This is a genomic window from Pseudoalteromonas sp. SG43-3, from assembly GCF_014164385.1.
Lineage (GTDB): Bacteria > Pseudomonadota > Gammaproteobacteria > Enterobacterales > Alteromonadaceae > Pseudoalteromonas > Pseudoalteromonas distincta.
Window position 1 is genome coordinate 1 of sequence record NZ_JACJFC010000016.1, and the last position, 57,671, is coordinate 57,671.

The 57,671-nt window shown below is 38.9% G+C and carries 49 protein-coding genes (1 of these 49 running past the window's edge); 20 read left to right on the plus strand and 29 right to left on the minus strand.

Annotation, left to right across the window (positions count from 1 at the left end; genetic code table 11):
- The first annotated feature begins 181 nt into the window (after nucleotides 1-181).
- Nucleotides 182-1,144 (plus strand): TDT family transporter, encoded by a 963-nt coding sequence (locus H5157_RS14585; RefSeq protein ID WP_182724966.1) that lies wholly within the window; start codon nucleotides 182-184, stop codon nucleotides 1,142-1,144.
- 2 nt (nucleotides 1,145-1,146) lie between these two features.
- Here H5157_RS14585 and H5157_RS14590 read toward each other — a convergent pair whose 3' ends face one another.
- A complete protein-coding gene (locus tag H5157_RS14590) occupies nucleotides 1,147-1,338 on the minus strand; it encodes a DUF2986 domain-containing protein (RefSeq protein ID WP_182693613.1) in 192 nt (63 codons plus the stop codon).
- A 336-nt stretch (nucleotides 1,339-1,674) separates the two neighbouring features.
- On the opposite strand from H5157_RS14590, the gene H5157_RS14595 reads away from it, so the two are divergent.
- Nucleotides 1,675-3,162 carry a dipeptidase gene (locus H5157_RS14595; RefSeq protein ID WP_182724967.1) on the plus strand — a complete coding sequence of 496 codons (1,488 nt, stop codon included), beginning with the start codon at nucleotides 1,675-1,677 and terminating at the stop codon, nucleotides 3,160-3,162.
- Nucleotides 3,163-3,211: 49 nt separating this feature from the next.
- On the opposite strand, the gene H5157_RS14600 is transcribed toward H5157_RS14595, so the two are convergent.
- Nucleotides 3,212-3,988: an EAL domain-containing protein gene (locus tag H5157_RS14600; RefSeq protein WP_076925120.1), complete on the minus strand. Its 777-nt coding sequence runs from the start codon at nucleotides 3,986-3,988 to the stop codon at nucleotides 3,212-3,214.
- Between the two features lie 218 nt (nucleotides 3,989-4,206).
- Between H5157_RS14600 and H5157_RS14605 the strand changes: the two genes are divergently transcribed.
- Entirely contained in the window at nucleotides 4,207-4,392 is a 186-nt protein-coding gene (locus tag H5157_RS14605) for a 2TM domain-containing protein (RefSeq protein ID WP_182724968.1), read from the plus strand.
- Between the two features lie 70 nt (nucleotides 4,393-4,462).
- On the opposite strand, the gene H5157_RS14610 is transcribed toward H5157_RS14605, so the two are convergent.
- The 6 genes from H5157_RS14610 to H5157_RS14635 all read right to left on the minus strand — a co-directional run bounded on the left by H5157_RS14610 (nucleotide 4,463) and on the right by H5157_RS14635 (nucleotide 12,239).
- Nucleotides 4,463-4,900 carry an OsmC family protein gene (locus H5157_RS14610; protein ID WP_182724969.1) on the minus strand — a complete coding sequence of 146 codons (438 nt, stop codon included), beginning with the start codon at nucleotides 4,898-4,900 and terminating at the stop codon, nucleotides 4,463-4,465.
- 124 nt (nucleotides 4,901-5,024) lie between these two features.
- Nucleotides 5,025-5,165 carry a DUF2256 domain-containing protein gene (locus H5157_RS14615; RefSeq protein WP_002958154.1) on the minus strand — a complete coding sequence of 47 codons (141 nt, stop codon included), beginning with the start codon at nucleotides 5,163-5,165 and terminating at the stop codon, nucleotides 5,025-5,027.
- Between the two features lie 2 nt (nucleotides 5,166-5,167).
- The gene (locus H5157_RS14620) at nucleotides 5,168-6,697 is read right to left on the minus strand and encodes a cryptochrome/deoxyribodipyrimidine photo-lyase family protein (protein WP_182724970.1); all 1,530 of its coding nucleotides are present in this window, start codon (nucleotides 6,695-6,697) and stop codon (nucleotides 5,168-5,170) included.
- Nucleotides 6,698-7,142: 445 nt separating this feature from the next.
- Complete coding sequence (locus tag H5157_RS14625; protein ID WP_182724971.1) at nucleotides 7,143-8,135, minus strand: carbohydrate kinase; 993 nt, start codon at nucleotides 8,133-8,135, stop codon at nucleotides 7,143-7,145.
- A gap of 63 nt (nucleotides 8,136-8,198) precedes the next feature.
- Nucleotides 8,199-10,787 (minus strand): TonB-dependent receptor, encoded by a 2,589-nt coding sequence (locus tag H5157_RS14630; RefSeq protein WP_182724972.1) that lies wholly within the window; start codon nucleotides 10,785-10,787, stop codon nucleotides 8,199-8,201.
- Between the two features lie 234 nt (nucleotides 10,788-11,021).
- Nucleotides 11,022-12,239 carry an ROK family transcriptional regulator gene (locus H5157_RS14635; RefSeq protein ID WP_100218334.1) on the minus strand — a complete coding sequence of 406 codons (1,218 nt, stop codon included), beginning with the start codon at nucleotides 12,237-12,239 and terminating at the stop codon, nucleotides 11,022-11,024.
- A 226-nt stretch (nucleotides 12,240-12,465) separates the two neighbouring features.
- Between H5157_RS14635 and fucP the strand changes: the two genes are divergently transcribed.
- The 7 genes from fucP to H5157_RS14670 all read left to right on the plus strand — a co-directional run bounded on the left by fucP (nucleotide 12,466) and on the right by H5157_RS14670 (nucleotide 20,915).
- Complete coding sequence (gene fucP, locus H5157_RS14640; protein ID WP_029753314.1) at nucleotides 12,466-13,773, plus strand: L-fucose:H+ symporter permease; 1,308 nt, start codon at nucleotides 12,466-12,468, stop codon at nucleotides 13,771-13,773.
- Nucleotides 13,774-13,904: 131 nt separating this feature from the next.
- Nucleotides 13,905-14,513 carry a flavin reductase family protein gene (locus H5157_RS14645; protein WP_024597030.1) on the plus strand — a complete coding sequence of 203 codons (609 nt, stop codon included), beginning with the start codon at nucleotides 13,905-13,907 and terminating at the stop codon, nucleotides 14,511-14,513.
- Between the two features lie 43 nt (nucleotides 14,514-14,556).
- Nucleotides 14,557-16,482 carry a S9 family peptidase gene (locus tag H5157_RS14650; RefSeq protein WP_182715411.1) on the plus strand — a complete coding sequence of 642 codons (1,926 nt, stop codon included), beginning with the start codon at nucleotides 14,557-14,559 and terminating at the stop codon, nucleotides 16,480-16,482.
- Nucleotides 16,483-16,561: 79 nt separating this feature from the next.
- A complete protein-coding gene (locus H5157_RS14655; RefSeq protein ID WP_182724993.1) occupies nucleotides 16,562-18,217 on the plus strand; it encodes a YHYH protein in 1,656 nt (551 codons plus the stop codon).
- A 9-nt stretch (nucleotides 18,218-18,226) separates the two neighbouring features.
- On the plus strand, nucleotides 18,227-18,757 hold the full coding sequence (locus H5157_RS14660; protein ID WP_024597033.1) for a hypothetical protein: 531 nt from the start codon (nucleotides 18,227-18,229) through the stop codon (nucleotides 18,755-18,757).
- Nucleotides 18,757-20,202, plus strand: coding sequence for an ATP-binding protein (locus tag H5157_RS14665; protein WP_182721353.1), 1,446 nt, complete (start codon nucleotides 18,757-18,759; stop codon nucleotides 20,200-20,202). The genes H5157_RS14660 and H5157_RS14665 overlap by 1 nt, the downstream gene beginning before the upstream one ends.
- A gap of 38 nt (nucleotides 20,203-20,240) precedes the next feature.
- The gene (locus tag H5157_RS14670) at nucleotides 20,241-20,915 is read left to right on the plus strand and encodes a response regulator (RefSeq protein ID WP_182695987.1); all 675 of its coding nucleotides are present in this window, start codon (nucleotides 20,241-20,243) and stop codon (nucleotides 20,913-20,915) included.
- A gap of 24 nt (nucleotides 20,916-20,939) precedes the next feature.
- On the opposite strand, the gene H5157_RS14675 is transcribed toward H5157_RS14670, so the two are convergent.
- On the minus strand, nucleotides 20,940-21,797 hold the full coding sequence (locus H5157_RS14675; protein WP_182196864.1) for a PA4780 family RIO1-like protein kinase: 858 nt from the start codon (nucleotides 21,795-21,797) through the stop codon (nucleotides 20,940-20,942).
- A gap of 301 nt (nucleotides 21,798-22,098) precedes the next feature.
- On the opposite strand from H5157_RS14675, the gene H5157_RS14680 reads away from it, so the two are divergent.
- Complete coding sequence (locus H5157_RS14680) at nucleotides 22,099-22,374, plus strand: EF-hand domain-containing protein (protein WP_007581281.1); 276 nt, start codon at nucleotides 22,099-22,101, stop codon at nucleotides 22,372-22,374.
- Between the two features lie 12 nt (nucleotides 22,375-22,386).
- A complete protein-coding gene (locus tag H5157_RS14685; protein WP_024604676.1) occupies nucleotides 22,387-22,842 on the plus strand; it encodes a hypothetical protein in 456 nt (151 codons plus the stop codon).
- An 88-nt stretch (nucleotides 22,843-22,930) separates the two neighbouring features.
- Here the strand turns inward: H5157_RS14685 and H5157_RS14690 are convergent, their stop codons facing one another.
- The 5 genes from H5157_RS14690 to H5157_RS14710 all read right to left on the minus strand — a co-directional run bounded on the left by H5157_RS14690 (nucleotide 22,931) and on the right by H5157_RS14710 (nucleotide 29,325).
- Nucleotides 22,931-24,310, minus strand: a complete 1,380-nt coding sequence (locus tag H5157_RS14690; protein ID WP_182724973.1) for a VCBS repeat-containing protein — start codon at nucleotides 24,308-24,310, stop codon at nucleotides 22,931-22,933.
- Between the two features lie 500 nt (nucleotides 24,311-24,810).
- Nucleotides 24,811-26,751, minus strand: coding sequence for an EAL domain-containing protein (locus H5157_RS14695; protein ID WP_182724974.1), 1,941 nt, complete (start codon nucleotides 26,749-26,751; stop codon nucleotides 24,811-24,813).
- 259 nt (nucleotides 26,752-27,010) lie between these two features.
- The gene (gene yghU, locus H5157_RS14700; RefSeq protein WP_024597039.1) at nucleotides 27,011-27,856 is read right to left on the minus strand and encodes a glutathione-dependent disulfide-bond oxidoreductase; all 846 of its coding nucleotides are present in this window, start codon (nucleotides 27,854-27,856) and stop codon (nucleotides 27,011-27,013) included.
- Between the two features lie 87 nt (nucleotides 27,857-27,943).
- Nucleotides 27,944-28,525: a rhomboid family intramembrane serine protease gene (locus H5157_RS14705; RefSeq protein WP_010555361.1), complete on the minus strand. Its 582-nt coding sequence runs from the start codon at nucleotides 28,523-28,525 to the stop codon at nucleotides 27,944-27,946.
- A gap of 116 nt (nucleotides 28,526-28,641) precedes the next feature.
- On the minus strand, nucleotides 28,642-29,325 hold the full coding sequence (locus H5157_RS14710; protein ID WP_024597040.1) for a type 1 glutamine amidotransferase domain-containing protein: 684 nt from the start codon (nucleotides 29,323-29,325) through the stop codon (nucleotides 28,642-28,644).
- 157 nt (nucleotides 29,326-29,482) lie between these two features.
- Here H5157_RS14710 and H5157_RS14715 point away from each other — a divergent pair, with 157 nt between their 5' ends.
- Nucleotides 29,483-30,406, plus strand: coding sequence for a LysR family transcriptional regulator (locus H5157_RS14715; RefSeq protein WP_182724975.1), 924 nt, complete (start codon nucleotides 29,483-29,485; stop codon nucleotides 30,404-30,406).
- 11 nt (nucleotides 30,407-30,417) lie between these two features.
- On the opposite strand, the gene H5157_RS14720 is transcribed toward H5157_RS14715, so the two are convergent.
- The 5 genes from H5157_RS14720 to H5157_RS14740 form a co-directional block, all read right to left on the minus strand.
- Complete coding sequence (locus H5157_RS14720) at nucleotides 30,418-31,152, minus strand: dienelactone hydrolase family protein (RefSeq protein WP_104642226.1); 735 nt, start codon at nucleotides 31,150-31,152, stop codon at nucleotides 30,418-30,420.
- Nucleotides 31,153-31,228: 76 nt separating this feature from the next.
- Nucleotides 31,229-32,560: a glycerophosphodiester phosphodiesterase family protein gene (locus tag H5157_RS14725; RefSeq protein WP_058547331.1), complete on the minus strand. Its 1,332-nt coding sequence runs from the start codon at nucleotides 32,558-32,560 to the stop codon at nucleotides 31,229-31,231.
- Between the two features lie 55 nt (nucleotides 32,561-32,615).
- On the minus strand, nucleotides 32,616-33,479 hold the full coding sequence (locus H5157_RS14730) for a carboxylate/amino acid/amine transporter (protein ID WP_182724976.1): 864 nt from the start codon (nucleotides 33,477-33,479) through the stop codon (nucleotides 32,616-32,618).
- A gap of 115 nt (nucleotides 33,480-33,594) precedes the next feature.
- Complete coding sequence (locus tag H5157_RS14735) at nucleotides 33,595-35,730, minus strand: M3 family metallopeptidase (protein WP_182724977.1); 2,136 nt, start codon at nucleotides 35,728-35,730, stop codon at nucleotides 33,595-33,597.
- Between the two features lie 214 nt (nucleotides 35,731-35,944).
- Entirely contained in the window at nucleotides 35,945-36,151 is a 207-nt protein-coding gene (locus tag H5157_RS14740) for a hypothetical protein (RefSeq protein ID WP_058547334.1), read from the minus strand.
- A gap of 196 nt (nucleotides 36,152-36,347) precedes the next feature.
- Here H5157_RS14740 and H5157_RS14745 point away from each other — a divergent pair, with 196 nt between their 5' ends.
- From H5157_RS14745 to yegD, 6 genes are all read left to right on the plus strand, one after another.
- On the plus strand, nucleotides 36,348-37,208 hold the full coding sequence (locus H5157_RS14745) for a mechanosensitive ion channel family protein (protein WP_002958183.1): 861 nt from the start codon (nucleotides 36,348-36,350) through the stop codon (nucleotides 37,206-37,208).
- 415 nt (nucleotides 37,209-37,623) lie between these two features.
- Nucleotides 37,624-39,888, plus strand: a complete 2,265-nt coding sequence (locus H5157_RS14750) for a TonB-dependent receptor (protein WP_182724978.1) — start codon at nucleotides 37,624-37,626, stop codon at nucleotides 39,886-39,888.
- A gap of 105 nt (nucleotides 39,889-39,993) precedes the next feature.
- Nucleotides 39,994-40,293: a hypothetical protein gene (locus tag H5157_RS14755; RefSeq protein WP_002958185.1), complete on the plus strand. Its 300-nt coding sequence runs from the start codon at nucleotides 39,994-39,996 to the stop codon at nucleotides 40,291-40,293.
- Between the two features lie 75 nt (nucleotides 40,294-40,368).
- A complete protein-coding gene (locus H5157_RS14760) occupies nucleotides 40,369-41,025 on the plus strand; it encodes an HAD family phosphatase (protein ID WP_024595667.1) in 657 nt (218 codons plus the stop codon).
- Between the two features lie 33 nt (nucleotides 41,026-41,058).
- Nucleotides 41,059-41,901: a DNA ligase gene (locus H5157_RS14765; RefSeq protein ID WP_182712573.1), complete on the plus strand. Its 843-nt coding sequence runs from the start codon at nucleotides 41,059-41,061 to the stop codon at nucleotides 41,899-41,901.
- A gap of 62 nt (nucleotides 41,902-41,963) precedes the next feature.
- Nucleotides 41,964-43,328, plus strand: coding sequence for a molecular chaperone (yegD, locus tag H5157_RS14770; protein WP_024595669.1), 1,365 nt, complete (start codon nucleotides 41,964-41,966; stop codon nucleotides 43,326-43,328).
- 19 nt (nucleotides 43,329-43,347) lie between these two features.
- Here yegD and H5157_RS14775 read toward each other — a convergent pair whose 3' ends face one another.
- The 3 genes from H5157_RS14775 to H5157_RS14785 form a co-directional block, all read right to left on the minus strand.
- Complete coding sequence (locus H5157_RS14775) at nucleotides 43,348-43,812, minus strand: methylglyoxal synthase (RefSeq protein WP_002958191.1); 465 nt, start codon at nucleotides 43,810-43,812, stop codon at nucleotides 43,348-43,350.
- Nucleotides 43,813-43,878: 66 nt separating this feature from the next.
- Nucleotides 43,879-44,523 (minus strand): LysE family translocator, encoded by a 645-nt coding sequence (locus H5157_RS14780; protein WP_182724979.1) that lies wholly within the window; start codon nucleotides 44,521-44,523, stop codon nucleotides 43,879-43,881.
- The gene (locus H5157_RS14785; RefSeq protein WP_182673728.1) at nucleotides 44,520-45,719 is read right to left on the minus strand and encodes a multidrug effflux MFS transporter; all 1,200 of its coding nucleotides are present in this window, start codon (nucleotides 45,717-45,719) and stop codon (nucleotides 44,520-44,522) included. The genes H5157_RS14780 and H5157_RS14785 overlap by 4 nt, the downstream gene beginning before the upstream one ends.
- Nucleotides 45,720-45,902: 183 nt before the next feature.
- Here H5157_RS14785 and H5157_RS14790 point away from each other — a divergent pair, with 183 nt between their 5' ends.
- Nucleotides 45,903-46,376 (plus strand): hotdog fold domain-containing protein, encoded by a 474-nt coding sequence (locus H5157_RS14790; protein WP_024595671.1) that lies wholly within the window; start codon nucleotides 45,903-45,905, stop codon nucleotides 46,374-46,376.
- 21 nt (nucleotides 46,377-46,397) lie between these two features.
- Here the strand turns inward: H5157_RS14790 and H5157_RS14795 are convergent, their stop codons facing one another.
- The 7 genes from H5157_RS14795 to H5157_RS14825 form a co-directional block, all read right to left on the minus strand.
- Nucleotides 46,398-46,880 (minus strand): polymer-forming cytoskeletal protein, encoded by a 483-nt coding sequence (locus tag H5157_RS14795; RefSeq protein ID WP_002958196.1) that lies wholly within the window; start codon nucleotides 46,878-46,880, stop codon nucleotides 46,398-46,400.
- A complete protein-coding gene (locus H5157_RS14800) occupies nucleotides 46,870-48,033 on the minus strand; it encodes a M23 family metallopeptidase (RefSeq protein ID WP_039487126.1) in 1,164 nt (387 codons plus the stop codon). Before H5157_RS14800 ends, H5157_RS14795 begins: the two co-directional genes overlap by 11 nt.
- A 143-nt stretch (nucleotides 48,034-48,176) precedes the next feature.
- Nucleotides 48,177-49,490, minus strand: a complete 1,314-nt coding sequence (gene fahA, locus H5157_RS14805) for a fumarylacetoacetase (RefSeq protein ID WP_182712575.1) — start codon at nucleotides 49,488-49,490, stop codon at nucleotides 48,177-48,179.
- A 136-nt stretch (nucleotides 49,491-49,626) separates the two neighbouring features.
- Nucleotides 49,627-50,673 (minus strand): 4-hydroxyphenylpyruvate dioxygenase, encoded by a 1,047-nt coding sequence (hppD, locus tag H5157_RS14810; protein WP_182724980.1) that lies wholly within the window; start codon nucleotides 50,671-50,673, stop codon nucleotides 49,627-49,629.
- A 318-nt stretch (nucleotides 50,674-50,991) separates the two neighbouring features.
- The gene (locus H5157_RS14815) at nucleotides 50,992-53,721 is read right to left on the minus strand and encodes a metallophosphoesterase (protein ID WP_182724981.1); all 2,730 of its coding nucleotides are present in this window, start codon (nucleotides 53,719-53,721) and stop codon (nucleotides 50,992-50,994) included.
- Between the two features lie 147 nt (nucleotides 53,722-53,868).
- Nucleotides 53,869-55,362 carry a peptide MFS transporter gene (locus tag H5157_RS14820; protein WP_182724982.1) on the minus strand — a complete coding sequence of 498 codons (1,494 nt, stop codon included), beginning with the start codon at nucleotides 55,360-55,362 and terminating at the stop codon, nucleotides 53,869-53,871.
- A gap of 247 nt (nucleotides 55,363-55,609) precedes the next feature.
- Nucleotides 55,610-57,671: the 3' portion of a cellulose synthase subunit BcsC-related outer membrane protein gene (locus H5157_RS14825; protein WP_182724983.1), read on the minus strand. The gene runs 1,757 nt beyond the window's last position; 2,062 of the gene's 3,819 nt are visible here — the last part of the coding sequence; the start codon falls outside the window, past its right edge; the stop codon is at nucleotides 55,610-55,612.

Sequence of the window (57,671 nt, forward strand, 5' to 3'; positions counted from 1 at the left end):
TAACTAATAACTAATAACTAATAACTAATAACTAATAACTAATACGTAAACTTATTTTTATGAAATATTTGTACGCAAAAAGCGTTCTATTAAGCACGCTTGTACTAATTTTACAGCGTTATTTTAAGGCAATGCAGTAAAAAGCAGTAACTTGTTCATCACCCAATGATTAGGAAGTACAGTGTTTAAGCAATTTAAAAATAAAGTGATGGGTGCGCCAACAGCTATGGCCGGTTTAGCTTTGGGTATTGCTAGTATGGGATGGACATGGGAAAACGTTTTTAATTTAAACTCCCAAGGGCAATTTTTGGGAGCGGTATTAGCTGGCGTATTAGTTTTACTTTTGGCTGCTAAGTTTTTACTACACCCTCATTTATTAAAAGCCGATTTAGCACACCCAGTTGCAGGAAGTGTGATCCCTACATTTGCAATGGCTAATCTTGTTATTTCAAACTCAGTTGGGCAATTTAACCAATTAGCTGGCGACATTATGTGGGTTTTAGCTTTTGTGTTGCATCTAACCTTTTTGGTGAGTTTTTTATACCAGCGAGCAAAAAAGTTTAATTTTGAAGATATGGCGCCTAGCTGGTTTGTGCCACCAGTGGGGATAATTATTGCAGATGTTACTTTTTCGGGAAATCCGACATTAGCGTGGTTAGCTTATAGTGCATTAGTTATTGGTATATCAACGTACGCTATAATGCTGCCAATTATGTTTTATCGTTTTTTATTAGCATTAAAAAGTGACTACGAAATACAGCCAACACTCGCCATTTTAGCAGCACCAGCCAGTTTAACATTAGTGGGGTATTTTCATGTTTTAGCTAATCCGTCACTTGTTATAGTGGGGGCATTATTTATATTAGCGATAATAAAAACACTGATTGTTTATGTGTTATTTATAAAGTTATTAAGCAGACCTTTTACGCCGAGCTACGCTGCTTTTACATTTCCAATGGTTATTGGGGCAACTGCATTATTTAAAATGAAAGACTGGATGCAAAGTATAAACCTCGCAATGCCATATGTAGATACAGTTAATTACTTAGCTACGTTTGAACTTATAGTTGCCACGGCAGTGGTTGGTTATGTAAGTGGTCGGTACTTTTGCCACTTTAAATTATCAAAGCAACAGGTAACGTAAAGTTACTCTTGGATTACCTGTGGCTCATTATTTTCTTGCTCAGCTAGTTTTTCGCGCTCAGCTTTTGACACATAAGAGGGTTTGTTGCTTTTGTGTAGTTTAGCGTTAGTGCGTTTATCTTTTTTTTGAAATTTAGTGACGATTTTTTTACGACGGTTCACAATTAAATACTCTCTTAATTTTAAGTCGCGCATTATACAGTCATCCTCATAAAAGCTGCTATATAAATATTTAACATGAACTCTGGGTAAGAGGTTTACCAGCGTATTGAACTATAGTGATATTTAAATTTATTTTCTCTAGCCAGAGATTTTCAGTGAAAACAAGGCGAACTTACGCGTCAATAGCTGGCCTATTGCAAGTAAGTTCAACGCAGTTAGCGCTGGAAATAGCTGCTTGAGATAGATTTATTATCCAGAGTTCAGGTTATTTACCTTAAGTAATCTGCGCGTTTGGCGTAAAGAGCTATAAGTAAGTAACTCATAGCGTTATAATTACCGCTCTTAGCTATTAATTAAATGGGAATTGTTTTGAAAAAGTTAGCTTTAGCCAGTATTGCTTTATTTGCATTTGGCGCACATGCGCAGTTAAATAAAAATATTGATAGCGTTGCCGATTACGCAGTAAATACCTACCAAAATGCTCAAATACACACACTAACTAACTTAGTGGCTTTTCCGACGGTTAATAAAAGCGACATTAACACTCCTCAAAATCCCGATTTTATTGGCTTTAAAGCACTTTTAAAAATGAAAGCCGCAGAGCTTGGTTTTGACTACCAAGATTTAGGCTACACCGTATTAATTGGTATGGGCGAGCAAAGCGAAAAAGTAACGGTAGTAACCCACGGCGACGTGCAACCTGCTAATGCAAGTAAATGGAAACAAAGCCCTTTTATTATTGATACATCTGAACCGGGTAAATTAGTTGGTCGTGGTACTGAGGACGACAAAGGTGCAATAGCAACAGCGCTTTACGCCATGAAAGCAATTAAAGATAAAGGCATAACCCTTAATAACCGTATTGAGCTTATGATTTACCTTGCTGAGGAGTCTGATTGGGGTCCGCTTACTCAATTTATGAAAACGTATGAACAACCAAAATATGCAGTAACGATTGATGCATCATACCCTGTAGTGGTTGCCGAGAAAGGCTGGAGCTTAATTGCACCTACTTTTAATGCAACATCACCACAAACGGGTTTATATGTAAAGGATGTAACTGGCGGTGCGTTTAGAAGCCAAATTCCAGAAGACGCCAGCTTAGTGCTTCACAATGCAGACGCGGCACTTATTAATACATTAAAAGCAAAAGCTAAAACATTAAATAAAGTTGAATTTAACTTTAGTGAAAAAAGTAATGGTTTAGCAATAAGCGTTAAAGGTATGTCGGCGCATTCATCTGAGCCGGAGTCGGGTATAAATGCTATTGCTTATTTAGCTGAGTTATTTAAAGGTGTGAAGCTTGAAAATAACAGTGACGGCGAGCTAATCGACTTTGTGAATCAGTTAATTGGTTTAGACATTCACGGTAAACAATTTGGCGAAATAGCTTACAAGCACGACTTTATGGGCCCAATGACAGTGGCACCAACCGTTATTGAGCGCGATGGTAATGCGCTAACACTTGCTGTAAATGCACGTCGCCCAATGGGTAAAGACGAAGCTGTATTACAAAAGCAAATTGATGATGCACTCGCTAATTGGCAAGCTACTAACAATGTAACACTTGCTAACATAGAAACAATTATTGGCACACCTATGCTACTTGATGGCGCGCCACATGCGCAAAAGCTGCTTGATATTTTCAAGCATTTTACGGGCGACGAAAAAGCTGACTTTGTATCAATAGGTGGTGGCACTAACGCAAAGCTGTTTGATAATGCTGTATCGTTTGGCCCTTCAATGCCGGGTAAGCGCTACACAGGTCATTCAGAGCATGAATTTATGACACTTGAGCAACTAGAGCTTAATTTGCGTATGTACACAGCGATGATGATAGAGCTGGGTAATATGTAGTTTTAGCATTACTTAGATTCAATAAGATATAAATAATAGGTGTTGGGCATTAATCAGCACCTATGTCCTCAAAATTTACTTCAGGCAAGTTTTCAAAGATTGGTTTGGCAAATAAATACCCTTGCATAAGCTCAACACCTGCGTTCTTTAGCCATGTATATTCTTCTACTGTTTCAATTCCTTCAGCCAGTGCGGTAATGTTTAAGTCGCGAAACATATTTAAGCAATGAGTTACTATTAATTGGCGCTTTTTATCGTTGCTTATATCGCGTATTAGCGCCATATCAAGCTTGATAATATCTGTTTGAAAGTCAGCCAGTAGATTTAAACCAGAATAACCTGCACCAAAGTCATCGGTAGCCGTTTTAAATCCGAGAGACTGGTAGTAATCAATAACGCGTTTAATGTGTGCGGTGTCTTCTATTTTTTCTACTTCAGTAAATTCAAACATAATATTTTGAATTGGAAAGTTATACTTTTTTGCAGCTTCTAGTGTGGTGCGTATACATCGTTCTGGTTTATAAATAGCATTAGGTAAAAAATTAATACTTAGCATTGATGTTATGCCTAACTTTGAAGCTAGTTGAATGGCTTTAATACGGCAAAGCTGATCAAATGCATAGCGGTTGTCTTCATTCACTTTTGAAATAATTGAATAAGCAGACTCGCCATTTAAACCTCTAACCAGCGCTTCATAGCCATAAATAAGATTAGTTTTACAGTTTATAATCGGTTGAAAAGCCATAGAAAAATCAAATTCGAGATCGTTAGCGTCAGCACAGTTACTACACGTCACTTTTTCGCAATCTTTTGATTTTTCGCTCACTTAGCTCATCCTCTTATGCATATTTTTTTAGGTTAGTTGAGATTAGATTCTAACACAAATAGATTAAAGTATTGTTTTTTATGTTTTTATACGTAATAAATAACTATGTAATTAAATGAAAAATAATGACTAATGTCAGATCACTTAGTGACATTTGGCAGGTGTGTACGTTGCTTATTAAAACAATAATAGCAACATACATTACTTGGAGAATATAAATGAGCAACACAATTACAATAGGCAAAAAAATTAAAGCATATTTACTTATTTTAACTTTGCTAAGCGTTATAAATTTACTAACTTCGCCTAGTTATATGTGGGTAGTATGGCCAGCGCTTGGGATGGGAATTGGGCTAGTAGTAAGTGCTTTGAGTAGGAATAAACCTAAAAATAATTCTTCATAATAAAAAAGCCAGGTAAATATTTACTTGGCTTGTTTAGTAAGGGACTGTCTAAATAGTTAAGTCTAAATATTTAAAATGCTGATTGAAGTGTCGCATCTAGTGATATTTCAGTATTTAAGAGCTTGGAAATAGGACAGTTCTTTTTGGTTTGCTCGCATAAGGCTTGGAACTGCTCGTTTTGAATATCATCAATACGCGCTTTTACCTCAAGGGCAATATGCGTCACCGAAAAACCATCATCTACTTCATCAAGGCTTACAGTGGCTTTAGTATCAATTTTATCTGCGGTAAAGCCTGCATCACCTAATGCAAGTGAAAGCGCCATACTAAAACATGCACTGTGCGCTGCACCTACTAATTCTTCAGGGTTTGAGCCCGCCTCATCTTCAAAGCGGGTATTAAAACCATAAGGTTGTTTAATAAGCGCGCCACTTTGAGTTGATATGCTACCTTTGCCTGTTTTAATGTCGCCAGACCATGTTGAACTTGCCGTTTTTTTAATCGTCATCATCTTCTCCTTGCTAGAGTGTAAGCTTTTCAGGTTATCTAAGCGTTATTTACAAAATAAACTTATATAAAGCCTTAAAAGCACTAATTACTGATGATGTTGCAAAATAGGCGCCAGTTAATTGTTACCCCTGTTTATTTCGCTTACAGCGCTCTGAACAGTAAATAACGTTATCCCAGTCGCGCTGCCATTTTTTACGCCACGTAAAAGGTTTATTACAAATAGGGCATATTTTTTGAGGTAAGTTTAGTTTTTTGTGCGCCATGCTTACTTAGCCTTACTGTTATTTTTAGTATCCGTTTTACTTTTTGTTCGAGTAACTTTTTGAGTACCCCCAACGTGCTTTTTAAGAATTTTCCCTATGGCACGTTTAACATCGGCTCGCTCACGGTATTGCCATAAGCGTTCGCGTGCTTCTTTTGAGGCCGCTGTTAAATCAAGCATGGGTTCAGGGTAATCCTCCCCTAACTTAAAGTCGTTAAAGAGTGCTTCCATTGGAGTTTGCTCCCAAGGCTGATGTAAATATTCAATAGGGAGTTTTTCAAGCTCGGGGCACCACTTTTTAATAAACGAACCTGTTGGGTCTTGATCTTCTGATTGCTTAATTGGGTTGTAGTGCCTAATGGTATTAATACCTGTGACCGAGGCTTGCATTTGAATTTGCGGATAATGAATCCCTGGCTCAAAATCTAAAAAGTAATTAGCGAGCGGAAAGCTTGCTTGCTGCCAACTTATATTTAAATGATGCGTTACAAAGCTTACAAGCATGGCGCGCATTCTAAAGTTTATATAACCGGTGGCTTTTAAGCAGCGCATGCAAGCGTCAATAATTGGAATACCTGTTTGACCTTGCGCCCAGCGTTCAATATCGTTTTTCACACGTTCATCATCACGATACGGAAATACGTGATAACCCGGATTAAGAGCTAAAAACTCCATAGAGCACTCGCTTTCAAACTTTTGCATAAAGTGGCAGTGCCAATGCAAGCGCGATACAAACGCTGCTAGTGGGCGTTTCCAACCTCTTTTGTCAGGGTGTTTTGAATGATATTCATCAATGGTCATTTGATACACTTGCCTAAGGCTAATGTTCCCCCATGCTAGATAGGGCGAAAGCCGAGAGCAGTGGGTTTGGCTTAAACTTGGGCTCGATATTCCCTTTTGATAACCTTTACCGCGCTCGGCAAAAAAACTCTGCATTACAGTTCGCGCATGCAGTGGGCCACCTTGTTGAAAGCTGTCGTGATCTTGAGTGTAAGCGCTTGGCAGCTCAGGCGCTTGATAGTTATTAAGGGTAATTGTTTTTATACTCTTCCAATTAGGAACAGCAATAGGTGCTTGCATTGTTTGCTGCCAGCGTTCGTTCCAATTATTACGATTTTTTTTGCCGCGAATTACCGCGCCTGTTTGCGACTCTTGCCAATTAATGTGGTTATGCTGGCACCATGCTTTTATTGCCTTATCGCGCTCAAAGGTGTTGTTTAAGCCTATTTCTTGATGGCTAAAAATATTAACTATTTCAAACTGCGTCTTTATCGACTCAAGTAAATCGTTCATATTTAAATTAAATATATAAACACAGGCGTTAAAACGCGCTAGCTGATTATTTAACTCAACTATCGATTGATACACAAAGCGCCAGTGCCGCTCATTGTAGTGTGCATCTTCGAGCAGTAATGGCTCAAAGTTATAAAGCAACAGGGTCGGTAAGCCATTACTAAATGCATTTTTTAATGGTTGATGATCGCTAAGACGTAAATCACGTTTAAACCACACGATGTTTATTTTTTCTTTCATACTGGCAATATTAAAACCGTGGCATTATAAATAATAGGACAAAACCAATACGTATTAAATGTAAAAGAAGACTAGTGTAAAAACGATTTTGATATAGGCAACTCATGTTAAGGTGATACTAAAATGAGTCGCCAATAAAAGAAGTATTATAAATAGGGAGAATTACCGTGATACTTAAGCAATTTTGGCACTTGCAGTCATGTGAGAGTACACCTATTAAAGCTTCACCAATTGCAACTACTTCCATTATCTTTTCCTAAAACTTGCGGGGGTATCGCTTTGTATGACGATACCCTCAGTTAGGGTAAAATTAAAAACGCTTACCAATAGTAAAGCTAAAGACACGAGATATGACAACGCGCGCATTAAATATAATTGATTGATCTGCTACCGTTTCACCTGAGTGAAACTTCCCTCTGATAAGTTTCCTGAGTTATTTAGGTTTTTAACATCGACACGAAGATTTAAGGGTACTCGCCGAGATATCATGGTATGTAGGTAGGGCATCAAAGGCTCCAAACGTTGCTACTGTTTTGGCTCCGCATTTAGTAGCAAAGTCGATAGCCTTTGAAACGTTAGTAAAGTTATTTGCCCAGTCAGTAAATTCTGTTTTATTACTCACTAGCGAAGATATTTGATATAAAAAACCACCTACAAACGCATCGCCTGCAGCTGTGGTATCCACAACATATGCCTTAGGGCAAGGATAAGTACCACTAAATGAGCTAGATGAAAAAGTAATAGGCTCGCCACCATCGGTCATTAAAACTAAAGCTACGCCACTATCTACCCAACTTCTAATAGTGGTATCAATATGCTCTATTCCATAAAGCGAGATCAGCTCATCTTTACTCGCTTTAATAACATCAACTGTTTTAGCAACATCCTCAATAACAGATTTAGCTGTGAGTGGTTCATCCCAGAAGGCTGAACGAAAGTTAATGTCAAAGCATGTAACCGAGCCTGATTCTTTAAAGTGTTTTAGCGCATGTAAGGTTGTATTTAATACTAAAGGTTTTGCAAAAGAGCCTGAACAAAAACTCACAATTTTAGGTGTTGAAAATAAAGAGGGCTCTAAATCGGTTATTTGTAAATTGTAATGTGCAGCATCTTTATCGTAAAATTCAAATGTACGTTCACCGTTTTCATCCAACGATACGAACGCGAGTGCCGTCTTCCCTTTTTTTGAAAAGCCAACATAAGATGTGTTTACATTATACATTTTGAGTGCATTTATTAAAAAGCGACCAAATTTATCATTGCCTACTTTACCAAGCAAATAACTTGAACCACCAAGCTTTGCTACGGCTACAGCAACATTAGCGGGTGCGCCTCCGGCAAACTGTGTGAAGTCTAGTTCGCTATTTGATGCCTTATTGTGCATGCAGTCATGTGAGAGTATATCTATTAAAGCTTCACCAATTGCAACTACTTCCATTATATTTTCCTAAAAATTGCGAGGGTATCGCTTTGCATGACGATACCCTAGATTAGAGTAAAATTAAAAACGCTTACCAATAGTAAGGCTAAAGGTACGAGGTAAGACAACGCGCGCATTAAATGTAGTTGCTTGACCTGCTACCGTTTCACCTGCGCGAGGATCCCCCTCTGATAAGCCTTCTGAGTTATTTAGGTTTTTAACATCGGCACGAAGGTAATAACCGTCTTCGTTTTCAAGGGATAAACCAAGGTTTAACATGCCATACATAGGCAGTTCTGCTGTGTTGGCGTCGTCGGCATAACGTTTACCGCTCCAAGAGTAGCTACCATGAATAGCTGCCATACCCCACGAAAAATCTTCAAACTGATAGCTACTAGTTAATTGGCCAAAGTGCTTAGGCACACGTACAGGTAAGTTGCCGTTTATATCAATAGAGGCAGAGCTTCCATTAGCATCCAAGTATTGCGCCGCTGGTGTGTTTACAAATTCGGGTGATTGGTACGTTGCAGATACACCAATGCGCCAGTCTTGGGTGATTTGCAGGTTAAATTCGGCTTCTACACCTAAGGTTTCTGTGTTTCTAAAGGCTTGACGTTGCACTACTTGACCATTTTCAACAGTAGGTACATTAAAGAATAAATCATCCGCAGCGGCGAAGTAACCGGTTACAAATGCTGCGACATCACCTTCGTTATATTTAATGCCCACCTCGGCCATTACCGTTGAAGCTGGTTGTGTTTCGCGTCTCTCAGAGTTATTAAATTGATTAATTTCCTCTTGACTAGTTAGGTCGGTAATCGCCATGTATTTATCTACATCAGGCATACGAAAACCATCTGCATATCGAGTGAATACCGCTAAGTCGTCGTTAAATTTGTAGTTAGCTGCAATTGTCCATGCCATTTCGTTGTATTCAACATCAAAGTTTCGGTAAGTCCCATCACCAAAGGGCAGGGTAATATTCCCATTGACGGTATCAGTATCGCTGGCAAAACTGTCAATTGTGTAATTAGCTTGGTTTTGCGCTTCCCCATCTGCTTTGAGGGTTTCGTACCTTAGGCCCAGATTAAACGACACATCTTCAAGCTCGTATTCAAAGTCAGCAAAGGGCGCAAGGGTATTTTCACTATAAACAATATCGGCAAAACCATGTGATCCAGCCTGAATACCTTTGTAAGTACCGCTGGCAATGTCAAGACCTTGTGCATCTGTAAATACAACATCTAAGCGCTGCGGTAGGGGCTCTACTGATTGCAGTGTATTAATTCGATAGTCGGTAACATGGCCATTAATATTAGAGAAGAATAAGCCAAAATTAGCATAAAGAGTCCCTTCGCCTACATCATCAAAGGTGTAGTTGAATCTGGTTTCGTTTTGAAAGTTATCGCCTTCAAAACGTCTATGCCAAAAGCCTGCGTTTATTCCGTATCCATTGGTGTTGTAGGTATTTACGTTGCTTGAATCAGCCAATACAAAGCCGTTTCCTGCATCGCGTATATCGTAACTTAGGTTACCATCAACCATGGCACCTGCAAGGACATCAGTATTTGCAGCATATATAGCTTGTGCTTTACTAGCTAACGATTCGGCGTTACCTACGTTAATGATGCCGGTAAAGGTTGTTAGCATATCGGTATAACGCATTTGATTTGAAAAGACTAAGTTTTCGTTGATTTCAATTTCGGTTGTATTGCCAAAGTAGGTCACATTAGCGTAGTTACCATCTGCAATATCCAAATCAATGTCGCCGCTTGGGGTGTTATTAAGAGTTAATAAACGCGCACCTGCTGAGTTACCGGTGGTGCCATCTCTGATATCCATCCCGCCTGGGATTGTTTTAGCATTGGTGGTTGAGCCTATTAATGGCTGAGGAATAAAAAAGAATGATCTATCGTTTTGTTTATTAAACTCAAAGCGGGTAAAGCCGCTGCCATCTTTAAAAAAGTGCTTAATATTGCCATTAAGCTCACCACCTTGGTTAGCTGTATACCCCGGATCGCGTGCGGAGTCATCCTTGCGATACCAAGCGCCAACAGCATAGGTTGTCTGATCGTCTATTGATCCGCTAACCCAACCTTGTCCACCTAGGCGGTTGTTGCTGTTGGTTTCAAAAAACACATCACCTTGGGTATCATCGGAGCCTTCACGAGAAATAAAATTAATAAACCCAGCTGGCGCGCTACCAACAAAAATTGACGAGGCACCACCACGAATAGCTTCAACGCTGCCAACAAAATTAGACAAACGGGTAAAGCGATCATTTTGAGTAAATAAAATATCTTGATTATAAAACACGGTCATACCATCACGAAGTAGTGCTGTAAACTCTGTTTGCGTTGATAACGGAAAGCCTCGTGGGGCTACGTTGTTACCGGTTTCTCCACCGGTGTCTTCGGCATGAAAACCAGGAATACTTCGCACTAATTCAGCAACACTGTGCGGAGCCAATTGCTCTAACTTTGCTTCGTTAAAGGTAGTTATTGCATTAGTTGATTCGATTTTCTCTTTTGGCCGAGATGTTCCCGTTACAATGATGCGCTCAAACCCTAAATCACTTTTTGCTACTTGTTGCTCTTGTGACAAGACGCTAGGGGATATGGATAGACCTACAGCGACTGCAATTAGAGTCATTTTTGCTGATACTTTCATTTTTCTGTTCTCTCTTTGTTGTGTGTGTATACAAATTTGCGGTTTTATTAATCAAACATGTCAGTGTTATCAAATTTGTAAATAGAATGTAGAGAACTTAAAATAATAAATCAACTATTATTACTTATTATTTTTTGTACAGCTTTTTGATTGTTTAAGTGAATTTTTTACCTCTGATAAAAAATAAATAAGCAGCCAACGTTACCGATGGCTGCTTTTTAACTTTAAAGTATATTAGTGGTGTGAAAGGCTTGCGTGATCTTGAGAAAAGTTGATAAGTAACGGAAGGTTAGCGCAGCCTACTGATTGAGCCTTGGCGCCAATAGAGCCACTTTGTACTTCACAGCGATTAATACCGCGATGATCAGCCTGGCTCAATTTTAACTTTGTTGCCAAAACTATTTTTTCTCTGACATTGATAGGAATGGCGCCATCAATGACAATTGCCTCAAAATCAAAAATAGCTAAAGAACACAATGCCGCGTAGGCGAGGCCATCTGCAACTTGGTCTATCCACTTATCGAGTACGGGGCCTAAGTCTCCCCAATACTCTTTTGAACTCCATAGTATGTCAGTATTGTAGCCATCACCTTTGAGCATTTTTTCGAGAATATACAGTGATGATTGCATAATAAGTTGTTGGGAGGTTAGTTGTCCTTCACTATTAAGCATAGGCCTAGGTAATGAACCTATAGCGCCGGCATTACCTTTTTTACCAGTAAATAAGGTTTCGTTTATAACAACTCCACCACCAATAAAAGTACCAATAAAAATATATAAAAAATCGCTAAAACGAGCAGGATTACCAAAGCTTAATTCAGCTGAACAAGCAGCGGTATCATCATTACATACATACACGGGAAGATGTACAATTTGATTTATTTTTTCTTTAAAATCAAAAGACTTCCATTCATTCAATACTGTTTTTGGAGCGCCGGCTTCTTCTGTCCAGTTCCAAATTTCGTAAGGGGTTGCAACACCCACACCTAAGATACGCTTGGCTAATTCGTCACTTAAGCTCATTTTAAGTACGCTGATCCCTTTCTCTAAAAAGGTTAGCAAGCTCTGTACTGTGGGGTAAGCGCAGTTTTCGTGCAAAGTTGCGCGTATATTTCCTACTAAGTCAATCAAGGTTAAATCAAAACTGCGACGACCTACTTTTAAGCCAATTCCAAATGCACCATCTGGATTTAACGCAAATGGGATGGTTGGTTGGCCAACCTTACCACGCTGAGGGTCTTTCCGTATTAATAACGATTCGGCTTCTAAACTATTGATAATTACTGTGACGGCCTGTGCTGAAAGCCCTGTTTTTTGTGCAATTTCAGCTTTTGGAGCACTACCGTGTTGGCGAATTAATGACATAATTCGGCGTTCATTATGAGCACGCAGGCCAGATTGGCTTCGGCCTTCTTGTAAAGAGAGTCGAGGGTTTTTAGATTTGATAATTATTCCTACCTAGTTGTTATTATCTTGAATAACCTGATTAATTGTACACCGAGTGTGTGTAATTGGCGACTATATTAGCTTTATTGCCGGGTTCATTTCTTATTATTAAATTTACGACAGAGTATAAATAAGTCACCGGAGGTCAATAAATAACTATAGTTGATTTATTGGCGGAATGATATTTAACTGGTTAAATGCTTTACTTAACATTAACAACTGAGACACGGCAATGACCACACACACACACACACAAACACCTCTTGTCTCCAAGGAGATGGTGGTTCCCTTTATTTTACTTGTTCTGTGCTTTGCTGCATGGGGAGCTGCGGCAAACATGACTGATCCGCTAGTAAAAGTGTTTAGTAAAATTTTTACTATGTCGTCAGTGCAGTCTGCATTGGTACAATTTAGCTACTATGGAGCTTACTTTTGCCTAGCTATTCCGGCGGCATATATCAATAAACGCTTTTCGTATAAAACAGGTGTGTTAACCGGTTTAGGGATGGCTGCAATCGGAGCATTTTTGTTTTATCCCGCCAGCCAAGCAATGACTTATGGTTTTTTTTTAGTGGCTTTGTTTGTGTTAGCTGGAGGCTTATCTATTTTAGAGACATCAGCAAACCCTTATGTAATGGGAATGGGCACCCAACAAGGTGCAACTCGCAGGTTGAATTTGGCGCAATCATTTAACCCTGTCGGTACTAACATTGGTGTTTTTTTAGCCGCTACCCTTATTTTACCGAAGCTCAATACCGCAACCTCTGGTGAGCGCACAAATATGAATAGTGAGCAATTAACTAGCATTATAAGCGCAGAACTTGATGCAGTTATGGTGCCTTATGTTGGTATGGCTTGTGTGTTGGTTTTTATTTGGTTGGCAATTGCGTTTACTAAAACACCTAATTTTTGTAAGCAAAAAAAAGTCTCTAAGCATGTAGAATTTAGTGCAACGTTTAAGCGCTTGTTTAAAAATACCCATTACCGCTTTGGTGTTATCGCCCAGTTTTTTAATGTTGCGGCGCAAACTTGTGTATGGACATTTACCATCCAGTACGTAATGGAGGCACTCGATACAAATGAAGTTACTGGGGGAAGTATTTTACAATACAGTATGATCACCTTTTTAGTTTCTCGATTTGTAATGACCTGGCTTATGGGATTTATTCGTCCTGCCAAACTGTTAATGGCAACCTCTATTATTGCAATGCTGCTGTGTTTTTATATGGTGAAAATGCCAAATATAAGTGGCGTATGGGCGCTGGTAAGTATATCGGCTTGCTTGTCGTTAATGTTTCCAACTATTTACGCGATTTCACTACATGGGTTAGGCGATGATGCAAAACTAGGTGCTGCTGGTTTAGTAATGGCTATTTTAGGTGGAGCGATAGTTCCTGTATTCCAAGCTGTGTTTATTGATACATACAGTGTCGCGTTTTCTTATGTTGTGCCTGCGGGGTGTTTTATTATTGTTGCAGCTTATGCTGCATTTGATTTAAAAACAAAAGTCAGAGTATTCAATAATGTAGCGCCTTGCTAAATGGATTGAAAACCGAGCCTGAAGGCTCGGTTTTACTTTTTAACTTTTCTCATTTGTAAATCTTCTTTAACCCCAACCTTCATCGGATTAAGATATTAGGCATGTTGATATTCTTATTTAGTTGAAAAAATATGTTTTTAGATCTCACCGAAAATACCAACCAAAATGTTTACTCTTACTTAGTAGGCGGTATCAGCCCACGGCCTATCGCATGGATAAGTACATTAAATAGCGAAGGTAGTGCAAATATTGCGCCTTATTCATTTTTTACTGTGGCTAGTTGCAAGCCAGCTGTTTTAAGTGTTACGCAAGTAAACCCTAGTGATAAAACGAATAAAGATACGCTTAGTAATCTAATGGCAACTAAAGAATGTGTGGTTAATATTGTCAGCCAAGAGCTAGTTGAAAAAATGAACCAAAGTTGTGCAAATTATCCTAGTGATATAAGCGAGTTTGATGCAGCTAACATTGCCCAAGCTCCAAGTAAGTTAGTTAACGCGCCAAGCGTTGCCGATTCAAAAGTACGGTTTGAATGTAAGTTACGCGAAGTTATTAGTATTTCAAATGAGCCTGGCGGTGGAAAAATGATGTTGCTGGATGTAGTGGGTATTTGTATAGACGATGAAGTGATGAGTGGTGGCTATATTGACCCTGAATTATTAAATGCAGTGGGCAAAATGGGCGGCGATTACTTTAGTACAACCAAAGATAAGTTTTTACTTAAAAGGCCACAGTTGTGAAATAATCGTTTACTTAGGAGTACAATAATAAAAGGATTTACGAATGTTTAAGTTCATTTTCACTTTGTTAATTGCTTTGCAAAGTTTTGGCTCTTTTGCCACACAAGATAAAAAACTACCTATAGAGGTTTTTGCAGGCTTAAAAGATTTTAGCCAAGTGAAGCTATCTCCCAATGGTAAGAACCTCGCTTTTATAAGAAACCATCAAGGGACTTTAATCTTAATGGTTAAAAACTTGGAGACGGGGGTTACAACACCAATTATAAACTCAAATAACCATACAGTGTTTTTTGATTGGTATAACTGGGCAAATGATGACGTACTGTTACTTGGTGCTCGCTATATAAAATATCAGTTTGGCGGAGTCAAATATACATCAACGCTTATGTATGCGTATAACTTTAAAAATGATAAAGGTCTTAAATTAGCTTTTAAAGCCAACACAGTAAGAGATGAAATCCAGCCACAATATTCAGACCGAATTGTTAGTTTTTTACCTGAAAAAGAGAATAAAATTTTAGTTCAAGGGGATTTTAAAATAGCAAATACCCCAGCAGTTTATGAGTTAGATTTAACCACATTACGTAAGACACAAATACAAAGACCACGCAGTAATGTAGTTACTTGGTTTGCCGACAGGCAAGGTAAAGTTCGTATTGCAAAAAAAATGGACGATACGCAATTTACTTACGATTATTTTGATGAGAATAAACAGTCGTGGGAAACTTTATTTGATTATGAGGTTTTTAGTAAGCAAAGTATTTCTATATTAGGGTTTGATAAAGACTCTAATTTTTTATACATCACTGCGTTACATGAAGGGCGCGATGCATTATTTAAACTCAATTTAACGACTAAAGCTCGCGAGCTAATTTACAGTAATAGTAAATATGATTTTGATGGGTCTATTTTTTATTCACAACAAACTGGCGAAGTTGCAGGCTTTACTGATTCACATTTAGATGATGGTATTAAATATTGGGATAAAGACTTAGATAAATTACATCGTTCTTTGCGCGTATCGCTCCCTAAAGATGAATATAAATTAGACATTGTAAGTACTAGTAAAGATCAGCAAAAATATATACTCTATATCAGCTCAGACAAAACGTCGGGTAGTTATTTATTTGGGGATAGAGTAAAAAAGCAGGTGAGTGCAATTGCTGATGTTTATCCGCAAATAGATGCCTCTGTATACAGAGGCAAAAAGCGCATTAGCTACAAGGCAAGAGATGGCTTGAAAATAGAAGGCTATCTAACTCTACCAGTAGAATATAAAGAAGGTGATAAGTTACCAACAATTATATTTCCACATGGCGGCCCCATGGCAAGGGATTATGCTAATTTTGATTACTGGACAGCTTTATTAGCCTATAACGGATATGCTGTTTTACAGCCTAATTTCCGTGGTTCGAGTGGCTATGGGCACGACTTTTTAATGCAGTCAATTCAAGGTTTTGGTTTGGCTATGCAAGATGACTTGCAAGACGGTGCAAACTGGTTAATTGACCAAGGAATAGCACAAGCAGATAGCATTTGTATTGGTGGTGCTAGCTATGGTGGCTATGCAGCGTTAATGGCTGTAATTAAGCACCCAGAAACGTTTAAATGTGCAGCTAGTTTTGCTGGGGTAAGTGATTTACAGTATTTAGTGAGTAAAGCACGACACTTTACAAACAAAAATATCGTTAGAAAGCAGTTTGGAACTGATGATGATTTACTAGAAGCTAATTCTCCAGTGAATTTTGCTAAAAAAATAACAAGACCAATATTGCTTGTACATGGAACTGACGACAGTGTGGTACCTGTTTATCATAGTAGAGAAATGCAGGATGAACTTGATGATGAAGCAAAAGATGTTACTTATATTGAGCTTGAGGATGGTGACCATTACTTATCTTATCAAGAACACAGAGTTAAAACTCTTCAGGCATTTTTAGACTTTTTTGATAAACATTTGAAAAAATAAATAGCCAGACTCCAGTTAAATAGCAAAAAGACAACTTAGGTTGTCTTTTTTGATCACAATCTTCCTTTGTTTGTGCACATTGTTTGCACTTTTACTTGTTAACTTTGTTTTATTAAACGTTAAAGTAAAGGTTCAAGCATTGAAAACACTTCTTAAAACAAAAGCTGCTAATGCAACTAAGTTATTTGCGTTAAGTGCGCTTTGTATCGCTTTAAGCGCATGTAATAGCGATTCAACAAGTACTGCAACAGACGGCGATACAGTCAGTAATAGTGTTCCAACGGTTGATGCTGGTATTGACCAAACTGTTAATGCGGGCGATACCGTTTATTTAAGTTCAACGGTTGAAGATGACGGTGAAGTATCGGTTAGTTGGTCGCAAACATCAGGCACTACCGTTAGTTTATCTTCAAGTACTGCAACGTCTACAGAGTTTGTTGCACCTGAAGTTTTAACCGATGAAGCACTTGTATTTGAAATTAGTGCAGATGATGGCACAAACGATGTCGTTGTAGATACAGTTATAGTTAATGTTATTGCTTCATCAGACTCAGATACAGTTGATAATAGTGCAAAACTTACCAGCTGGTTAATTAACAACGATACAACTTCTACATACATACAAAATAATGGTGCAGTGGTTGAAGATGTTCAATCAGTTGAGGTTGTTAGCGTTACTGAGGAAGATGCTGACGTTGAATACATGTATGTGCAAACTACTGACATTCCTAAATATGATGTAACGCTTACACAAGACCAAGTAGACGCGTTAAATAACCGCCCGCGTGCAGCTACCGATTTTTATAACGGTGTAACTTCTGCAGCAGTAGGGCAAACCATTTCCTTTGGTGAAGATATTGGCTATAACAGCAGCACTGAAAACTGTGATGACACAGGCGGTGCAGGTTATTGGCCTCCAGGACCGGGTTGCCCAACAGAACAAGCGGTTGAAGCATATTTTCCGCTAACACCTACCGATTTATCTGACGCTGAAACTTGCGAAACAGGTTTAGGTACAGTTGGCTTAATGGTTAATGGCACCAGTATATTTAACTGGGGCGATGGTATGAGCTACGGAAATAATATTTGGTATACATTAGCGCCCATTGCTGAGCAATATGATGTTGATGTGTGTGGCGGACATGCTGCTAACGGTGAATATCATCACCATTTTTATACTAGTTGCTTAGCTGATTTACTCGAAGATGATGGCGATGCGCATTCACCTATCTATGGGTTTGCAGCTGATGGCTATCCACTTTACGGTCCTTATGAAAGTAACGGTCAACTTGCATTAAGTGGCTGGGAAATGCGAGATTACGGTGCACCTACAAGTGAAGGGGGTTGTGGTACTGAGGGTGAGCGAAGCTGTACCTTAGTTGATCAATACGATGTTAGCCAAGGTACACAAACAAGTGATGCAGGTCCTGCTATAGGTGCACAAGTAACGACGCTCTCTGGTAATACATTGAATGCCGACGATGGTTATTACTTTGAAGATTATTACTACGCGCAAAAAACAGTAACCGGTGCTCAATTAGATGAGCATAACGGCCACGATACTAATGATGGTAAGGGTTATCACTACCATATAACACTAACGTTAGACAGTGATGGTAAATTACAGCCTTCTTTTCCTTATCAAATAGGGCCTCGTTTTAAAGGTCAATTAGCCGCTAATTCAATTGGTCGCTGTGATACTGGCGAAACAATGGGTCCACCACCGGGAATGTAAGGAGTAACTATGCGTTATTTTAAATACGCATTGATCCTAACAACTGCTGCGCTATTGAGCTTCAAGCTCTTTGCGCAGCAGGAAATGATGGATCATAGCCATATGCCTATAGCTGTGCCAAATGACACGCCAATCCCGGCATTAAGCCTTAAGTTATTAAAAGATAGTATGTCGGGTTATAACTTAATTTTAGATACACAGCGTTATGATTTGTCTGTGCCGCCAGAGGGCACGATGAACATGCAACAAATGATGGGCGTGACAACAAACCAAGACACCGGTTTTTTACAAGGTCATGCTCATTTATACATTAATGGGGTTAAAATACAGCGAATTTACGGACAAGCGTTGCATTTACCTGCTAACTTATTTAAAACTGGTATAAATACCGTATCGGTTACTTTAAATAATCATGGTCATATGTATTGGACCGCTCAAGGTAAAAAAATAGTTGCTACGCTGTATGTTAACGACCAAACCAAAGAGTTTATAACATACCGATTTGAGAGCTTTCCTAGCAAGGTTGAAAACACGCATTAATGAAAATTCATAATAAACTTTTTTTAATACTATTTAGTTTTACCTTTAGTGTTATTGCAGGGCTTGTGGTTCTTATACAGTGGAGCATAGGGCAAGGCGTAATTGATTTTGTTAATGCAAAAGAGGTGAAAGCGCTTGAACCACTTGTTGTGCAATTTGCAAAGCAATACGAACAAACACCCTCATGGGAGCATGTTGTCGGCAATGGCGAAAGCTTTAGAAAACGTGTTGAATCGCAATTAGAAAATAGCCAGTTTTTGCCTAGGCCACAAGAAGGCCCAGGTCCGCGTGGGCGAGTGATGCGACCACCGCCGCCAGATCATATTCGTTTAGAGGAAGATCGCCGCCCACCGCCAGAAAATATTGCTCACTACGCTTTGCTTGACGAAAATAAACAGCGAGTAGTGGGTAGATACCTCAGCGATTTAAAATATATAACAACCCCAATTATTGTTAACGATAAAATAGTGGGTTACTTAGCAGTTTCTAAAAGAGATAGCTTGGTTGATGGCTATGAGCTTGATTTTTTACAGCAGCAAACTAACTACTTATGGTTTATTGCTTTAGCTGCGGTATTGCTAACATTAATGGTTACTTTTTTATTGTCTCGTCACCTAGTAAGCCCTGTAAAGCAAATTGCTAACGGTATGCATCGCTTAACGCAAGGTAATTACGAGACCAAACTCAAACTTGAGCGAAAAGACGAGCTAGGACAGTTGAGCGAAGATTTTAATACGCTTGCATTTACACTCGCTAAAGATGAGCAAGTACGTAAGCGTTGGCTTGCTAATATTTCTCATGAGCTTAGGACGCCAATGAGTATTTTACTCGGTGAACTTGAAGCTATGCTACTTGGTATACGAGAACCGAACGCAAAAAATATAAGTTCGGCTAACGATGAAGCTTTGCATTTAAAACGCTTAATAGACGACTTGCATATGCTCAATAGCGCAGAGTTAGGAGGTATGCACTACACTATGCAACCTACTGATATGGCGTTATTATTAAATACTATTGAGCAAAAATATCAGGTTGTGCTTGAACAACATAATATAAAAATATACCTACTAAATAGCGCTAAACACATAACTGTACAAGCAGATAAAACACGCCTTTTGCAGCTACTCGATAATATTTTAATGAACGCAGTACACTATGCACAATGTACAACTATTTCTTTAACGGCTAATAATATAAGCATTAAAGGGCAAACTTATTTAGAGCTTATAATCGAAGATAATGGTGTCGGTGTAGAGCAATCGCATTTATCGCATTTATTTGAATATTTATACCGAGTAGATAGTTCGCGTAATCGCCAAGAGGGCGGTTCTGGCTTAGGTTTATCTATTTGCCAGCATATAGTTAAAGGTCATAAAGGTGAAATAGCTGCAGAAAAAGCCAGCTTAGGCGGCCTTGCTATTATTATTAGATTGCCAACTATTTAGCTTATAAAATAAAGTTAAGGTTACTTACAGAGATGCCTATGAGTGAACAAATACTAATTGTGGAAGATGAAGTAAAGCTAGCTAACTTAATGAGTGACTTTTTAAGCAGCCATCACTTTATTACTCATCAAATACATCACGGGAATGAAGTATTACCTTGGCTTGAAATTAACAGGCCGAGTGTAATCTTGCTAGACATAATGTTACCAGGTCAAAGTGGTATTGAACTGTGTAAAGCAATCAGGCGCTTTTCAAACGTGCCTATTATTATGGTATCGGCAAAAGTAGAAGAAATAGATAGGCTGCTTGGGCTGGAATTAGGTGCAGATGATTATATTTGTAAGCCGTTTAGTTATGCTGAGCTGGTGGCACGTGTAAAAGCTATTTTAAGGCGATTAAATAACGCAAGTGACGTTACAGAGTCAACAATGAAGCTTGACGAAAGCAGCTACAGCGTAAAATTTAAATCAAACAGTATAGAATTGACGAACTTTGAATTTCAACTATTTAAACCTTTGTTTAACAACCCAAATCGTATTTATTCGCGCGATAGCTTAATGGACACTATGTACGCCGATCAGCGTATTGTGAGCCATCGTACTATTGATAGCCATATTAAAAAGTTGCGTAAAAAACTAGATGAAGTGACACAAACTGAAAGTGTTATCCAGTCTGTTTATGGGGTTGGCTACCGGTTTGTGCATCCACAGTAAGGTGGAATGAGCTATGACGATGAGTTACTCATCGTCGTCAGCATTTTTAATTCGCTCTAAACGGTCAAACTCTTCGTATTCGGCAGCTTGAATTTCATCAAGAATAGAATCTACATCAGCAAGTTCGTCGCTGTCTTCAAATTCACCTGTAAGCGTTGAATTAGGCGTTAAATTGGCCTCTTCAAATAGTGCCCACATTTCTTTAGCGTATTGAGTTTTTAGTATACTTGGCGCAAATTCACCATAGTAGCGGCGTATGTTATTTACATCGCGTGCAAACATAGCTTGTGCACTGTTATTAGCTGAAGCGTTAACGGCTTGCGGTAAATCTATAATTACAGGGCCGTTATTATCTACAAGTACATTAAACTCAGATAAATCACCGTGTATTATACCAGCGCAAAGCATAAGCTTAATGTAATGTATCATGAGTTTATACTGCTCAATCGCTTGCTCTTCACTAAAAACGACATGTCCTAGTTGAGGGGCTACGTTACCATCTTCATCAGAGACGAGCTCCATAAGCAGCACGCCATCAATACAAAAGTAAGTATCAGGAACGCGTACACCCACGCTAGCTAAACGAGATAACGCATCAACTTCGGCATTTTGCCAAATTTCTTCTTCTAATTGGCGGCCATAGCTAGAGCGTTTACCCATTGCACGCGCTTGGCGTCCACCACGTACTTTTCGGCCTTCTTGATATTGTGCCGCTTTTTTAAAACTACGTTTAACCGCATCTTTATACACTTTCGCACAGCGAATATGTTCACCACAACGCACAATAAATACATCGGCTTCTTTACCGCTCATTAGTCGGCTTATTACTTCGTCAATAAGGCCATCATCAACAAGAGGTTGTAGGCGTTTAGGTATTTTCACAGATTGCCTGCTAAGTAGGGTTGGTTATTAATCATTATTTATGAAAGTGCTCTGTATTTGTTTGTTTAATTGGCTCAAGCAGTATATCAGCTTTGAGAATTAAGGGCAGTAACACTACTGCCAGAGAGTAATTAATCGTATTATTTTATTAGCTTATATATTGATTGCAAAGCAATCAACCAGAACTTTTTTGAATCATCAGTTTTTATTAAAAATAATTTATTACTTCCTCATTATTTGCACATTGTTTGCGTTTTTAAAGCGTAAGCTTAGTTTAATTCTTAAATACGAGGTTATTACTATGAAGCATTTTTCAACTCTTGCCACTGTGGCAATATTATCTATTGCTTTTTCAGCTAATGTAGCTGCTCGAGGCGGTGACAATCCTCCTGAAAAACCTGACTTTTCAACTATTGATACTGATGGTGATGGCGTAATTAGCTTTGAAGAGTTTAGTGCTAAAAAACCGCCGCACGGTGATGCACAAACAATTTTTGATTCTATAGATGCCGATGGTAATGGCGAAATTAGTGAACAAGAGCTTAGCGATCATAAACCACCTCGTCGTGAACGTTGAAAGGATACTAAAATGATTAATAATATTGGCAGCAGCTCTGCGAGTTTTGTGCCGCAACAAAGTAGTCAAGCTGCAAAATTAACAACAGAGCAAAGTGATTTTGTTAAAGAAACGCTTGCACAGTTTGATGCAGAAAACTTAACTAGCGACGATGCGCAAAGTATTCAAGCTGCATTTAAAGAACAAGGTATTGAACCAACAAAAGAGCTTGCTGATTTAATGGGCGAACTCGAGTTTGATGCTAAAAGCATTGGTGATGCAGGAAGAGCAGAAGGTCAAAGACCGCCGCCACCGCCACAAAACTCATTAGAATCAGTCGATACAGACGAGGTAGTGAGCTACTTAGATGAGCTCTTAACTGAGTATTCAAACCAGTTGTCTGATGAAGATAAAGAATCAATCCTTGCATCAGTGCAAGAGAAGTTTGGTTTAAGTGAAGGCGATTCACTGCTAAATGTAACTGCTTAGGTGTTATTACTTAGAGTAAAGCTGACTGTTACTCGAAAGTCTTAAGTCCAAAGCCCAACGGTTAATTCTGTTGGGCTTTTTTATTGGCTTAATTTAATCGTGTTTCTATTTTGCTGGTGCCATCTTCTTCGGTAAATTTAAATACAAAATCTTTTTTACCGTCTTGGTTTATATCTACCAGAAGAATATCTTTATTATTTTTAGGCAGCGTTAGCTTTAATTTTTTGCGTTTATCATTTAGCAGTGAGTCTTGCTCTCCATAATAAATATACAGCGTTTTTTTACTGTATTTGTATATCGCATCAATATAGCTATCGCCGTTAATGTCGCCTAAATAGAGAGCCGGTTCTGATTCATCGCCATTCATCCCCACTTCCATTTCTAAATCAAGTTCAATACTCGATTTATTGGCAAATGAGCCGTCGGGTTGCTGCTTATAAAGATTCATTTCTACATCTACATCAGTACTGCCACCGCCTAATGCCATAGAGGCGATAGTACCTAAGCCAATATCTAAGTCCATTTTTTGTAAATCAATTAAGCCATCATTATTAAAGTCAGTTTTGAGCAATAACTCACTAGGGCCCTGTGTTTCAAATAAGGTAATGGGCGTATTAGTAAAACCTTTAGCACTCCCTAGGTACAAAGTATGTGCTATTTTTATATCTAGCGAGTCCATACCTTGTGTAGGCTTAAACTGTCTGGTTGTAAAATCTAGAAATCCGTCGTTATTAATATCAATAATTTGCTTTATTTTGCGAGTCTCGCCATTGCTTAGCTCGCCTAGCTCAATGCTAAAATCAATTGAGGTAAGCTTTTGCTCAAAGCCCTCTGAATTAGCAAGTAGTACATCTGCTCCAAAGTCATTTGAAAAAACCAGGTCGTTTAATCCGTCGTGGTTAAAATCGATAACCACAGGTTTATTGTTAATATTAACTTCTAAAGAAAGCCCTTTTCCTGAAAAGCGGCCTTCATATTTAGGTATTTGCTTAAATTGGTTAGGCTTAAAGCTGCCATCTTTATTTTGAATGTATAAAGTACTGCTTGCTAACCCAGGAATGAAAATATCGCTTAGACCGTCATTGTTAGCATCGAAAACAAAGTCTACTTTTTCAAATTTATCTATTTTTAATTGATTAAGAACCGACTCATAATTAAACAACAATGTTGGTTTACCTGCTTGGGCTTTATATACGCCATCACTTGTTAGTACGAGTGCTTGTTTATCGGTGATGTTAGCAAGTGTTGCCACATCAAACCCGATGGCGTTTTTTGGTAAAGCAAGTTCACTACTAAGTGATGTAAGTAAATTGATGGCTTCTAATTGTTTTAATTCTTTATTATATGCAAATAAAATCTCTGAATCGGTTGATACTAATTCATCCGTTGTTTTTATTGCCATTGTTTGAGCTATAACGCTTATGGGGGTAAGTAAAGTGATGAGTGAATAGCAAAGTGGTTTTATCATGCAAATTCCTTTTTTATATTTAGTTGTATCATTAAAGTTTTTATTATTTAAGCAGCGTCAGCGCATAATTTTACCTACTATCCAGCGCTGGGGCTTTTTCGTTTAAACGTAATATACATATGTAAGTTGGATTATATTTAGCCTACGCTAATTACTATGTACTGGGTGTAAGTAATTGTAAGATTATGTTTTAGGGAGGGGCTGTTGACCTTTAAGGATTGAAACTTGTTCAATCTAAGGACGATTTAATCGCGGCGCGAGGTTTGTAATCTAGTAACAAAGAGTCTATCTCCATAGGCAGAGCCTTTGGGCAGCGCATGTTTGGCATTAATACTACGTTATCAACTATGTATGGTTAATAACCACACTTCATAGGCTCTGCCTTGCTTAAATACCAGACAGTCTACTGCAAATTCAACCTCAAAAAATAAACAGGCCCTAATAAGAAAGGTTGCGCATAACTCATATGGTAGCTAAGCGCTTTTAGAAGTGTTTGGTTATTAACTACATTGCTTATTTTGCTCATTTAAATAAGCATCTACAAAACCTACTTCCATCGGTTTTGAAAAGTAATAACCTTGTAGGTGAGATACACCAATTTTAGTGAGTGTGTTTGCTTGCTCAATAGTTTCAACGCCTTCTGCAACAACAGTAAAATCTAAAGTAGAGGCCATTTGTACAATTGCATGAATAATACTTAACCCTCTTTTATCCATATTTTGAATAAAGCTTCTGTCTATTTTTACTATATCGACACCAATATCAAGCATGCTTGATAGTGATGAGTAGCCTGTACCAAAATCATCAATTGAAATACAAAAGCCTTGTTTTTGTAGTGCTTTAACGGCTGTCAAAAATGTGAGTTTATCCTCGGCAAATACTGACTCAGTAATTTCTATGTGTAGGTTTTTAGGTTCTACCTGGTGGCGATTTACTATTTTTAATACCTTAGATACAAAATCAGGATCTTGTAGCTGAATAACCGATACGTTTACGCTTATAGCAATTTGTGGTTGTAAGTGACTTAATTTTGTTGCTTGTATACATGCCTGTTCTATTACCCAAATACCTAACTCGGTTATTAAACCGTATTGCTCGGCAATAGCTATAAATTCATCAGGGAAAATATTTTCACCATCTAGTTGCCAGCGTAATAATGATTCAAAAGAGGTTACTTTTGAGGTTTTGCTATCAACAATTGGTTGAAATACTAGCCTTAAACTATTTTCTTCTATGGCACTGGCTAGGCGTTGACTCAAAAGATACTCTCTTTCTTGTATTAATTTGAGTGAATCGTTATAAATATTGATATTGCCTTTCGCGATGCGTTTTTGGTGATACATTGCAGTATCAGCAGAGCGAATTAAAGTATTAAAATCACTCCCGTGCTCAGGATACATGGCAATACCAATAGTTGCAGATACCCATTTTTGATATTTATATGTTTCATGCTCGGCACCAATGCTTTGAAGTACTTTATCTGCAAACTCGATAAGCTCAGCTTGTTTTTGATACGTTGCTAAAATTAAAAACTCATCCCCGCCCCATCGGCATTTAAATAGCTGTTGATTGCATACATTACTAATTCTTCGTGCTATTTCTTTTAATACTTTATCGCCTACTTTATGACCCAATGAATCATTTATTTGTTTAAATCCATCTAAATCTACGAATAATAAAGCAAAGGGTTCTTGAGGGTTGTCTGCTAGTTGTCTGTTTGCATTTTTTAAAAATGCGGTTCGGTTTAATAGATTTGTAAGTGGATCGGTATTAGACAGGTGGTAAATTTCTTCAGTGCGTTGCTCAACCTTGTTTTCCATTTCATTAAGCAGCTCTCTGTTTTGGTTTTTGAGCTTGATTGCGCTGTGTGTAAATGTGGCTGATTTGTACGATGAAGCCACCATAATAGCAGTAAATGCTAGGCCTAAAATACCGAGGACAGAGTTGTAGTTTTCGTTAGAAAAGGTTAATAAAAAAGAGTAGGGCGCCAGTAAAATAATGCTATAGAGTACAGCGGTTACTCGACTTCCTGAAAGCAGATTTGCAGAGCCTCCTGCAAAGGCAGATAAAATAGCAATCGTGGTTGTCGTCTCTATTGCTGATGAGGTGCTATGAAACCAAAGTGCATACCCACACCACGATAGCGCAGTTAAAATACACCCGGTTGAAAATCTTTTTGAGTATGTGTCAGCATTAAATAACGGGCTATCCTTTTTGGTTTTATAAAACCACATTACATCAATAGCGCGAGCTGCTAATAAGACAACCATAATGCTTAGCCAAATACTTTTTTCGTAGGATATTTTCTGGTTATTTAAATCAAAAGCAAACACTAATATAAAACTGACTACAATGGAAATGGCAATGCCAGAGATGGCATTAGAGTATAAAATTTTAACGGTTTCCCTGCGTTCTTCACTATTTAGATTTTTATATGGCACTAAGTAAAACCTTATACAAAAGTCACTCCAACTAGCGATGGAGAAACGTTCAAGAAATACTGCAAATATTTCAGATGAACAAAAGCGTATTAAACATCGATTAGTTAGGCTCTAATCCTGAGTATAAGAATAAATATAGTTTATGAAAGCAAAAAAAAAAGCTAGCACAGTAAAAAGGCTCATAATAAATAATCATTATGAGCCTTAAAATTATTAAGCAGGTTAAAGTGTTAACGACTTTACTTGCTGTTTAGTAGATTTAACCTTCGAAATCACTATCGTTATGGCGCTCTGCCATTTGATCTTCTTCAGGGCCCCATGTGCGATTTACGCGGCGGCCGCGCTTTACAGCAGGGCGATCAGCAACTTGTTTTGCCCAACGAACAACATGAGTGTATGAGGCAACATCTAAAAATTCAGCTGCATCATATAAGTCGCCTAAAACAAGCGAGCCATACCAAGGCCAAATTGCAATATCGGCAATTGAGTATTCATCACCCGCCATGTATTCATTTTCGCTTAAATGACGATTTAACACGTCAAGTTGGCGTTTAGTTTCCATGGTAAAACGATCAATAGGGTATTGCATTTTACTTGGTGCGTAGCTATAAAAGTGACCAAACCCACCACCTAAATATGGCGCTGAGCCCATTTGCCAAAATAGCCAGTTACGACACTGCGTTTTAGCTTTCAAATCCTTAGGGATGAGTACATCAAATTTTTCAGCCAAATACTGTAAAATAGAACCCGATTCAAAAACGCGAGTAGGTGGTGTGGTTGAATGATCCATTAGCGCTGGGATTTTTGAGTTTGGATTAATATCAACAAAGTCAGATCCAAACTGATCGCCATCACCTATGTTTATTAAATATGCGTCATAGTCTGCATCGGTGCAACCAAGCTGTAAAAGCTCTTCAAACATGATTGTAGCTTTTTGGCCATTTGGCGTAGCAAGAGAATAAAGCTGAAATGCGTGCTCGCCAATAGGTAGAGTTTTGTCATGAGTCGCGCCTGCAATTGGGCGGTTAATGCTGGCAAATTTACCGCCACTTTCACTTTCCCACGTCCATACTTTTGGTGGCGTGTATTCGTTTTGATCGCTCATAAATAACCTCAATGTTAAATGGAAATGTTTAATACTTACTCATAAATGTGGCCATAAAAAATTAATTAAAGGCCCTAAATATTTAATTTACCGACCTTTTAATTTATCGGCTTTTGCTAATCTATAACCTAAAAACAACCCGCTTAGCGCTCCAAATAAATGGCTTTCAAACGATACATGATAGCGCTGAGGTAAAACACCCCATATAAAACCGCTATAAAGTATAGCCACTACAACTGCAATTATAATTGATTTTAATGAGCGTCTTACTAAGCCGTAGCATAGAATAAAGCCCCATAAACCATATATAACACCGCTTAAACCAACATGTATGTTACTGCGCCCAAATGCCCAAACTAAAAGTCCACCGACTAGAGCGGTAAAAATAAATACGTTATAAAAACGTTTTACGCTGTACTGGCAAATTAGCCAACTTAATACTACAAATGGGATCATATTACTGGCAAAGTGCCACCAGCTACCATGTAAAAAAGGTGCGCATAGTATGCCAATTAATCCTTGGATACTGCGTGGATATATGCCTAAACCATTAAGATTTATGCCAGGTAGACTATTGATCACTTGTAGTACGAAGCAAATAACAACAATACTAAATATTGCGAAACGGGTACTAGTTAGTAATGACAGTGTGGTTGGCTTGGTTGCCATATAATCGCCCTAATTGACTTTAAGAGTTGCCAGTATAGGAATTGTATTTGCTAATGAAAAGCAATTAAAAAAGCACAGCATAAAATGCTGTGCTTAATTTTAATTATTACTCACTATTAACCTAATTTAGTTAATAGTTTTTTTGCAGCTAGTTCAGAGCTTGCTGGGTTTTGGCCGGTAATTACTAAACCGTCTTCTAGTGCTAATACACCCCAGTCGTCAGTTTTTTGATAATCGCCACCTTTTTTGATTAGCTCGTCTTCAACTAAAAATGGCACGATATCGGTAAGTTGCACTGCAGCTTCTTCAGAGTTAGTAAAACCAGTTACTTTTTTACCCGCTACTAGTGCATTGCCATCGGCATCTTTAACATTTAAAAATGCAGCACTTGCATGACATACCGCAGCAACAGGTTTTTGCTCTTTTACAAAGCTTTCGATAAGAGAGATTGAATCTGTGTTGTCAACCAAGTCCCATAATGGGCCGTGGCCGCCTGGGTAAAATACAGCGTCAAAATCGCTAGATTTTACTTCACTCAACACTTTAGTGTTTGCCATTAATGTTTGCGCCGCGCTATCGGCGTCGTAACGTTTTGTTGCATCTGTTTGAAAATCGGCAAGTGTACTTGTCGGATCAATGGGTGGTTGGCCGCCAGCTGGAGACGCTAATGTTACTTCAACGCCTGCATCAACGAAGGCGTAATAAGGGGCTGCAAATTCTTCTACCCAAAAACCTGTTTTTTCGCCAGTGTTACCAAGTTCTGCGTGAGATGTAAGAACCATAAGTACTTTTTTAGACATTGAATATATTCCTTCTGATGATTTGAATTAGTTTATCTTGCTTACCAATTACTATATGCACTAACACTGCTTTAAACAACGATGATAAATTTAACTTTATTGGTTTAATAATTGATACAATAAAAAGGTTGAATTTAAAACACACTACGGAGCATTTATGAAAGTGTCGTTTGAGCAGTTAAAGAGCATGGTTGTATTTGCACAAATTGTAGAGCAGGGCAGCTTAACCGCTGCTGCCAAACAGCTAGGGCTTACGCGAGCAGTTGCAAGTTATCATTTAAAAAAATTAGAAACGCAGCTTGAAGTTACTTTACTAAATCGCTCAACCCGTACCATGGCGCTCACTGAAGCGGGCATTGCTTATTATGAGCGTTGTAGAATAATTACCGAACAAGCTAATGCGGCTAATCAGCAAATAGAAAATATAAAGAGCGAGCCACAAGGTTTACTTAAAATTAGTTGCCCAGTAAATGTGGGAATGCAGTTAATTGTGCCTGCAATAAATACGTTTAAGCGCCAATATCCTAAAATTCAAATAGACTTACAGCTTACTGACGATGTGGTTGATATTATTAAAAATGGGTTTGATTTTGCAATTAGGGGCGTGGCACTGAGTGACTCCAACTTGCAGGCAACCAAGCTGACTACAATGAGCACTTGTATTTGTGGCGCGCCGGAATACTTTGCACATTTTGGTAAACCTAAAACGCCTTTAGAGCTAGCAGAGCACCAATGGGTCGTTTATCAATTGGGCAGTAAAACATTAACCCTTCAAAAAGAGGGCAAAAAACACGAGATTACAATGCAAGGCGGCTTAAGCACTAACAATGCGGCGGCTCGTACTGCATTTGTAGAGGCAGGGCACGGGCTTGGCCGTATTCCGCTTTATGACGCGTGGCCTAAAGTACAAGCTGGGCTGCTAGAAATAATACTTGATGACTATAAAAGTAAAGATATAGTGCTTTATGGTGTGTTTCCGCCAGGGGCAGCAGGCTCTAAAAAACTTAGGCTGTTTATTGATTACTTAAAAGCGTATTTTGTAAAACAGCACACCGCGTTGGGCATGCTGAAAAACGTTTAAAAAGCGTTGTGTTAAAGCGTGCGGCTAAATAACGCAACAGCTTGCTGATACATAGTGATTGCAAGTGCGGCATCGTAGCGCTCGCCCTCATCACGCATAAACGCATGCTGCGCGTTTACTTCTTGCCATTGGTAGTTAATATCCGTAGCTACACATTGTTGATAAATTTTGCTACGGCCTTCCTTGGGCACATGTGGGTCTTGTTTACCCCAAATAAAGTGTATTTCGCCTTGAATATCGGCCATGCGTTCAAATGAGTTATTTCCCGCTTGAGCAGGCAAGGTATCACTATGAATATCGGTTGCGTATAAGCAAAATGCGGCTTTTATGTGTGGGTTTAACGCGGCTCTGTAAGCTAAATGCCCACCAATACATACACCCATAGCCCCAAGCGTACCTGTACAGTAATCTTGCTGTTTTACAAAGTCGATAAGCGCTTGTGTGTCGCTATCGTGGTGTTCAAGTGGCTTTTCCCACTTATCGGCATTGCCTTTATCTTTACCTGCATCGTCGTACGCAAGTACAGTGCCGATAGGGTTTAGCTCATGAAATACCTCAGGTACTAACACCACAAAACCATGGCTTGCTAAAATAGCGGCGCTGCGAGCAATTGGTGCTGTTTGCTGAAAAATTTCTGAGTAAAAAATAATAGCGGGATATTGGCCCTGTGCTTGCGGGCGGTAAACGGTGGTTCGCATTAAACCAGTGGGTGTGTTTAGGTCGGTATTATGGTGTTGGACTATCATAAAGCGCTCAGTTAAATAATTAATAAGGTTATGGTAACTGAGCGCAAAAAAATAAACGACTACTGATACTGGTTTTTTAAATGCTTGCTGGCATTTTATTACAACTAGCGTAATAACTTACCGTTGCTGGCCAATCAGAAAATATAGCCATAACGCCTACATCTTGTGCCAGTACATCAACAACTGTCATCATATCGCCATCGTTATCTATTACATCCGCTATTGATTGATAGTAATAACCACCGCCTTCGTTAAGTGGTCCTGAGCGCTCAAGGCTCCATGCTATAAGTTCAAGGCCTGCGGCTTTTGCATTAATAGCATATTGAGAAGGCACAATATCATTATTGTTATTGATACTTAACATCATCCAAATAGGGGGCGCTAAAATTTTAACGCCATCGGTAACCAGTTCTTCCATACTTGGCTGCCACGTATCTGGGTTACTTGGATCAAATCCCGCTTCGCTGTCGCGCCCATCTAAATAAACACTTTGATTAGCAAAGTCGGGGTTGTTATTTATCCAGTATTTAACATCATCAAGATTAAATGATTGCGGATAAACACGATTACTCGGTACATCTAATTGGGTGTATTCATCAAGCATTTTTTGAGCATATTGCTGCTGCGTCATGCCATCAAAAGGCATACTTACTTGCGGCGATTTAAGCTCCGGGGTCATTTTTACATCAAGCGCTTTAAACAATTCAATACTTTGCTTATGAGTCATTAAAGTACCGCTTGTGGCGTATAAATCTGTGCGCCAGCTGGGCGTGCCTTGCATGTATTCATCGACAGTAGTGGCTTGTGGATTAGCCCCATCCATTTTGCCTTCAAGCGTTAAAAACTCCGCTAAACTTATATCACTGGTACAACATTTAGCTGAAGCGGCAATACCACTTGCTGAGTCTGCGGGTGTAAAAGGGACGCTACATTTAGCAGCAAGCTCAGGAATGGCTAAAATATTAGTAGTGGTGTGTAAATCACATTGTGAATGGCGACACACTAGCTCTTTGTCGCTTGTAAATGTAACATCGCACTCAATAACACCCGCGCCCATTCGCGCGGCAGCAGTATAAGACTCTTTAGTGTGCTCTGGGTATTGCATAGGGGCGCCGCGATGCCCAATAGAAAAGTCGGTTTTATAAAAGGGGCCGTCTTTACACGATTCTAATTTAGTTTTTAAATCGCTCTGTGCCATATCATTAATAAGGTAATCGGCGCGAGTCCCTAATTGAATGTCTGGCGTATCGCCTTTTGCCACTTCAACAATAACAGGGGTAGGCACTTCGACAACTTCGACGATGGTGTTGGTAACAACAACGTCTTTTTCGACTACTTTTACATCGTCGTCGCAACCGCTTAGAAGCGTAAGTGCTAAAGAGCTCATTATTAGGGTGAGATGTTTCATGTTTGTTCCTTAACGTTATTTTCCTCAACCCTAACCAGATTTAATGACAAATTAGCTACATTGATGTGACGTTCTGTTTATTTGTACCTATTTGATTAATTATTAGGGCTGCCAGCATAATAGCCCCACCAATAGATAACCTTATAATGTCAGCATCTTTATTCCAAATTAATACATTAACTATAATCCCTGCTGGGATCAGCAAGTTATTCATTACCGCTAATGCGCCAACGTTCACTTTGGTTGCGCCTTTATTCCATAAAAAGTAACCAAGGCCCGATGCTACAACGCCTAAGTAAATCAGTATTCCCCATTGTGTAAACGTGCTTGGTAATTTATTTGAATTGCCAAATAACACATAACACATTGTAGCTACAATAAGCGCGCCTATAAAAAACCAGCCAAACACGGTTTTATCATCAAGTTTATTATTTGCCATTAAGCGTTTGTAAGTAACTTGCCCGGTCGCAAAGCTAAGGTTAGCGCCTTGAACGAGTAATAACCCCATAATGAAGTTACTATTTAAGTTTTCCCAGCGAATAGCCACAGCACCTAGCACGGCAATTAATGCGACTATAAAAAAGCGGGGGTTAAAGTGTTTGTTTAAGCCATCATTTAGAAGTGTAATGTAAAGCGGCGTCATTACTGTAAATAGCAGTACTTCTGGCACGGTTAAATATAAAAACGAATGGTAGTAAAAGCTGTACATTACGCCTAGCTGCACCGCGCCTATTAGCATAAGTTTAAGTGCAACGGGTTTTGGGGTATTTTTGAGTTTTAAAAAAGGTAAAAAAATAAGTGTTGCCAACGCTATACGTATTAAAACGCTAAACCATGCGTCAACTTGGCCTGCTAAATACACACCAATTAAACTAAACGAAAACGCCCAAAGCAAAGTGACTGCAAATAAGTACTGCATAACCATCATCTTTTAAAAAATATTGAGTTAAGTTTATCTGTTATAGGTGAGGGTATAAACAATAAAAGCCCGCAAGCGGGCTTTTATAAAAAGTGAGCTTAATAAACTAAGTTATTTACTCAACTAAACCACGGCGCTTAAGTAATGCGTCTGTAGTTGGTTTTTGGCCTCTAAACTCAATGTAGCTTTGCATTAAGTCGCGGCTATTACCTTTAGATAGGATTTCTTTACGAAAGTTGTCACCGTTTTCACGCGTTAAACCACCATTGTTTTCCATATGCGCAAATGCATCGGCTGCAAATACTTCAGTCCAAAGGTAGGCGTAGTAACCCGCAGAGTAACCACCGGCAAAAGTATGGCTAAAGTAGTTTGACTTATAACGCGGTGGTACAGGGTAGTAATCAATACCGTGTGCTTTTAGCGCATCGCTTTCAAACTTTTGTACATCGCTGATTTTTTTATCTGAACCAAACGAGTGCCATTCCATATCAAGTAAAGCAGCGGCTAAATATTCAGTGGTACCAAAACCTTGGTTGAATTTTTGCGAAGCGAGTACTTTATCAAGTAATGCTTTAGGAATTGGCTCACCTGTTTTGTAGTGCTTAGCGTAGTTAGCTAGTACTGTAGGCTCAATCATCCAATCTTCGTGTGCTTGTGATGGAAACTCAACAAAGTCACGGGCTGTAGCTGTACCCGCTAGGCTTGGGTATTTAACGTCTGAGAATAAACCGTGCGCCGCATGACCAAACTCATGGAACATAGTAGACACTTCATCGAAGGTCATTAGCGTTGGCTCGCCTGCCGCCGGTTTTGGAATGTTTTGTGCGTTGTAAATTACAGGTTTAGTGCCTTTTAAGCCACTTTGGCTAACGTATGCACTCATCCATGCACCGCCACGCTTACCTTCACGTGCATATGGGTCCATGTAAAATAAACCAATTGCACTGCCGTCAGCGTTAAATACTTCGTAGGCTGTTACATCTTCGTGATAAACCGGTAAGTCTTTGCGCTCTTTAAATGTAATACCGTAAAGTTTATTCATCGCAAAGAATAAACCATCGTGAATTACAGAGTTCATTTCAAAGTATGGCTTAACTAGCGCAGGATCTAGGTCGTATTTTTCAGCACGTACTTTTTCTGCATAAAAAGCCCAATCCCATGGTTTAAGCTCAAAGCTTTCGCCCGAATCGTTAATCACTTTTTGAATTGAAGCGGCTTCAATTTTAGCTTTTTCAACTGCTTTTGGTGCTAGGTCATCTAAAATGCCGTATACGTTATCAGTTGTTTGAGCCATACGCGAAGTCATTACATACGATGCCCAATCTTTAAAGCCTAGTAGTTCTGCTTTTTGAGCACGTAAGTTTGTTTCTTCAATAATAATTGGACCGTTGGTCTCGGCTGCACGGTTAGCTGATGCAGTAAAAATTTGCTCACGAAGTTCGCGGTTTTCAAGGCTTGATAAAATTGGCTGCTGTGTTGTGTTCACTAAAGTGACCATGTAGCCGTCTTTGCCTGCTTTTTTAGCTGCGGCTGCAAGGCCTGCAATTTCACCTTCAGAAAGGCCTGCAAGCTTAGATTTATCGGTAACTACAATTACATCTTCTTTAAACGATTTTAAAATGTTTTGAGAAAACGCAGTAGAAAGCTCTGCAAGTTGCGAGTTGATTTCACGCATTTTTACTTTTTCAGCGTCATTTAACTTTGCGCCGGCTTTTACAAATTGCTTGTAGTAAAAATCTACAAGGCGTTGATCTTCAGCGTTAAGCGAGTCTTTGTTGTCGTAAATTGTTTGTACGCGCTTAAATAATGCACCATTTAAGTAAATGTCATCAGAGTGAGCAGATAAAACCGGCGCCATTTTTTTACTTATACGCTGGTATTCGTCATCTGAAATTAAACCAGAAAGGTTATAAAATGCAGCCGATACACGGTTTAGTAGCTCGCCAGACATTTCCATTTCAACTAATGTATTTTTAAAAGTTGCAGGAGCTGGGTTGTTGGCAATAGCTTGTACTTGTGCAGTATGCTGAGCAATACCTGCGTCAAAGCCGGCTTCGTAGTCTTTTGTACCAAACTTATCAAACTCTGGTGCCATGTACTGCAATGGGCTTGGTTTGAATAAAACATTGTTTGCGTTCATGTCTTGCACTTGTGCTGCGCTCTCTTTTGCCATGTCTTGAGGTTCGTTAGAAGAACAAGCCGATAGGATTAGGGCACTAGCAATAGTAGTGGCGATCAGGGTTTTACGCATAATAACTCCATAAAAAGATTAGCCGAAATAGGCTTTGCGAGTCGAAAAACCTAGTTAACTTATCAAATTTGGGGGTTTATACAATAAAGTTTATCGGTATTAAGCGGGATTTGAACGCAAATTAGCTAATAATTAGTATTAAGGTAGGTAAAAGTAGCTCTAAAATTAAACGTAAGAGCTACTTAATTATACGATTGTGTGTTTAAGAGGGGGGTTAGTTATAACCCAAAACAAATTTTCTTTCTGAGCCAAAGCTATTAGATTGCTGTCCAAACTCTTTATTAATAGTTGCTAGAGTTTGCTCTTGTTCGGCTAGCAAGCACAAAACTTTATTTCGGTAATCTAGGCTGCTTTCAAACAATTTTAAATCTACCTGCGGCTGCAAAGTAGCGAGTCTTTGATTTAGAGTAAGTTGTGTCATATGTGATCTCCAGTGCTTGTACACTATTTATATAGCACTCGGTGCAATAAAGAGTTAATAAATTGTTTATAAAATTCATATTGAACTTATTAACTTGGCGTTTTAGTTATATTATGACGTGCTAAGCTTAGCGAAAACTGAACCACACTTATTTTTAGTGAACAAATAACAATCAAAAAAAATATTGGGAACACTTATGACCCTCGAACAAATTAATCAATACTTAGCCTTTGTAATATTCACTTATAACGATGTGAATATTACAGTAGCAAAAGTAATTCAAGTGCCACTTATATTGTTTGCTATGTGGTTTGTAGTCACACGTATTGGCAAGCTTATTAAAAAAACATTACTCGCTAAAAAAATAAGCCAAGATGCAGTGCATTTGTTTACTCGCATTTACTTTATTTTAAGTATCGCAATTTTAATTTTTACATCGCTTGAAGTACTCAGCATCCCGCTTACGGCATTTGCTTTCGTATCCGGTGCAATAGCCATTGGTGTAGGTTTTGGTGCGCAAAATATTATTAATAACTTTATCAGCGGTTGGATATTGATGTGGGAGCGCCCAATTCGCATTGGTGACTTTTTAGAGGTAGGTAACGCAAAGGGCGTAGTTGAAACTATTAATACGCGTTCTACACGTATTCGCCGAAATGACGGCGTACATATGCTTATACCTAATTCTCAATTGCTCGAAAATACAGTAACAAACTGGACGCTGATAGATGGCAATGCACGCTCATCGGTCAGTGTCGGCGTTGCGTATGGTTCAGACGTTATACTGGTTAAAAAGCTTATCCAGCAAGTGCTTGATGATCATGATGCAATATTGGTTAATCCAAAGTCATCAGTGTTATTTGATGACTTTGCAGATAGCTCGCTTGTATTTAATGCTATTTTTTGGGTATGCGCCGAGTCTGAAACCATGCTTAGAAAAGTGCGCAGTGATATTCGTTTTAGTATTTATGCTGTATTTGAAGAGCATGATGTAGTGATTGCGTTTCCACAGCGCGATATTCATATAGATGGTGAAATTGCTTTTAAAAGGTCGTAGTTCTAATAAAAAAAGTCGCTTGCGGGTGACTTTTTTTATGAGTAATCACAACGTTTCTATTTTGGGTTAATATGGAAGGTAATCCATTTTTCCTACTTCACTTCGCGATCTTCAATAAAGGACATATGTCCTCATTATTAGGTTTTTGCATCTAAATATTGATAAAAACACGTAATCTTGTAGTTAAATGTTGCAAAAAAGTTTCCATTTATGTTCATATTTATGCAGTAAAATTATTACACAATGGTATAATCTTAATCGTTCGTTCAGCCTTGTTACTCCGTTTTGTACTCTCGGTGATGAGGTCCGCGCGCCATATAGCAAGTCGCGAAAAATTGTACGAGCCCGCAATGAATACATTGCGCAACACAAAAAACCGTTGAACAAGAGTGCATACTAAAGGTTAATACCCGACATGAAATCATTAAAGAAATCTGCAATAGCGACAATTATTAACGCTGCACTACTATCTGCTGCTGGCACATCTATTTCAGCATTCGCCGCTGAAGAAGAAACGGCTAAAAAAAGCAATCAACTAGAAGTTATTCAAGTTACCGCCCGTAAACGCGTAGAAAATGCACAAGAAGTACCTGTAGCAGTATCTGCATTACAAGGTGATAACCTTGATGCATATAGCTCTGCAGGTATGGATATTCGCTTTTTAAATGCGAAAATTCCAAGTTTATCTATTGAGTCTTCATTTGGTCGTTCATTCCCACGCTTTTACGTTCGTGGTTTAGGTAATACCGATTTCGATTTGAATGCATCACAACCAGTATCACTTGTTGTTGATGAAGTAGTTCAAGAAAATGCAATTTTAAAAGGTTTCCCAGTATTTGATGTTGAACGCGTAGAAGTATTACGTGGTCCTCAAGGAACGCTATTTGGCCGTAACACGCCAGCTGGCCTTGTTAAGTTTGATACTGTTAAACCAAGCCAAGAATTTGATGGATATGGCTCTGTTTCATACGGTAGCCGTGGTGCTGTAGATACAAGTGGTGCTGTAGGTGGTGCTTTAACTGACCGTTTATCTGCTCGTGTTTCATTATTATGGCAAGACAAAGACGATTACATTGATAACCAAGCTCCAGGCTTTGAAGCTAAAGATGAGCAAGGTGGTTACACTGAAAAAGCGGCACGCGTTCAGTTTTTATATGAAGGCGATGATTTTACTGCTTTATTAAACTATCACACACGTGACTTAGATGGCTCACCAATTGCCTTTCGTGCAAATGTAATTAAAGCGGGTACTAATGAGCTAGTAGATAACTACGAAAATGATGTTGTTTATCAAGATGCGGCATCTCGCTCTACTCAACAAGTAGAATCGGAAGGTGCAAGCTTAAAGCTTGAGTGGGAACTTAAAAACCACACAATCACTTCTATTTCTGCATGGGAAAGTGCTGAAATTTATTCTCGCGCTGACATCGACGGCGGTTATGGTGCTTCTTATATTCCAGATTTCATGGGACCCGGTTTTATCCCTTTCTCTTCAGAAAGTGCTGATGGCATTCCAGATCACGACCAGTTGACGCAAGAGCTACGTTTATCTAGTAACTTTGATGGTGACTTAAATTATCAAGTAGGTGTATTTTACTTTGATGAAGAGCTAACGATTGAAAACTTCAGCTACGATACATTCTCAACACCTAATGCTGGTGCTTTAAATGGTTATGTTCGCCAACAACAAGACACAACTGCATGGGCTGTATTTGGTTCTGTAGATTATACTTTTTCAGATGATTTAAAAGTAACAGCGGGCCTTCGTTATTCTGATGATGATAAAGATTTTGTAGCTGATCGTACACTTAGCCCAATTGGTGGCGGTGCATTACTTGTAGAACGTGATGTTAGTGACGACCATGTTAGCTGGGATTTATCTGCAAACTATAAAGTAAACGATGATGTTAACTGGTACGGCCGTGTAGCAAACAGCTTCCGCGCACCTAGTTTACAAGGTCGTATTTTATTTGGTGATGACGTTACAACAGCTGAGTCAGAAACGGTAACATCGTACGAGACAGGTATTAAATCAGACGTGCTAGACGGCCAAGGCCGTGTAAATGCAACTGTATTTTACTACACGATGGACGACCAACAGCTTACTGCTGTAGGCGGTGGTGCTAACTTTAACCGTTTAGTTAATGCTGATAAAACGACTGGCTATGGTTTTGAGTTAGACTCGCAGTGGGTATTAAGCGATGAGTTTAATGCAACGTTTAACTTAAGCTACAATAAAACAGAAATTAAAGATAACGATTTAGCTGTCGCTGTTTGTGCTCAATGTACTGTAACTGACCCAATTAATGGTTCTGGTCTTGCTGTACTTGATGGTAATAGCTTACCGCATGCTCCTGAGTGGATCTCTAACTTTACGCTTCGCTACACTAAAGAACTTGCCGATGGTAATTTCTTCGCAAGCGGTGATATTTCTTATCGTAGTAAAATCAATATGTTCCTTTACGAATCAGTAGAGTTTGAAGGTAAAGAGCTTATTGAAACAGGTCTTCGTACAGGTTACACATGGTCTGAAGGCGATTACGAATACGAAGTTGCTGCGTTTGTTCGTAACTTATTTGACGAGCAACAAGTTATTGGCGCTGTAGATTTCAATAACAATACAGGTATTGTTAACGAAGAGCGTTATGTTGGTGCTGAATTTAAAGTTAACTTCTTCTAGAGATAACCTTAAATTATATTAATTTTTAAAAGCCTGCCTTGTGCAGGCTTTTATGTTTTTATAAAGCTGGTAAAGTAGCGTTAATTAATTTAAAGAGATAAAAAGATGGCTGGATTTTGGAATTACCGTGTAATTTTTTGTGAAGCAACGAAAGACGAAGCAGCGCAATATCAAATACATGAAGTAGAATATAACCTAAATGGTAAAGTAACTAACTGGTCAGAAACTGGCGCAGCCCCTTTTGGAACAACCTTAGATGAGTTGAAAGATGACTCTGAGCGTTTAAAAACTGCATTTGATAAACCAGTACTTAAAGTTGTACGTAAAACGCGTGGCTACGAGCTTGTTGATGTTGAAACGGGTGAGGAAGCAACGGGTGAGCCGCCAGCAGGCTTAACGCAATAACTGTATTTATATAAAAGGTGCTTAAGGCGCCTTTTTTATTGTCAAAATTTAGCACAAGTTAAATAAGGAATGAGGATGACTTTAAAAGCAATATTATTTGATATGGATGGCACATTAGTTGATTCAGAAAGCATGCACTTTGTATGCTGGAGTAAATTACTTAAACCCTACGGTGTTAGTTATTTAGAAAATGATTTTTGTCAGCGCTTTTCGGGACGGCCCACTTTAGAAGCCGCAATTGAAATTAAGCAAGAGCATAACTTATCGGTAAGTGCACAGTTTTTAGCAGATGAAAAATACCGTTTATTTGGTGAATATGTAGTAACACATTTACCGCCACTGATGCCATTTACAGAGCAAACATTGAAAGCTGTAAAAGCGAGTGGCTTAAAAATGGCGCTAGTAACAGGCAGTGCTAAAAGTGAAGCTATGCCAATACTGAAAGGCTTAGGGTTTTATGAGCTGTTTGATACGGTGGTTACAAAAGATGATGTAACTAATCCTAAACCTGCAGGGGATCCGTATTTACTGGCACTTGAGCAGATAAATATACAACCTGGCAATGCAATTGCTGTTGAGGATACTTACACAGGGGTAACAGCTGCTAATAATGCTTTGTTACGTGTTGTAGCCATTGCCAATAGCCATACTAAAGATCACGACTTTAGCCAAGCTACCTATCAAATGAGCAACTTAGATGAGTTTTGGCAATGGGCGCAATCTCAACTATAGTTTAAGCCAACTTTTACGTGCTTGGATGCGCCAATGTTTACTATTAAACACCTGCTTTTAATTGTTATTGTACTTTTTACGCAATGCATAAGTGCAGCACAACCGTCTGTTTTACTGGCTAAAGTATATGACGAAACGAAGCATTATGATGTAAGTAAATATTTAGTCAGTGAAAAATATGATGGCGTAAGAGCTATCTGGACCGGCACGCAGTTTGTCACTCGTAAGGGTAATATTATCAATGCGCCAAGTTGGTTTACAGCGCCATTGCCAAATGTATGGCTTGATGGTGAGCTGTGGACTAAACGTGAGCACTTTTCTGCGCTTAGTGGCATAGTCAGAACTAAAAAACCTAATAATCATGATTGGCAAACTATTACTTATAAAGTATTTGATATGCCAGATAAAAATCTGCCTTTTAGCACTCGCTATAAAAACTATAATGAGCTTATTACTAGCCTAAACTCGCCGCACATTAGTGCTGTAGTTCAATATAGCTTTACAAATAATGAGCAACTTACAGAGTATTTTGAGAACATAACTAAGCAGGGCGGCGAGGGCGTAATGCTTCATTTGGCCAGCGCGAAGCACAGCAATGGAAGAAGTAATGCATTACTAAAATTAAAACCTTATTTAGATGCAGAAGCGGTTGTAATTGCGCACTTACCAGGCAAAGGTAAATATCAAGGTATGTTAGGGGCATTAAGGGTAAAAACAGCGCAGGGGCAGGTATTTTCTATTGGTACTGGGTTTAATGATGCACAGCGCTCCATACCACCGGAGATTGGTAGTACTGTAACGTACCGATTTCATGGCTTAACAAAAAATGGGTTACCGCGTTTTGCCAGTTTTTTACGGGTCAGAGATAGTTTATAACATTTATAAATTTTACAAAGTGTGCTAAATTGCGCGGCCTTTTTGGTAATGTGTGGTGAAGTATGTTTGTAGGTTTTGATTACGGTAGTTCTAATTGTGCTATGGGTGTAATGAGCGAGGGTAATGTTCAATTAGTACCGCTAGAGCAAGGAAAACATTACTTACCGTCTACACTTTACACTCATCACAGCGCGTTGGTTGTTGATTTTGTTGCTAAGCATTTACATGGCACAGCCCATGAGCATGACTTTTTAACGCAGCGCCAAGCATTATTAAATACCTTACCTCGTATTAAGTCAGACCTTGATTTACAACCTTCAGATGAAACCCTATTTATTGGTCGTGAAGCGATTAGCGAGTACGTGCAGTTTCCTGAAGAAGGCTATTTTGTTAAGTCTCCTAAATCATTTTTTGGTGCAACAGGTTTAAAGCAAGGTCAAATTAACTTTTTTGAAGATATCGCAACCGCGATGATCTTAAAAATTAAGCAACGTGCTGAGCTCTCTTTAGGTAAAACACTTACACAAACAGTGATTGGTCGCCCAGTAAACTTTCAAGCTGTGGGTGGTGAGCAATCAAATCAACAAGCGGTCGGTATTTTAGAGCGTGCTGCTAAACGTGCTGGTTTTAAAGACGTAGAGTTTTTATATGAGCCACTTGCTGCGGGTATCGATTACGAGAGTGATTTAACTCAGGATCAAAAAGTACTCGTTATTGATATTGGTGGTGGTACAAGTGACTGCTCATTTGTACAAATGGGCCCAAGCTTTAGAGGAAATAGCCAGCGCGATAGCGATTTTTTATCTCACAGTGGTAAACGTGTTGGCGGAAACGATTTAGATATTGCTTTGAGCTTTCATGGTTTAATGCCGTTATTGGGTTTAGGTAGTACGTTTAAATCGGGTTTGCCTTTGCCTAATCAAGCGTTTTGGCAAGCGTGTAAAATTAACGATGTAAACTTACAAAGCCAATTTTATAGTGAAAGCCATACCCGAGAGCTAAACGCACAATTACGTGATGTAAGTGCACCTGAGCTTTATAAACGTTTAATACATTTACAGCAAAACAAGCAAGGACATCAGTTAGTGCAACAAGGTGAAGCGGCTAAAATAGCACTTTCGTCTGCTAGTGTGTTTGATTGTGATTTAAGTTTTTTAGATAGTGGGCTGAATAAAAATGTATCTGTAAGAGATTTAGCTGTTGCCGTTGAGAGTAGTATTAGCCAAATAGTTACTTTAGCAAAACAAGCAATCAGCGACGCTGCGACCACGCCAGACATTATTTACTTAACAGGCGGTAGTGCACAGTCACCATTGATTAAAGCGGCTTTAAGTGAGCACTTAGGCGATATAAAGATGGTTAACGGGGATCACTTTGGTAGTGTAACCGCTGGCCTGACTAAATGGGCCAGCATGCTTTATAAATAACCTAGATTACAATTGAGGTTTAAAGATCTATTTGTCGGGTTGCGAGGTATTTTTCGTAATCTGGCAATGTGCGTTCAAGCTCTACGTCCATAAGCGGTGAGCTTAATAACATATCTGCACTCACTTCATTACACGCCACCGGAATATTCCAAACAGCTGCTAAACGCAGCAGCGCTTTAACATCAGGGTCATGAGGCTGTGATGCTAATGGGTCCCAAAAAAATATTAAAACATGTATCTCATGTTCTGCTATTTTAGCGCCAAGTTGTTGATCGCCGCCCATAGGACCACTTAAAAGCTGAACTACATCAAGCCCCGTAGTTTTTTGAATTAAATGCCCCGTAGTACCTGTGCCATATAAAGTGTGCTTACTTAGTATTTCTTTGTGCTTTTCACACCATAATTTTAGTGCTGCTTTTTTACCATCGTGTGCCACTAAAGCAATATTTTTTTGTGCGGGAAGAGATTGTGTTTTTTGTTCCATGCTAATTCTTTTTATTGATGAACCTAAACTCGGAAGAATAAATCTCTTAACCAAAGTGCAGGTTAGTTAAAATAATAGATTGATAGCAAGGGCAATAAATACAATGCCAGTGATCCTATCAATCCAAAGTTGGCTATTTGGGTTACGTCTAAAAAACTGTGCAATTTTGTCGCCAAAATAAATATACGTGCAGTCAATCGGAAAAGCAAAAAGAGGGTAAAGTAAGCCAAAAAAAGCGAGCTGAAAAGTAGCCGATGAAAGCGTTGGATCTACAAATTGTGGAATAAATGCAATAAAGAATAATGCTACTTTAGGGTTTAATACTTCAGTCATCATGGCCTGAAATATGACATTACTTTTTTTACTGGTACTTATATGCGGTTTATCGGTTTGCTTGTCATCAGATGTCGGATCTGGCTGCTTTAGCGTGCCTTTAATCATCATAAACCCTAAATAGCATAAGTATGCTGCGCCTGCATATTGCACTGCGGCATAGGCACTAGGGGAAGCTTTCAGTACTGCGCTTAGGCCTACAACAGCAAATAGCGTATGAACAACCCCACCTAATGCAAAACCAAAAGCACTTTGCATACCAGCACTTCGACCATTAGCAAATGTTTGCGCCATCAAAAATGCATTTGATGGCCCAGGCGCTACTGCCATTAAAAAGCTGGCTAATAAAAATGAGACTAAAAAGTCAGGATTGATCATTGAGTACTTTTAGCCGGGTGTAAACTATGTGCTTTTTTGCTCATTAAAATAAGCCAAAGCGGAACTAGCAATAATAAGTGAAAAGCAATCAACCACGGTGTGCTTAGCCCTAAATATTGGGTTAAAACAACAAGTATACTCGCGCCACTCATTTGCATAGCACCGAGTAATGCAGAGGCTGTGCCTGCTTGTTTAGGAAAGCTAGACAGAGACATTCCTGCAGCAGAGCCTAAACTTAAAGCAAACCCTAATGCAGCAATTAAGATAGGTAGCATAAGCGCAAATGCCGTTTCTATACCGCTAAGGGCTAGCATTAAAATGCCTGAGAAAACCAGTACACTCACACCGACACGCAAAGCACGTTGGCTATTTCGTTTAATGTAGGTAGGTAAAATAAAACTTGCGACAATACTTATTACGGCATTTAACGTAAACCAAAAAGTAAAGTCGGCTACGGTACCCCCTAAATGTGTAATAAGCCAGCCTGGTGCGAGCGTTACATACACTAATATGGCCGACATTGAGACCATACAAATTAGGCTATTAAACAAAAATACCGGTGTTTTAATAATCGGTGTAAAGCGACGTAAATCTAAAATATGGCCCTGATAATGGCTATCAGCAGGACGAGTTTCTCTAAAAAAGAATAGGGTAACAATAAGGCCCAAAATAGCAAACGCGGTTAAAAACATAAAGTTCATACGCCAGCCAAACTGTACGGTAAGCCAAGCCCCTAAAATAGGTGCCATTGCCGGAATAAAGCACACAATCCCGTTAAGGTAGGTAATCATTTGTCCGCTTCGTTCACTACCATATTTATCACGCACTATCGCAAATGCGACAACAAATGTGGCACAGGCTCCAAATCCCTGAAAAGCACGTGCTATTAGTAATATCTCAAAAGAAGGCGAGTAGTATGCGAGTAATGCAGAGCTTGCATACAAACTAATGCCCACTACTGCCACTGGTTTTCGGCCAAATCTATCAGCCAAAGGGCCCGCAATTAATTGGCCTAAACCCACTGTAAGCATAAAAATAGCAACGGTTTGCTGTACTTGTTGTTCAGTAACTGCAAATTGTTCTGCAATAGTTGGAAAAGCAGGTAGGTAAATATCGATTGCCATAGGGCAAAATATAACGAGTAACGCTAAGATAAGTAACAAAGTCATATTAGGTTTAGCGGGCTGTGTTTGCATTGAGTCTCCTTTTGTCGAGTATTTTAGGTGGGCACTCATAAAAAAGAAAGGGCTTATGACCCCTGCATAGGTCGTCATTCTTACTTTTTGATTGGATTAGGCGAAAAAGCCAGCATAAATGCACTTTTTAAAACTGGTCTGATGTGTTAATTTTAAAAAAGTAACTGTTGATGGAAAATAATAATGAGTAATAAATCTGCACTTGTACAAACATGGCATAAATTTAAGCGCCTACCTTTTGGGAATTGGCTTTTTACTAAAGCTGTTTGCTTTAAAGCGCCATATTTTGGTTCGATGAAACCTTACGTACTCGATTTGAGAGAGGGCCATTGTAGTGCGGTGGTTAAAAACCGCCGAAGCGTTCATAATCATATTGGAACTATTCATGCTATTGCGCAGTGTAACTTAGCTGAATTGTGTGCAGGTGTAATGGTTGATGCAACAGTGCCAGTTAAAACGCATCGTTGGATCCCAAAAGGGATGACAGTTAGGTATTTGGCTAAAGTAGATACAGATGTACGAGCAGTCGCTGAAATTGATTTACCACATAAGTGGATTGATAAAGAAGACTTAGTAGTACCGGTTAAACTGTATAATACCCGCAATGAGCTTGTTTTCACTGCAGATATTACTATGTACATTACTGAGAAAAATTAATTTACGTAAAGCTAATTTGACTTAGCTTTTATCAGCGGCTTGTTTATTTACAAATGATAAGTCGCTGCCATCTTCTTTCAATAATGCTTTAACTTCTTTTGCGGGTTTTAGTTCTTTCGAAATTAGTTCCGGCTCTTCTTTTTCAAAGCGTTGCTTTAAACTGCCTTCAATTACTGCGCCTGCATCAATACTCAATGTATCGTGAAATACATCGCCATGAACATGAGCGCCACTTTGTACTTTTACTTCACTGGCATTAATTGACCCAATAACTTTACCTTTAACAATAACGCTTTTAGCTTCAACAATACCTTCAACAACTCCCGCTGAGCCAATAACTAAATGCTCCACTTTTATGTCACCATCAATACGGCCATCAAGCTGTACTTCACCTTGGCTAACTAAAGTGCCTGTAAGGCGTACGTCTTCAGAAATAATAGACGGTGTGTGATTCACTCTTTTTAAATTAGAGCTAACTGTTTTTTGTTTTTTTCTACCAAACACGAGAAAGCGCCTTTGTTATTTTTAGAGGATTGACTTGTTTACCATTAAGTAATACTTCGTAGTGTAAATGCGTGCCTGTGCTTCGGCCGGTGCTGCCCATTAAACCGATTACATCATGTTTAGTGATTGATTGACCTTTCTTTACTTTAATTTTATTTAAGTGTCCAAATCGAGTCACTAAGCCATTTTTATGTTCAAGCTCAATAAAGTTACCATAACCACCATTACGACCGGCACGAAGCACTACAGCGTCTGCTGGAGCGAATATTTCGGTTTTATGCCAACCGGCTAAATCAATTCCTTTATGAAAGGCATGATTACTATTCATGGGATCTTTTCTAAGGCCAAAATTACTCGAAATATAGTATTTAGCTTTAGCTAAAGGCAGGGTATTTGGTAGCTCAGTTAAAAAGTTTTCTAAATTATTTAATATTAATAACTTATCAACGATGGCTAAAAAGTGGCTCGGAATTTTTGTTTCGTTAAATATATCAAGAGGCCCACCTTGTGCAGTTGTCTGGGCGCTTAATATTAGGTGTTGCTCAAGCGCAGACTCAATTCCTGCGCCTTTAACCATAGCTAAAATGGCTTGGTGACGTTCACTAATTTGGTTATCTAAATAGGTAAAGCTTTGCTCATAATGATTATTTAAGTTGGCCACTCTTGTTGCGAATGTAATTGGAGCGATTAACTGTGCTTGTTTACCTTTTTGATTTTCATCGACTAATGGTTCATGAAATTCATTGCCATTTTCATTAATAGGTACATCAAGTTCTGTATCAAGCTTAATAACGTCTTTGCTAATTGAAGCAGGAAGGGATTCGATCATGCTTTGCAGTAGCGCCTGCTTTTGCTCAAGAATTGCAAGTTGCTCTAACTGCGTTGCTTGAAGGGCTTGTTGCTCACTGACTTTTTGTTGCCACAGCGTTTGCTCGGTTATTTGATTTTGTTTTATGTCAGAGATTTTATTTGTTTGTGTATAAACACGAAAGCTTGAAATACTCAGCCAAGTAAAAGTGACTAAAATAAGCAACGCTACAAGAAGTTGAAACCAAGAGGCTAAAACAACATGCTTAACTTCGCCATTTTGACGAATAAGTAGCTGACGAGCAGGGAAAAATTTATGATAAAAAGACTTTATAAATACTGACATGGCATATAAACACTGGCTATTAACCGAATTAAGATAGCAATTTGAGTTAAAAAAGCTAGAAAAAAATTGTAACTGTTCAAAAATTAATAAAAAAGGGCTGCTTTTAGTAAGCAGCCCTTTTAATAAATTTTTTAATATGCGTATTATTTTGCCGGCAGTACAGTACTCTCTACAGAGCCAAAACCTATACGTGCATAGCCTTCTTTTTCACACCAGCCACGCATAATAACGTTATCGCCATCTTCTAAAAAGCTACGTTGTTCGCCATTACTTAGCGTGATTTTTTCTTTACCGCCACGAGAAAGCTCAAGTAATGAACCTGCTTCTTCGTGCGTTGGACCCGACTGAGTGCCCGAACCTAGCATGTCACCTGGCATAAAGTTACAGCCATTTACTGTGTGATGAGTAACCATTTGTGCCACAGTCCAGTAAGAGTGCTTAAAGCTAGATGTTGATACGCGCGTTGGGTTATGGCCTTCGCTACGCATTTTTTGCGTTTGAATTCTAACATCCATTTGAATATCAAAAGCACCTTGGTCGCGATTCGCTTTTGATTCTAAATAGTCCATAGGCTGTGGATCGTTTTCATCACGTGTCCAGCTTGTTCTATAAGGCGCTAATGCTTCGGTTGTTACAATCCAAGGCGATACAGTTGAGGCAAAGTTTTTAGCTAAAAATGGACCAAGCGGTTGATATTCCCACGCTTGCAAGTCACGTGCTGACCAATCGTTAAATACACAAAAGCCAAATACGTGGTTTTCAGCATTTTCGATAGCGATTGCATCGCCCAGTGCATTGCCTTTACCTAAGTAAATACCCAGCTCTAGTTCGTAATCAAGGCGTTTACAAGGGCCGAATGATGGCACTTCTGCGTCTGGCGCTTTGGTTTGACCTTTAGGTCGATGAAATGTTTGACCCGATACGTCAATAGATGAAGAGCGACCATGATAACCAATAGGTACCCATTTATAGTTAGGTAATAATGGGTTGTCAGGGCGAAATAAACTACCCACAGCTGTAGCGTGATAAATAGAAGTGTAAAAGTCGGTGTAATCACCGATACGACAAGGCAAAGAAAACTCTATATCGGATTGTGCAACAAGCGTATCGCTAAGCGCTTGTTGGTGCTCAGAGCCTGCTCGTAGTGCTTTTGAAAGCGCTAAACGAAGTGCTGACCAATACTGCCCCCCTAAACCCATAAATGTATTTAGAGTTGCTTCACTTGCTGCATCTGCGGCTGTTTTAGCGTCACCTGTTAAAACGTTTAATTTACTTAGTTTTGCTAAATCGATTACTTGGTCACCAATTGCAACACCACCACGAAAGGCCTCATCAGACCCTTTACGACGAAATTCTGCAAACGGTAAGTTTTGAATCGGGAAGTCGCAATTATCAACATTAGCTGATTCTACCCAGCTGGTTAAATTAATATCGTGGGTTTCGTTAATTAGGCTCATTACATTTCCTTTGGATTTTACTGTATGGCGACAAGGTATAGTTTATTTAATCATACTTGTACTTGGCGCCATACTTTTTAAATATTAAAACGACAAAAAGCAGCGAAGTTCGCTGCTTTTAATTTACTCAAATATTTTATAAAACGCCGCGACGCTCTTGGTCACGTTCGATTGATTCAAATAATGCTTGGAAGTTACCTTCACCAAAGCCACCATCATCAACGCGTTGGATCATTTCTATAAAGATTGGACCAAATAAGTTTTTAGAGAAAATTTGTAATAAATAACAATTTTCACTTTGGCTATCTACGAGTATCTGATGCTCACGAATTTTTTCTTTATCTTCAGCAACCCAAGGTACACGGTCAAAAATAGTATCGTAGTACTCTGGGATAATATCTAAAGTGGCAATTGTTGATTTATCAAGCTTATCAAGAGAGCTTACTAAGTCATCTGTTAAAAACGCTAAATGTTGAACGCCTGGGCCGTTGTACTCACCAAGGTATTCATCAATTTGGTTGTTATCGTTACCTTTACCTTCGTTTATTGGAATAGAGAAGGTGCCGCATGGCGATTTAAGTGCATACGAAATAAGCGCTGTTTTTTGACCTTTAATGTCAAAGTAGCGTACTTCAGTAAAACCAAATACGTCTTTATAAAAGTTAGCCCATTTTTCCATGGTGCCTTTATAAACGTTATTGGTTAAATGATCGATTCGGATAAAGCCTTTATCTTCTACAACATTTTGCGTTTCTAAGTCTTCAAAATCACTTTCGTAAATAGTGCCTTTGTCGCCAAATTGTTCAATAAAGTAAATTAGGCTGTCGCCAATACCATAGATCGCAGGGTAAGGCATATTTTTATGCGTTGAGTCGGTCGCTGGTTTTGCACCACGTTCTACAGCTGTTTCAAATGCTTTTTGCGCATTCTCAACACGCCAACCCATTGAACAAATAGCAGGGCCATGGCTTTTAGCAAATTCTGCAGAAAAACCTTCACGCTCGTTATTCAGAAGAAAGTGAATATCGTTTTGGTTGTAATAAACAATGTCTTTACCTTTGAATTTTTTAAGCTTAGAGAAGCCAAAATCAGTAAATACTTTATTCATATAATCAGCATCAGGTGTTGCGTACTCGGTAAATTCAATACCGACTAAACCCAAATAGTTATTTACTTCACTCATTATTATTACTCCCGCAATTAAGCACTGCGATTATGTGTTGTTGTCATATTGCAGTAGATAATCAACCAGATTTTTAATTTGGGGAAGAGGGGGGCGCTATTTAGTATGTAGTGCATGTGTAAATTTTATAGGACGGTTATTATAAAGTTACGTGTTTGTAATACAGTTAAGTAAAATGAAGTTATATGGTATAAATTCAAGTGGGAGCATTTGTTTTTAAGTCATTGTATTTAAATACTAAAAAGGAGGTTTAACCTGCGCTAAACCTCCTCTTACAATTAATAAGTAAAAGCCTTTTTGTATGTAATTGTTTACACTTTAAGAGCCGTTACCAAAGAACTTGTTCCGTTGTTCTATCCACATGTTAGTTTTAATTGCTGGAGCTGCTTGGTAATGGCGCTCAATGGTTTGATTTAGCACTCGCGTCGGTTGCTCAAAAGACAGCTTTTGTTGTGCGCCGCCCATACTTTTAATTTCATCTCTGGTCATAGCACGTCCTGCATAAAGCAGCGAATTTAAGTACCCTGGTACTGTTTCATAATTGTTATCTGTAAAAAGCAATACAGATTGATTGAGTGCCCAGCGACTATCGATTTCGCCATCCTCTTTTACGCCAGCAAGTTCTCCATCTATATAGACTTCAAACACCCCGTTGGTTGGTGCTGTATAAAATACAAAAGCTATACGATGCCAAGAGTCAGGTTGTGTATTGCCAAAATAGCCGCTATCGCTAGTTGCTTGTCCATAGCCGCCGCTTGGATCAATAAACATATCGGCATCATCATTAAGATAATCAGTTGTATTGGCTTGCATAATTGCACGGTAAATATCTTTACCTTCTGCGGGCCAGTATAAATCCATTACCAAGGTGTAGTCAGACACCATTCCTTCATTTGCAAAGTCACCATTTGCTGGTGTGTTTAAATCAATAAGTAAGCCTTCTGTTGGAGCGTGGCGAGAAAACGCCATAACACCTGAAGGACCATCACTTAAATCATCAATATTTAATTGAGTAGTGGTGCTATATTGTGTCTCTGCAGTGCCCCAATTTGTTTCATCTGGATCAAAGTAGCTAAGTACCGAAGGTCCAAAATCAGCTGCTAACGGGTTGTTAGTATCGTCAAAGTTCCATACGGTTACATTTGCTAAGTTGTTACATGAATAAAGTTCGGTGTCAGTGTCAAGGTGTAGGCACTGACTTGTTCTAGCACGTGCATATTTATCAAGTAGCCACCAAGCTTCAGCTATTGGTTCTACGTTTGAGAATGTAACACTATTAAAAAATAAATCAGGATTCAAAGCTGCTCCTTTAAATAGTGCAACTTCGTAATTATTAGTGGGTTGTATATCTTCAGGTTTAAGTAAAAACCAATCTGGTTGACTTGCAAACATCGTTGTTAAGTCGCTTCCCGATACTGTTACTTTATAAATAGAGTTAAACCCTGGCGTATTTGATGGCTGTCTTTCTACGTAAAAAGCTTTATGGAAGTCTTCTTGAGTAAGTGTGCCGGGTGTCCAGCGCTTTTGTACTAGTTCAGGATTAAGTAATGCTGCGCTAATTGTGCTTGAATGTTTTGCGGCTAAGGCGGTTATTTCGGCTAGCTGCGCATCAGTTGGATAGTTTTCAGAAATAGCGATTTCAGTTTCTGCATCGGGAGCATAACGCCCCATTATCTCATCTATAGCTAGTTTTGTTGCCTCATCGCGTTCATCAATTGTATCGGTTTCAATCGTTTTGTAATCAACAACTGGGGATGATTTATCAGCTAAATTAAAAGTAAGCGTTAAGTCAGTAATACCTTTAGCATAAAAGTCCGGTTGTAAAACAATAGCGCCGTTATCAAGGGTTGTGTAGCTTTCCCCACCGTGTGTATGGCCGCCAAGTACTAAGTCTATACCGGGTACGTTTGTTGCCATATCAGTATCTTGGCCCACACCTAAATGGCTCAACATAATCATGTAATCTACATCATCACTGTATTGGTTTACGATGCTTTGTGCGATTTGTTGCCATTGCCAGCTCATTTTAAATTGTTTAATAAAATCAGGGATCGGATCATCTTGAATTGGTTCATCTAGCTCATTCCATGGCACTGAGGTCATGCCAAACACACCAAGTGTAATACACCCTACTTGTACTTTTGCAAATCCTACGCCTGCAAAGTCTTGTAGTTGCTCTGCTTCATAACGAGTATTACTAGCAAGTACAATTGCATTCTCGTCTTGGGAATAACTTAGTAATTTTTCAGGGCCCCAAGCATAATCATGATTTCCAACGACTCGTAGGTCAAACTGCATTGCTTTAATAGCTTCTTCTGTCGCGGTACCTTGTGATAATTGCTCAGCAACGGTGCCTTTTTCATAGTCGTCACCACCGTTTGTAAATAAGGTGTGCGGAGTTTGGCTTGCTACTTGGTTGTAGTAGGCTTTGATCCGGCTGAAATATTGCTCTTCATAGCCAAAGCGAGCATGTAAATCTGCAACGTGAACAAACCTTACCGACTGCTCTGTTGCATTAGCGTCGCAAGTTGGGCCGATATTTGCAAAAGCTTCATTGCGCTGCATTTGTATTGCATATGTGCCCAGTGTTGTTACTTGAGCGCTAACAAATCCATCTAAAACTATTGAATTTGTAACAGTATCCCAGTTAGCGCCCGATAGTTTTGCGATAAACAGTTGTCCGCCTAATGCATAGTCATCAGGGATTTTTATTGTAATGGTAATAGGTTTTTCAAGAGTAAGCGTGGAGGGCGTAAGCGCATGTAAATCAGAAATTATATTTTGTTGTATATTCGTCTCATCTAATAATGTTTTCTCGTAGGTAAGCTCTACATCACTAGAAATAGCACTGGAAGGTGCATTAAATATAAAATTGCCTTCGTCTAATGTAGCCTCTAAACCATTAGCGCTTGATAGTGTTAATTTGCTAGGTTCAGGCTCAACAGGATCGTTTGGATTAACCGTCACTTCATCACCGCTACCACAGGCAGTTAGAATAAAGCTAAGAAATATAAATATAATAACACGTGATATCGTTAACGATTGCATCTACGGATGTCCCTGAGTCTATTCAATAACCAATCAGGATATAATATCAGTTAACGGGGGCAGGGCAAAGTTGAATAAAAAATTCCTCCATAGAAGCTATGGAGGAATTGTCTTAGGTTATATTGCTACGTTTGAAATAAACAATAATTAAGAGACTTTCTCTTCTAAACCTTGTTTTTCCCATACTTTAGCTTTAAAAGTCATTAGTACTAAAACAACACCAACACCAATGCTAAATAATGCAATTTGTAAGTATAAGTTAGGAATATCATCAACATTATTCGGATCGAAATTACCAGCAAGTAAACCTGCGATGATGTTACCGATTGAGTAAGTTAATACAAACACACCCATCATTTGGCCAGTGTAACGTTTAGGCGATAACTTACTTACAGCACTTAATGCTACAGGGCTTAAACAAAGCTCACCCACTGTATGTAAAAAGTACGTAGTAACAAGCCAGTAAGGCGCAACTTTTAAGCCTTCAGCTGCGTAATGAGCCGCCATAAACATAACTAAAAAGCCTGATGCCATGATAATTAAGCCAATTGCACATTTAACGCTGTAGCTAGGTGATACTAAGCTTTTAGATAAGTTAATCCAAAGCGCTGCAAAAAATGGCGATAAAGCAATAATAAACAGTGAGTTTAATGATTGAAACCACGTTGTAGGGATTTCAAAAGTACCAATAAGACGGTCAGTATAGTCGCGAGCAAATAAGTTTAATGATGAACCAGCTTGTTCAAAGCCAGACCAAAAACATGCAGATGCAATACATACTAAAAATAGTGCCCACATTCTTTGTTTTTCTGCATCTGTTAAATTACCTGTAAAGTAAATAACTCCAAAATAAACAAAAAAGATAATAGTAAATACAATGGCTGTGTAACCTGCAACTACAGTTGGATTAATAACAATAGCGCCGGTCATTGCAGCCGTAGTAACTGCAGCAGCTGCAATTACAAATGCAGCAATACCGCCCCATGCACGTGAAGTACCTTTAGAGCCTAATGGATTAGCCGGTAAAGCACTGTGCTTTGGTAAGTTATTAAGTGTGAGTTTGTACTGTACTAAACCAATGGCCATACCTACAGCTGCCGCACCAAATGCCCAGTGCCAGCCTACGTTCTCCATAAAGTAACCACATACGTAGTAACCTATTAAAGAACCCATGTTAATACCCATGTAATAAATAGCGTAACCGCCATCACGACGCTCATCAGCATCGCTATATAATTGGCCTACCATTGCACTGATATTTGGTTTTAGTAAACCAGTACCTGTTGCTACAAATATTAAGCCAACGAAGAAAGAATAATCATGTGGAATAGCCAAAATAATATGGCCAATCATAATAATTATGCCGCCATACCAAACTGCTTTTTGACCACCAAACAATCTATCAGCTAGCCAACCACCTGGTAAGCCTAAAAAGTATACTGCGCCTGTGTACAAACCATAGATTGCAGCAGCTGATGCAACAGTAAAGGCAAGGCCTTCTTCTTGTAAGCTTGCTGTCATGAATAATACGAGCATAGCTCGCATACCGTAATAACTCATTCGTTCCCACATTTCAGTGAAGAACAATGTCGAAAGTCCTTTAGGGTGGCCAAACCAACCACTATCTGGAGCTGAACTCATATTTACTTCCTAACTTTAAGAATTGTTGTAATGGCCTTATAATTTTTTGCTTTAGCTATCTTAATATTTAGTCATACTAAAATGCTCGACCATCAGTTTATTATTTGTAGCTAAGATAATGATTTGCTATATGGTAGTAACACCAGAAGGTAAGAGACACACCCTTATCCTAGTTACAATTGAGCACAAGTATACATATACCTTAGTGCTAGGGGAAGTATTGCGCGGTGTATCACCTTATGCCAAGTTAGAACTCAGCATAAGGAACAATAGGGGTACCTGGGAACTCAAGCGTTCCATAAACAGGGTTAAAATAGTAACGTATGTAAAGTTGACCAAAGTTTGGTTCGTAAAAGTCAGAACGATCGATGGCTAAGTAGCCACCAAAGAACCAATTCGGCGTTATTCTATACTCAAAACTACCTTCAAGATTATATGAAACACCAGAACTTGTTTCACCTTCAAATACAGGGTCAACACCTGTTATTGATTCTCTATCATACGCAGCTATTTGCAAATCGCTATCGTTAGGGAAGAAATCAATAGATTGAGTTTTTGTTTGCGAGTACGAAACACCGGTTTTTAATCGATAAACAAAATCATCGCCCCAACGCGCGTCATAAGTGAGTGGCACGGATAGACCTACATAGTTTTGCGGACTGTAATAACCGCCGTGGCCCCAGGTTTCTTCACTTAAATTAAATTTATAGGCCCAATGCAATAAACTTGCACCCACTGTAAATTCGCGGTCTTGATTGCTTATCACACGATAATAGGTGCCGCCCATCAAGCGGTAGCGTTGGTTATCTTTTACGTTTTGACCTTTGTACAATGTAAAGTCAGCACTAGACCAAAATCCCCAATTGCCGCCTAAATCATGAGAAACATTAGCGGTTAAACCAGTTGAGCGAACCCCCCCCCAAATTTTACCAGTATTAACGTCTTCAAGGCCTGCATAGGCGAGTACTGAGCTGGTTACTGGTCGTTTTTCTAACTCAAGGCTATAGCCAAAGTCACCAAAGTCGTCCGAATAGTTAACACCCCATACAATGTCTTCGATTAAAAAGCCCAGTGGTGTTGTGCCAATATCTACGCGCCAGTTTTCGTTCTGCCAACCAATGCCAATATCAACGCCATCTTGCTCAGGACTTACCTCGTCAATACCACAGGTAAATATACACAAAGCGCCTTGACCGTATCGACTGCCAGCAAATTGCTCGTCAAATCGTGTTGTTTGCGCGCTAATACTTGTAGGATCTATTTTTACAAAGCCTTGCCCCTGCCAAAGCGGAAAGTACGCTTCAATAGGGACTAAACCAGCGCCCAATGTGGCCTCACTTTCAGTACTTACTTGTCCGCTAAAATTTACACCAACGGCAATGTAGGCTTGGTTTTTGTTTTGTTGGCTGAGTAGTTCTCGTTTGGCACCGTTTATATACCACTCGTCGTTTTCGTTGATGCGCGAAAGGGATGTGTAGAGTTCTTTCTCATTCAGTTGACGATTAGGTGAAAGCGTTTGTGCGTACCACGTTTGTGCTTGCTCTGTTTCATTAAAATTAGAGGCAACTTGCGCGCCTAAATAACGAAGCTCTAAATCATTAGGTGCTTTTTGAATAAGCTGTTCAGCTAAGTAAAGGGCATCACCTGCGTAGTTAAAATCGTTTAACGACTCCATAATTTGACGCTGAAAATAACTTTCTTGCGTTGTACTTTGTTCAATCGCGAGTTGTGTGACTTCTTTCGATTGGAAATCATCACCAAGCGCTCTGTAGGCTTTGGATATTGCCATTAAAGCTTGAGGTTCAATTAGCTGATTATTTTTTACTTTTTGTTCGTATAAAATAATCGCAGATTGGTTTTGTTCAAGTGCTAAGTTTGCATTTATTAGCGCAGTTGTTGTAGCTGATGAACTTGGGTATTTTTGATCAAGCTGATTTAGCTTCGCAATAAGATCACTGCCACTAAAATACTCAGAATAATAGGCATTTTGTAATTGCACAAACTGATCTATTTCACCATCAGAGGCATTTTCAGGAAGCCGATATTGATTAAACCAATCCGTAGTCTGAGTTTTATTACCCTGTGCTAAAAGCCATTCTCCATACAGCATATGCCAATAGGCTGATAATGAGGGGTCTTCAGCTAATGTGTCACGCATGAGTTTTAAAGCGTGGTTTTGTTCTTCTATGCTAAACCAGCTTCGTGCTAGCTCAGCTTTCATTGGTGGCGTTAAATTTTGCGCTTCTAACGCACTTAAGTGATAAATAGCAGCCGCTTTATTTTGAGAATTAATAAAACGTTCGCTTTGT

What these genes read in the sequence shown, in the direction of transcription:
- H5157_RS14620 (WP_182724970.1), bottom strand. Translation starts at nt 6,697, where the DNA reads ATGAAAGAAAAAATAAACATCGTGTGGTTTAAACGTGATTTACGTCTT.
- H5157_RS14820 (WP_182724982.1), bottom strand. Translation starts at nt 55,362, where the DNA reads ATGAGTTCAGCTCCAGATAGTGGTTGGTTTGGCCACCCTAAAGGACTT.
- fahA (WP_182712575.1), bottom strand. Translation starts at nt 49,490, where the DNA reads ATGAGCCTAATTAACGAAACCCACGATATTAATTTAACCAGCTGGGTA.
- H5157_RS14625 (WP_182724971.1), bottom strand. Translation starts at nt 8,135, where the DNA reads ATGGAAGTAGTTGCAATTGGTGAAGCTTTAATAGATATACTCTCACAT.
- H5157_RS14665 (WP_182721353.1), top strand. Translation starts at nt 18,757, where the DNA reads ATGAAAATTCATAATAAACTTTTTTTAATACTATTTAGTTTTACCTTT.
- H5157_RS14740 (WP_058547334.1), bottom strand. Translation starts at nt 36,151, where the DNA reads ATGACACAACTTACTCTAAATCAAAGACTCGCTACTTTGCAGCCGCAG.
- H5157_RS14815 (WP_182724981.1), bottom strand. Translation starts at nt 53,721, where the DNA reads ATGCAATCGTTAACGATATCACGTGTTATTATATTTATATTTCTTAGC.
- H5157_RS14775 (WP_002958191.1), bottom strand. Translation starts at nt 43,812, where the DNA reads ATGGAACAAAAAACACAATCTCTTCCCGCACAAAAAAATATTGCTTTA.
- H5157_RS14745 (WP_002958183.1), top strand. Translation starts at nt 36,348, where the DNA reads ATGACCCTCGAACAAATTAATCAATACTTAGCCTTTGTAATATTCACT.
- H5157_RS14685 (WP_024604676.1), top strand. Translation starts at nt 22,387, where the DNA reads ATGATTAATAATATTGGCAGCAGCTCTGCGAGTTTTGTGCCGCAACAA.
- H5157_RS14610 (WP_182724969.1), bottom strand. Translation starts at nt 4,900, where the DNA reads ATGACGATTAAAAAAACGGCAAGTTCAACATGGTCTGGCGACATTAAA.
- H5157_RS14715 (WP_182724975.1), top strand. Translation starts at nt 29,483, where the DNA reads ATGAAAGTGTCGTTTGAGCAGTTAAAGAGCATGGTTGTATTTGCACAA.
- fucP (WP_029753314.1), top strand. Translation starts at nt 12,466, where the DNA reads ATGACCACACACACACACACACAAACACCTCTTGTCTCCAAGGAGATG.
- H5157_RS14755 (WP_002958185.1), top strand. Translation starts at nt 39,994, where the DNA reads ATGGCTGGATTTTGGAATTACCGTGTAATTTTTTGTGAAGCAACGAAA.
- H5157_RS14710 (WP_024597040.1), bottom strand. Translation starts at nt 29,325, where the DNA reads ATGTCTAAAAAAGTACTTATGGTTCTTACATCTCACGCAGAACTTGGT.
- H5157_RS14735 (WP_182724977.1), bottom strand. Translation starts at nt 35,730, where the DNA reads ATGCGTAAAACCCTGATCGCCACTACTATTGCTAGTGCCCTAATCCTA.
- H5157_RS14650 (WP_182715411.1), top strand. Translation starts at nt 14,557, where the DNA reads ATGTTTAAGTTCATTTTCACTTTGTTAATTGCTTTGCAAAGTTTTGGC.
- H5157_RS14760 (WP_024595667.1), top strand. Translation starts at nt 40,369, where the DNA reads ATGACTTTAAAAGCAATATTATTTGATATGGATGGCACATTAGTTGAT.
- hppD (WP_182724980.1), bottom strand. Translation starts at nt 50,673, where the DNA reads ATGAGTGAAGTAAATAACTATTTGGGTTTAGTCGGTATTGAATTTACC.
- H5157_RS14690 (WP_182724973.1), bottom strand. Translation starts at nt 24,310, where the DNA reads ATGATAAAACCACTTTGCTATTCACTCATCACTTTACTTACCCCCATA.
- H5157_RS14705 (WP_010555361.1), bottom strand. Translation starts at nt 28,525, where the DNA reads ATGGCAACCAAGCCAACCACACTGTCATTACTAACTAGTACCCGTTTC.
- yegD (WP_024595669.1), top strand. Translation starts at nt 41,964, where the DNA reads ATGTTTGTAGGTTTTGATTACGGTAGTTCTAATTGTGCTATGGGTGTA.
- H5157_RS14630 (WP_182724972.1), bottom strand. Translation starts at nt 10,787, where the DNA reads ATGAAAGTATCAGCAAAAATGACTCTAATTGCAGTCGCTGTAGGTCTA.
- H5157_RS14790 (WP_024595671.1), top strand. Translation starts at nt 45,903, where the DNA reads ATGAGTAATAAATCTGCACTTGTACAAACATGGCATAAATTTAAGCGC.
- H5157_RS14660 (WP_024597033.1), top strand. Translation starts at nt 18,227, where the DNA reads ATGCGTTATTTTAAATACGCATTGATCCTAACAACTGCTGCGCTATTG.
- H5157_RS14720 (WP_104642226.1), bottom strand. Translation starts at nt 31,152, where the DNA reads ATGATAGTCCAACACCATAATACCGACCTAAACACACCCACTGGTTTA.
- H5157_RS14750 (WP_182724978.1), top strand. Translation starts at nt 37,624, where the DNA reads ATGAAATCATTAAAGAAATCTGCAATAGCGACAATTATTAACGCTGCA.
- H5157_RS14725 (WP_058547331.1), bottom strand. Translation starts at nt 32,560, where the DNA reads ATGAAACATCTCACCCTAATAATGAGCTCTTTAGCACTTACGCTTCTA.
- H5157_RS14615 (WP_002958154.1), bottom strand. Translation starts at nt 5,165, where the DNA reads ATGGCGCACAAAAAACTAAACTTACCTCAAAAAATATGCCCTATTTGT.
- H5157_RS14730 (WP_182724976.1), bottom strand. Translation starts at nt 33,479, where the DNA reads ATGCAGTACTTATTTGCAGTCACTTTGCTTTGGGCGTTTTCGTTTAGT.
- yghU (WP_024597039.1), bottom strand. Translation starts at nt 27,856, where the DNA reads ATGAGCGATCAAAACGAATACACGCCACCAAAAGTATGGACGTGGGAA.
- H5157_RS14605 (WP_182724968.1), top strand. Translation starts at nt 4,207, where the DNA reads ATGAGCAACACAATTACAATAGGCAAAAAAATTAAAGCATATTTACTT.
- H5157_RS14780 (WP_182724979.1), bottom strand. Translation starts at nt 44,523, where the DNA reads ATGATCAATCCTGACTTTTTAGTCTCATTTTTATTAGCCAGCTTTTTA.
- H5157_RS14590 (WP_182693613.1), bottom strand. Translation starts at nt 1,338, where the DNA reads ATGCGCGACTTAAAATTAAGAGAGTATTTAATTGTGAACCGTCGTAAA.
- H5157_RS14800 (WP_039487126.1), bottom strand. Translation starts at nt 48,033, where the DNA reads ATGTCAGTATTTATAAAGTCTTTTTATCATAAATTTTTCCCTGCTCGT.
- H5157_RS14785 (WP_182673728.1), bottom strand. Translation starts at nt 45,719, where the DNA reads ATGCAAACACAGCCCGCTAAACCTAATATGACTTTGTTACTTATCTTA.
- H5157_RS14670 (WP_182695987.1), top strand. Translation starts at nt 20,241, where the DNA reads ATGAGTGAACAAATACTAATTGTGGAAGATGAAGTAAAGCTAGCTAAC.
- H5157_RS14645 (WP_024597030.1), top strand. Translation starts at nt 13,905, where the DNA reads ATGTTTTTAGATCTCACCGAAAATACCAACCAAAATGTTTACTCTTAC.
- H5157_RS14765 (WP_182712573.1), top strand. Translation starts at nt 41,059, where the DNA reads ATGTTTACTATTAAACACCTGCTTTTAATTGTTATTGTACTTTTTACG.
- H5157_RS14680 (WP_007581281.1), top strand. Translation starts at nt 22,099, where the DNA reads ATGAAGCATTTTTCAACTCTTGCCACTGTGGCAATATTATCTATTGCT.